At 56.5% G+C, this 57,671-nt stretch carries 44 protein-coding genes (2 of these 44 only partly in view); 26 read left to right on the top strand and 18 right to left on the bottom strand.

The features are described from left to right. Positions 1-281, top strand: partial view of an ABC transporter permease gene (locus tag RUDLU_RS0110400; protein WP_027302942.1) — the 3' portion only. 961 nt of this gene lie to the left of the window's left edge; only the last 281 of its 1,242 coding nucleotides appear in the window; its start codon lies beyond the left edge, outside the window; its stop codon occupies positions 279-281. Positions 282-360: 79 nt separating this feature from the next. On the opposite strand, the gene RUDLU_RS0110395 is transcribed toward RUDLU_RS0110400, so the two are convergent. From RUDLU_RS0110395 to RUDLU_RS0110375, 4 genes are all read right to left on the bottom strand, one after another. After that, complete coding sequence (locus RUDLU_RS0110395) at positions 361-675, bottom strand: hypothetical protein (protein WP_019988315.1); 315 nt, start codon at positions 673-675, stop codon at positions 361-363. Positions 676-836: 161 nt separating this feature from the next. Then, entirely contained in the window at positions 837-1,577 is a 741-nt protein-coding gene (locus RUDLU_RS0110385; RefSeq protein WP_027302941.1) for a LytR/AlgR family response regulator transcription factor, read from the bottom strand. 114 nt (positions 1,578-1,691) lie between these two features. Continuing rightward, positions 1,692-4,565, bottom strand: coding sequence for a sensor histidine kinase (locus tag RUDLU_RS28735; protein WP_019988312.1), 2,874 nt, complete (start codon positions 4,563-4,565; stop codon positions 1,692-1,694). A 14-nt stretch (positions 4,566-4,579) separates the two neighbouring features. Further along, positions 4,580-6,784: a peptidase domain-containing ABC transporter gene (locus RUDLU_RS0110375; RefSeq protein ID WP_019988311.1), complete on the bottom strand. Its 2,205-nt coding sequence runs from the start codon at positions 6,782-6,784 to the stop codon at positions 4,580-4,582. 191 nt (positions 6,785-6,975) lie between these two features. On the opposite strand from RUDLU_RS0110375, the gene RUDLU_RS0110370 reads away from it, so the two are divergent. Genes RUDLU_RS0110370 through RUDLU_RS27270 form a run of 3 tightly spaced genes read left to right on the top strand, consistent with a single transcriptional unit; the run spans position 6,976 to position 9,223 of the window. Continuing rightward, a complete protein-coding gene (locus RUDLU_RS0110370) occupies positions 6,976-7,170 on the top strand; it encodes a microviridin/marinostatin family tricyclic proteinase inhibitor (RefSeq protein ID WP_157580155.1) in 195 nt (64 codons plus the stop codon). Between the two features lie 52 nt (positions 7,171-7,222). Further along, positions 7,223-8,179, top strand: coding sequence for an MvdC/MvdD family ATP grasp protein (locus tag RUDLU_RS0110365; RefSeq protein ID WP_019988309.1), 957 nt, complete (start codon positions 7,223-7,225; stop codon positions 8,177-8,179). A gap of 3 nt (positions 8,180-8,182) precedes the next feature. Beyond that, positions 8,183-9,223: an ATP-grasp domain-containing protein gene (locus RUDLU_RS27270; RefSeq protein WP_019988308.1), complete on the top strand. Its 1,041-nt coding sequence runs from the start codon at positions 8,183-8,185 to the stop codon at positions 9,221-9,223. On the opposite strand, the gene RUDLU_RS27265 is transcribed toward RUDLU_RS27270, so the two are convergent. Continuing rightward, positions 9,198-10,163, bottom strand: a complete 966-nt coding sequence (locus RUDLU_RS27265) for a 2-hydroxyacid dehydrogenase (RefSeq protein ID WP_019988307.1) — start codon at positions 10,161-10,163, stop codon at positions 9,198-9,200. The two genes, RUDLU_RS27270 and RUDLU_RS27265, sit on opposite strands and share 26 nt — an antisense overlap. A 194-nt stretch (positions 10,164-10,357) precedes the next feature. On the opposite strand from RUDLU_RS27265, the gene pdxA reads away from it, so the two are divergent. The 4 genes from pdxA to RUDLU_RS0110335 all read left to right on the top strand — a co-directional run bounded on the left by pdxA (position 10,358) and on the right by RUDLU_RS0110335 (position 14,933). Next, complete coding sequence (gene pdxA / locus RUDLU_RS0110350) at positions 10,358-12,325, top strand: 4-hydroxythreonine-4-phosphate dehydrogenase PdxA (protein WP_019988306.1); 1,968 nt, start codon at positions 10,358-10,360, stop codon at positions 12,323-12,325. A 120-nt stretch (positions 12,326-12,445) separates the two neighbouring features. Continuing rightward, the gene (locus tag RUDLU_RS0110345) at positions 12,446-13,333 is read left to right on the top strand and encodes a YicC/YloC family endoribonuclease (RefSeq protein ID WP_019988305.1); all 888 of its coding nucleotides are present in this window, start codon (positions 12,446-12,448) and stop codon (positions 13,331-13,333) included. Between the two features lie 88 nt (positions 13,334-13,421). Beyond that, positions 13,422-14,354 (top strand): homoserine kinase, encoded by a 933-nt coding sequence (locus RUDLU_RS0110340; RefSeq protein WP_019988304.1) that lies wholly within the window; start codon positions 13,422-13,424, stop codon positions 14,352-14,354. An 84-nt stretch (positions 14,355-14,438) separates the two neighbouring features. Next, a complete protein-coding gene (locus RUDLU_RS0110335; RefSeq protein WP_019988303.1) occupies positions 14,439-14,933 on the top strand; it encodes a hypothetical protein in 495 nt (164 codons plus the stop codon). A 9-nt stretch (positions 14,934-14,942) separates the two neighbouring features. On the opposite strand, the gene RUDLU_RS0110330 is transcribed toward RUDLU_RS0110335, so the two are convergent. The 4 genes from RUDLU_RS0110330 to RUDLU_RS0110315 form a co-directional block, all read right to left on the bottom strand. Next, entirely contained in the window at positions 14,943-16,550 is a 1,608-nt protein-coding gene (locus tag RUDLU_RS0110330) for a sensor histidine kinase (protein ID WP_019988302.1), read from the bottom strand. Continuing rightward, complete coding sequence (locus tag RUDLU_RS27260; RefSeq protein ID WP_044129407.1) at positions 16,531-17,370, bottom strand: alpha/beta fold hydrolase; 840 nt, start codon at positions 17,368-17,370, stop codon at positions 16,531-16,533. The genes RUDLU_RS0110330 and RUDLU_RS27260 overlap by 20 nt, the downstream gene beginning before the upstream one ends. Positions 17,371-17,567: 197 nt before the next feature. Continuing rightward, the gene (locus tag RUDLU_RS0110320) at positions 17,568-18,503 is read right to left on the bottom strand and encodes a serine hydrolase (protein WP_157580153.1); all 936 of its coding nucleotides are present in this window, start codon (positions 18,501-18,503) and stop codon (positions 17,568-17,570) included. Further along, positions 18,452-19,084, bottom strand: coding sequence for a ribonuclease H1 domain-containing protein (locus RUDLU_RS0110315; RefSeq protein WP_019988299.1), 633 nt, complete (start codon positions 19,082-19,084; stop codon positions 18,452-18,454). The genes RUDLU_RS0110320 and RUDLU_RS0110315 overlap by 52 nt, the downstream gene beginning before the upstream one ends. A 240-nt stretch (positions 19,085-19,324) precedes the next feature. On the opposite strand from RUDLU_RS0110315, the gene RUDLU_RS28730 reads away from it, so the two are divergent. The 3 genes from RUDLU_RS28730 to RUDLU_RS0110300 all read left to right on the top strand — a co-directional run bounded on the left by RUDLU_RS28730 (position 19,325) and on the right by RUDLU_RS0110300 (position 23,579). Beyond that, complete coding sequence (locus tag RUDLU_RS28730) at positions 19,325-22,375, top strand: PAS domain-containing sensor histidine kinase (RefSeq protein ID WP_019988298.1); 3,051 nt, start codon at positions 19,325-19,327, stop codon at positions 22,373-22,375. A gap of 217 nt (positions 22,376-22,592) precedes the next feature. After that, a complete protein-coding gene (locus tag RUDLU_RS0110305; protein WP_019988297.1) occupies positions 22,593-23,168 on the top strand; it encodes a DUF4136 domain-containing protein in 576 nt (191 codons plus the stop codon). 201 nt (positions 23,169-23,369) lie between these two features. After that, positions 23,370-23,579 carry a hypothetical protein gene (locus RUDLU_RS0110300; RefSeq protein ID WP_157580151.1) on the top strand — a complete coding sequence of 70 codons (210 nt, stop codon included), beginning with the start codon at positions 23,370-23,372 and terminating at the stop codon, positions 23,577-23,579. A 146-nt stretch (positions 23,580-23,725) separates the two neighbouring features. Here the strand turns inward: RUDLU_RS0110300 and RUDLU_RS0110295 are convergent, their stop codons facing one another. Continuing rightward, positions 23,726-25,057, bottom strand: a complete 1,332-nt coding sequence (locus RUDLU_RS0110295; RefSeq protein ID WP_019988295.1) for a M23 family metallopeptidase — start codon at positions 25,055-25,057, stop codon at positions 23,726-23,728. A 164-nt stretch (positions 25,058-25,221) separates the two neighbouring features. On the opposite strand from RUDLU_RS0110295, the gene RUDLU_RS0110290 reads away from it, so the two are divergent. Then, positions 25,222-25,737: a DUF2231 domain-containing protein gene (locus tag RUDLU_RS0110290; protein WP_019988294.1), complete on the top strand. Its 516-nt coding sequence runs from the start codon at positions 25,222-25,224 to the stop codon at positions 25,735-25,737. A 95-nt stretch (positions 25,738-25,832) separates the two neighbouring features. Here the strand turns inward: RUDLU_RS0110290 and lysS are convergent, their stop codons facing one another. Then, the gene (lysS, locus tag RUDLU_RS0110285) at positions 25,833-27,617 is read right to left on the bottom strand and encodes a lysine--tRNA ligase (protein ID WP_019988293.1); all 1,785 of its coding nucleotides are present in this window, start codon (positions 27,615-27,617) and stop codon (positions 25,833-25,835) included. A 101-nt stretch (positions 27,618-27,718) separates the two neighbouring features. Continuing rightward, a complete protein-coding gene (locus tag RUDLU_RS0110280; RefSeq protein WP_245581652.1) occupies positions 27,719-28,840 on the bottom strand; it encodes a PDDEXK nuclease domain-containing protein in 1,122 nt (373 codons plus the stop codon). A 159-nt stretch (positions 28,841-28,999) separates the two neighbouring features. On the opposite strand from RUDLU_RS0110280, the gene RUDLU_RS0110275 reads away from it, so the two are divergent. The 8 genes from RUDLU_RS0110275 to RUDLU_RS0110240 all read left to right on the top strand — a co-directional run bounded on the left by RUDLU_RS0110275 (position 29,000) and on the right by RUDLU_RS0110240 (position 44,759). Continuing rightward, positions 29,000-29,875, top strand: a complete 876-nt coding sequence (locus RUDLU_RS0110275; RefSeq protein ID WP_019988291.1) for an SPFH domain-containing protein — start codon at positions 29,000-29,002, stop codon at positions 29,873-29,875. A gap of 91 nt (positions 29,876-29,966) precedes the next feature. Further along, entirely contained in the window at positions 29,967-30,167 is a 201-nt protein-coding gene (locus RUDLU_RS0110270; RefSeq protein WP_019988290.1) for a type II toxin-antitoxin system antitoxin, read from the top strand. A gap of 66 nt (positions 30,168-30,233) precedes the next feature. Next, the gene (locus RUDLU_RS0110265) at positions 30,234-32,462 is read left to right on the top strand and encodes a M28 family peptidase (RefSeq protein ID WP_083940555.1); all 2,229 of its coding nucleotides are present in this window, start codon (positions 30,234-30,236) and stop codon (positions 32,460-32,462) included. A gap of 308 nt (positions 32,463-32,770) precedes the next feature. After that, positions 32,771-35,938, top strand: coding sequence for a SusC/RagA family TonB-linked outer membrane protein (locus RUDLU_RS0110260; protein ID WP_425414116.1), 3,168 nt, complete (start codon positions 32,771-32,773; stop codon positions 35,936-35,938). A gap of 27 nt (positions 35,939-35,965) precedes the next feature. After that, positions 35,966-37,528 (top strand): RagB/SusD family nutrient uptake outer membrane protein, encoded by a 1,563-nt coding sequence (locus RUDLU_RS0110255; RefSeq protein ID WP_027302936.1) that lies wholly within the window; start codon positions 35,966-35,968, stop codon positions 37,526-37,528. Positions 37,529-37,715: 187 nt separating this feature from the next. After that, positions 37,716-40,112 carry an outer membrane beta-barrel family protein gene (locus RUDLU_RS0110250; protein ID WP_019988286.1) on the top strand — a complete coding sequence of 799 codons (2,397 nt, stop codon included), beginning with the start codon at positions 37,716-37,718 and terminating at the stop codon, positions 40,110-40,112. A 30-nt stretch (positions 40,113-40,142) separates the two neighbouring features. After that, on the top strand, positions 40,143-40,625 hold the full coding sequence (locus RUDLU_RS0110245; protein ID WP_027302935.1) for a Uma2 family endonuclease: 483 nt from the start codon (positions 40,143-40,145) through the stop codon (positions 40,623-40,625). Between the two features lie 396 nt (positions 40,626-41,021). Continuing rightward, positions 41,022-44,759: a putative Ig domain-containing protein gene (locus tag RUDLU_RS0110240; RefSeq protein ID WP_083940554.1), complete on the top strand. Its 3,738-nt coding sequence runs from the start codon at positions 41,022-41,024 to the stop codon at positions 44,757-44,759. A gap of 110 nt (positions 44,760-44,869) precedes the next feature. Here RUDLU_RS0110240 and RUDLU_RS0110235 read toward each other — a convergent pair whose 3' ends face one another. Then, a complete protein-coding gene (locus tag RUDLU_RS0110235; RefSeq protein WP_019988283.1) occupies positions 44,870-45,277 on the bottom strand; it encodes a DoxX family protein in 408 nt (135 codons plus the stop codon). A gap of 200 nt (positions 45,278-45,477) precedes the next feature. Here RUDLU_RS0110235 and RUDLU_RS0110230 point away from each other — a divergent pair, with 200 nt between their 5' ends. The 3 genes from RUDLU_RS0110230 to RUDLU_RS0110220 are packed head-to-tail and all read left to right on the top strand — an operon-like array spanning position 45,478 to position 47,033. Then, positions 45,478-45,993: an RNA polymerase sigma factor gene (locus tag RUDLU_RS0110230; protein WP_019988282.1), complete on the top strand. Its 516-nt coding sequence runs from the start codon at positions 45,478-45,480 to the stop codon at positions 45,991-45,993. After that, the gene (locus RUDLU_RS0110225) at positions 45,990-46,628 is read left to right on the top strand and encodes a hypothetical protein (protein ID WP_019988281.1); all 639 of its coding nucleotides are present in this window, start codon (positions 45,990-45,992) and stop codon (positions 46,626-46,628) included. Before RUDLU_RS0110230 ends, RUDLU_RS0110225 begins: the two co-directional genes overlap by 4 nt. Positions 46,629-46,682: 54 nt before the next feature. Continuing rightward, positions 46,683-47,033, top strand: a complete 351-nt coding sequence (locus tag RUDLU_RS0110220) for a DoxX family protein (RefSeq protein WP_019988280.1) — start codon at positions 46,683-46,685, stop codon at positions 47,031-47,033. Position 47,034: 1 nt separating this feature from the next. Here RUDLU_RS0110220 and RUDLU_RS0110215 read toward each other — a convergent pair whose 3' ends face one another. From RUDLU_RS0110215 to RUDLU_RS0110205, 3 genes are all read right to left on the bottom strand, one after another. Further along, the gene (locus tag RUDLU_RS0110215; RefSeq protein WP_019988279.1) at positions 47,035-47,832 is read right to left on the bottom strand and encodes a type III pantothenate kinase; all 798 of its coding nucleotides are present in this window, start codon (positions 47,830-47,832) and stop codon (positions 47,035-47,037) included. 133 nt (positions 47,833-47,965) lie between these two features. Beyond that, complete coding sequence (locus RUDLU_RS0110210) at positions 47,966-48,916, bottom strand: alpha/beta hydrolase (protein ID WP_044130200.1); 951 nt, start codon at positions 48,914-48,916, stop codon at positions 47,966-47,968. Positions 48,917-49,072: 156 nt separating this feature from the next. Then, positions 49,073-50,095, bottom strand: a complete 1,023-nt coding sequence (locus RUDLU_RS0110205) for a hypothetical protein (protein WP_019988277.1) — start codon at positions 50,093-50,095, stop codon at positions 49,073-49,075. Between the two features lie 155 nt (positions 50,096-50,250). Here RUDLU_RS0110205 and RUDLU_RS0110200 point away from each other — a divergent pair, with 155 nt between their 5' ends. Next, complete coding sequence (locus RUDLU_RS0110200; protein ID WP_169578037.1) at positions 50,251-51,795, top strand: FG-GAP repeat domain-containing protein; 1,545 nt, start codon at positions 50,251-50,253, stop codon at positions 51,793-51,795. Here the strand turns inward: RUDLU_RS0110200 and RUDLU_RS0110195 are convergent. Further along, a complete protein-coding gene (locus RUDLU_RS0110195; protein WP_019988275.1) occupies positions 51,789-52,439 on the bottom strand; it encodes an oxidoreductase in 651 nt (216 codons plus the stop codon). The two genes, RUDLU_RS0110200 and RUDLU_RS0110195, sit on opposite strands and share 7 nt — an antisense overlap. An 82-nt stretch (positions 52,440-52,521) precedes the next feature. Here RUDLU_RS0110195 and RUDLU_RS0110190 point away from each other — a divergent pair, with 82 nt between their 5' ends. After that, complete coding sequence (locus RUDLU_RS0110190; RefSeq protein ID WP_019988274.1) at positions 52,522-55,020, top strand: TonB-dependent receptor plug domain-containing protein; 2,499 nt, start codon at positions 52,522-52,524, stop codon at positions 55,018-55,020. Positions 55,021-55,118: 98 nt separating this feature from the next. Continuing rightward, a complete protein-coding gene (locus tag RUDLU_RS0110185) occupies positions 55,119-55,658 on the top strand; it encodes a hypothetical protein (RefSeq protein ID WP_019988273.1) in 540 nt (179 codons plus the stop codon). 91 nt (positions 55,659-55,749) lie between these two features. Here RUDLU_RS0110185 and RUDLU_RS0110180 read toward each other — a convergent pair whose 3' ends face one another. After that, positions 55,750-57,671, bottom strand: the 3' portion of a protein-coding gene (locus RUDLU_RS0110180; protein WP_019988272.1) for a carbohydrate binding family 9 domain-containing protein. Its footprint extends 352 nt past the window's final position; only the last 1,922 of its 2,274 coding nucleotides appear in the window; its start codon lies off the right edge, out of view — the gene reads right to left on this strand; the stop codon is at positions 55,750-55,752.

Genomic DNA, 57,671 nt, shown 5'->3' with positions numbered 1-57,671 from the left:
ACATCATTGGTATTCAGAAATCGCTGGGGGCCAAGAATTACTTTATCCTGTTCCAGTTTCTGTTCGAGTCGGTTATGCTCTCGCTGGTCGGCGGTCTGGTTGGGGTATTTCTGGTGTACCTGCTCTCGTTTATACCGTTGGGTAACCTCGATGTGGTGCTCACAGCGGGCAATATTGCCCTTGGGTTGGGTACATCGAGCCTGATTGGCGTGTTGGCGGGGATTTTGCCAGCCATCTCGGCCGCCCGGCTCGATCCGGTAATTGCCATCCGGTCGAAGTAATTAAAAAAGCCGTTGGGGGCCTGCCAAATACACGCGTGTATTTGGCAGGCCCCCAACGGCTTATGGTATAGGTGGATTCTTACTTCGAATCGTCCAGCTTGCGTTCGGCTTTTTTCAGGCCCCGCTCAGTTTTGTTCAGCGCCTTGTTGGTGCCCCGCTTCACATCTTGCTTCGTGTTGGTAGCGGCCCGGTCGATAGCGTCGCCGGTTTTGCGGGCTTCGCGTTTCAGTTCGCGGCTTGCCTGGCGGGTCTCGCGGCTTACTTTGCGGCCGGCGGCTTTGGCCGTTTCACCAGCCTGATTGGCCGTTTCTTTGGCTTCCTGCTTTACTTCCTGAGCTGAGGCAAACGTAACGGTCAGGGCCGCCAGTGCCAGTGTCATCATTATCTTTTTCATGGTCGTTGAGTTGTTAACGTAAACAACGTATAAACCGGGTCAGGGGCTTTTTGTTTGCTCAACAGAGACCGGGCGGGGCATGGCCAGCTGAATACGCACAAACCGGTAACCCAGCCAGAACAGCAGGCAGCCCGCCAGAATCAGTCGAATGGTTTTCATGGTCAACAACAGGCTTTCAGCACCGCATCGACTTTGTCGGGCGAAACGCTGATTTGGGTTTGATTGTGGAGGGTAATGTAGCCGCCGTCCTGACGGCTGTACGAGGCTACATACTGGGTATTGACCACATACGATTTGTGGCAACGGACAAATCCATCGAGGCCTTCGAGTAGGGTTTCGAGGTATTTGAGACTCCGGCTGATGAGTAGCTTATCGCCCGAGCGCAGAAAAATATCGGTATAGGCTCCGTCGCCTTTGGCATACAGAATTTCGGCGCTGTCGACAAACCGGAAACCGCTCGTCTGGGGCAGGGCAATCCGTTTCGATTTGTGGTTGATGAGGTTGTGCCTGAGGGTAAACAGGTTCTGCGCTTCCCGCACCTTTTTGAGCCGAAACCGCTCGATGGCCTCCCGCAGCAGGTCGATGTTGAGCGGTTTGAGCAGGTAATCGATAGCCGAAAACCGAAACGCCTGAATGGCATACTGGCTATACGCCGTGGTGAAAATGACATAAAAGTCAATTTCATCTTCGTTGAAAAAATCCATCAGCTCAAGGCCGCTGTAGTGCGGCATCTCGATGTCGAGAAAGACCAGATCCGGTTTGAGTTTTTTGATCGCTTTCACCCCGCTGGGCAGGTCGTCGCAATCGGCCAGAACGGTCAGGCCGGGGGCGCAGTCGGCCAGCATCGCCTTGAGCAACTGGCGGGCTTTCTGTTCATCGTCGATAATGAGGGCGGTTGGCATAACTGAGTCAAAATCAAATGTATACTGTATAATGCAAAATGAATGCTGAAGGGGTTGATAATCAATGAGGTCATTGTTCATTATGCCTTATTCATCATTCATTCACGCAGGTGGTTACGTTAATACCGGAATGTGCAGAATAACGGTGGTTCCGGCTGGTTTATGGAAAGCGTCGTATTTGTCGATGATACGAATACCAATGTGCGAATGATCGCCGTCGTTGAGCAGTTCCAGCCGTTTTTGGTTGGCCTGAGTGGCAAAGGATTCGTGTCGGCGGGCGCGTTGCTGGTTAATCTCCGCCGATTTCTGGCGGCCCACCCCGTCGTCGTCGATGGTCACTTCCAGCCACGGGCCCGTTTGCCGGAAATCGACCAACAGATGGCGGTCATGCTTTTTGTGCATCAGCCCGTGTTTGATCGCGTTTTCGATGTACGGCTGAATCAGCATCGACGGAATACGGATATGGTCGATGTCCAGATCGTTGGCTACTACCAGCTGGCAGTGCAACGAGTCTTCAAACCGCATCTGCTCCAGTTCCAGATACAGCCGAATCGCCTTCAGCTCGTCGGCCAGAGCCACGGTTTCGTCGTTGCTCATGTCCAGAATCATGCGCGTCAGCTCGCTGAACTTCACCAGATAGCTGGATGCCTGTTGTTTCTCGTTGAGATAGATGTACAACTGGATGGTATTGAGGGCGTTAAAAATGAAGTGGGGGTTCATCTGCGACTTGATGGCCGTCAGCCGGGATTTCTGTAACTCCTGTTGCAGGGCGGCTTTTTCGGCCTGCAAGGCCGACTCGCGCTGCTGCCGCGACAGACGTCGCTGATTGCTACCGTATACCAACCCCGCAATGGCCAGCATGAGGGCACCCAGAAACGGATAGCTGAGCCAGAAAGGGCTCTGCACCACAAACTTCACCGTCAGGGTTTGCTGACTACTGAGGCCGTCTTCGTTTTCGACCCGAATCTGGACCACGTAGTCGTCGGGTGCGAGCGAGGGCAGGCTAAGCATCCGCACGCCGGGGTCGAGGGTAACCCAGGCTTGCCCGTTGATGCGGTAGTTGACCCGTACGTCGCCCTGACTCCGAAACGACAGCACCGAGAAATGAATCTCGACGTTGTTCTGGTCGTAGGCAAAGCGGGGTTTTTTATCGAGCGAAAAGGCCTGTTTGTTGCACAAAAGCCGGGTGACCACGAGCCGGGGCCGGTGGGTATTGGTGGCGGGCAGATTGCGCGGAAAACGCACCAAACCCGATAGCGTGGCCACGTACACCATGTCGTCGACAACCGCCAGATCTTTCAGGTCAGTATCGGGCAGGCCATCGGTGCGGTCGTAGGTGCGGATTGTGCGCGTACGCAGGTCGAAGCTCTGGGCGGCCTTCTCGGTGAGCCACCAGATCTGGTTTTTATACGCCTGAATGCGGTACACGGCATTGTCGGCCAAACCGTCTTTTTCGGTCAGGTGCAACGTTTGCCGGGCCCCCTCGAACGCATAAATACCATTGTTGGTACTGGCTGCAAACACGAGTGGTGCTGGGCCATCGGTCAGGGTCAGGTCGGAGAGGGATAATGACTCATGGTCGGCCTTGATTTCGGATCCCGGCCGACCGCTCGGATATTGCCAGAATCCCTTCGATGTGGCTGCGTACAGGGTTTTGGTAGTTGGGTGAACCACCACCGCCCGGTTACGGGCGGTGCTCAGATTGATTTCGTGCGCGGCTTCGGGTTTGCGTCGCGACACGACACCCAGAAACCCCGTAGCGGCAATAGCCAGCCGGTTCTGATCGAACGAGGCAATGTCTTTGACCGAGAGCAACTGCGAAAAATCGGTGCGGCCGTTGTACCACCGGCGAAACAGGTCGGAGCTGAAAAACAACTGGCGGGCGGTGGTGTCGTAATGGAGTGAGATCACTTCGGTATTGCTGGTGCCTTTGTAGAGCGGGGTGGTCGACCCCTGCGTGAGGTCCAGCCGGGCCAGTTCGCCGGTGGCGGTCCCGAAATACAACTGCCGTTTGTGGGGGAGTGCCTGCAAGCGCGTAAACGGCCGCCCCGGTGCAATGACGTTTACCTGCATCGACGGAATAAGCAACAGGCCGCTGTTGATGGTGGCAAGCCAGAAATTCCCCTCACCATCCAGCATCAGGCCCGTACAGTTTTTGTCGGGCAACTGAACCGACAGCCGCTGGGGGAGGGGGTTGTTCATATCGAGCAGGTAAAAACCCGCCGAACAGAACAAGCCCAGGTATCGGTCGTTGATGACCCGAACGTTCTGGATGAGCCCTTTATGCCCCAGCTCAATCACCTGTCGACCGCCATCGGGGCGTTGTACTACCAATCGCGTCGCATCGGCTTTCGGAATCAGAAAGGTGTGTTTTCGTACCTTCACCACATAAAACGTAGCCAGGCCGGGTTCATTGGGGATGTAGGTAGGTGGCCCGTTCAGCGGCACACGCAATGCCCGCTGCTGGCCACCCGAAAAGAGGTAAATGGCCTGTTCGTCGGAAAACGCGTAGGGCGAGTAATGCACGTAACTCAGCGGTAGGGAGTTGGTCAGGCGCAGCGTACGCGTATCCAGCACCCGCAACGAGTGAGGACCAAAGTTGACGAGCGAAAAGCCGTTGAGCATAACCGCCGGGTAGTACGAACCGAGGGGTTCCACAACGGAACAGTACCGGAGGCTATCGGCTTCGACGAAAAAAAACTGTCCCGAAAAGTTCTGACACCAGATGCGCCCGGCCCCGTCGAGCATGAGGTTGCTCAGGCCCTTGTCGTTCTGGCTATGGTTGCGGTAGGGCTGATACAGTACCCCATCGTATCGGTACAGGCCTTTGTCGGTCGCCAGCCAGATAAATCCCTGCTGGTCCTGCATGAGGTCGTAAATGGTATTAGAGGGTAAGCCACTCGCTTTGTCGAGCCGTTGGTAACTAACCTGCTGTGCCACCAGCCCGTGGCTACCTAGTAAAAGCAGGAAAATAAACAGCGCGCGCATGAAGAGAAAACGGATTAAACGACAAGATTAGGGACCGGCGTGTTCAACTCCAACTGGTTGTGTACGAGCTGCCAGTACAGTTTCCGGTTGGCCAGAAGGCTCTCGTGGGTGCCCTGTTCGGCAATCTGCCCTGCCTGAAGCACCACAATCTGATCGGCCTGCCGGACCGTGCTAAGCCGGTGGGCTACCACCACCACCGTGCGGCCCTGCCCAAACTGGTTCAGGTTGTCGATGATCTGCCGCTCGGTGGCGGTGTCGAGCGCGTTGGTGGCTTCATCGAAAAACAGGTAATCGGGGTTTTTGTAGACCGCCCGCGCAATGAGGAGCCGCTGCCGCTGTCCTTGACTCAGGCCGAGCCCCTCGTTGCCAACTCGTGTCTGGATACGCAGGGGCAACTCGGCCACAAACGACGCTAAAGCCGCTGTTTGCAGGGCCTGCCACACCCGTGCGGGTTCCGGAGCCGGGTCGCCCAGAGCCACATTGGCGGCTATGGTGTCGGAGAAAATATAGCCGGTTTGCCACACCACTCCGCAACGTTGCCGCCAGTCGGTGGGGTTGGCATCGGCCAGCAAGTGGCTTTTCCCAAGCCAGATCCGGCCGTGGGTTGGGTCGTGGGTGCCCAGTAGCAGTTGCAGCAGGGTGGTTTTGCCGCTGCCACTGGCGCCGACAATGGCCGTCGTTTTACCCACCGGAATAGTGAGGGAGATATTGCGCAAAACGGCCTCTTCGGTGCCTGGGTACGCAAACCATACGCGCTCCAGCCGCAGGGTCGCGGGCGGGCCGGGGGAGGTGCTTCCGTGGCCCGCCCGCTCGTCGGGTTCCTCGTGAAGTTCGCCGATGCGGGCGAGTGCAAGTTGGGTGTCCTGAGCTTGTTGCACCAAGAAAACAGCCTGGCTCAGCGGAGTAGCCAATTGCCCCACTACCACCTGCACTGCCAGCAACACCCCCAGCGAGGTGCCGCCCGCAATGACACTACTGGCTACCACGTAACTGATGAGCAGGTTTGTGAGTAAAAACAGCACACTTGCCCCGCCCGATTGCCCAACGGCCAGTTTCTGGGCCCGCAACCGGAGTTGGTAGCGTTGCCGCTGCACGCCGAGCCATGCGGTACGGATCTGTTCTTCGGCGTTGGCCAGCTTCACGTCGGGTATGCCTTCGAGCAGTTCGAGCGTACGCGACTGGCTTTGGGCCGCCGTGCTGAATAGCTCCTGATCGAGCGTGACCCGGTGGCGCATAAACCCAAACGTCCAGATCAGGTGCAGGGCTGTGCCGCCCACAAACAACCCAAAAGCTGCCGGGCTGTAGTGAAAAAGCAAGCCCCCGTTAATCAGCACCGCTACCGCGAGGGTGACAAGTTGAACACCAAACTGACTCAAAAACTGGTCAACGCGCTCGTGGTCGGCAATGCGCTGGGTAATGTCGCCGAAGCGTTTCTGGTCGAAAAAGGCCAGTGGCAGTCGGAGCAGCTTTCGCAGGAAATCGTTCAGAATGGCAAAGCTCAGCCGGTTGCTGAGTTGGGTCAGTAGCCAGCTTTGTGTCCAGCTACCCACCAACAAACCGGCCGTCAGGCCCAGTTGACTCACCAAAAACCAGCGCAGCATATCGGCCCGGCGGGGTTGCACGGCTTCGTCGACAATCCGCTGCGAGAGGCCCGGCAACACCGCCTGAATAGCTGCCAGTATGCTCAGTACTACTAGCAGAGATAGGAGTAGTTTGGGGTGTTGTCGCAGATACCGCCGGGCTTGCCAAAGCTGGGTGAGCGGGTGGGCGGGTTTAGGTGGTTTGAGGGCATAAAATGCGTGGGTTGGCGACAGAAACAGGGCGGTGCCGGTAGGGTCGGGTTGCTCGTCGGTAGCCCATTGCGCACAGAAGTCGGCTGTCGGGATTTGCACGCGCCCCAGGGCGGGGTCGGCTACGTGTACGTGGGTGGGCGTGAGGGCGTACACAACCACAAAATGTTGCCGTTGGGGCAAATAGACAATGGCAGGCAACGGAGCCTCCCGAAACGCCGACCACCGCAGCTGCATGGTACGGGTTTCAAAACCCAGCTTCTGAGCCGCTACCGTCAGGCTCCGTAACGAAACCCCTCCCCGGTACTGACCGGCCAATTGCCGAAGCCACGGGCGCGGCAGCGTTTGCCCGTAGTGGCGGGCCACCATCAGCAGGCAGGTAGGGCCGCAGTCGGCCTCGTCGTACTGGCGGGTAACGACAAAACGCATGGTTGTCAGGGAAGTTGGTTTTTACGGCTGCAAGTTCGGCGTTCCGTTCGATATGAACCTGGGCGTTCACAAAACCAAACCCGCCTTTGGTAAAATGGCCCACCCTGCCCCCTGCCCGGTCTGCTATGTTTGCCCCCGTTCGGCGGAGTAAACAGCCGGGCTACTTACAAACAATCAAATTTCTGATTACCATGGAACAAACCACAAAAAAACCCTTTTTCGCCCGCTTCCTCGAAGGGCAGGACATTTCTGGTGAGCAAACCGTTGGCGCCGACCGTGGCCCCGGCAAACCCGCCCCACAACCGCTACCGACCATCAAGTATCCGTCGGATCAGGACGAACCTTCCTACTCGAATTTCACTGATTCCGACACAATTTCTCTGTAGCCGGATAGCTGGGTGTGCTCGTACGGGGCATACCCAGCCTATGTCTTTACCAATGGTTCTTTGCCTAACCCATAGCCGCGACGAGTACACCATCGACCTGGTGCAGCAGGCGCTGACGGCACGGGGTGTCCGGTCGGTCCGGTTTGATTCCGATCAGGTGGCGCACAGCCAAATCAGCGTAGATCTGCAAACCGGGGCGGCCTTCTGCGAGGGACCGGGATTCGCCTTCGACACCTGTGAGATAACGGCCGTCTGGTACCGAAAACGCTGGGCCATTACGCCCCCGGTCGGGTTGCCCGACGTCTATCGGCGAGCCACCTTGCAGGCGTTTAGCCGGGTGCAGATGGCCCTGCTTCGTACGCTGCCCGGCCGGCTGTGGATGAATGATTTTGCGGCCGATAGTGCCGTGCAGAACGATAAGATGGGCCAGCTCGTGGTAGCCCGCGAGGTAGGTCTGGCAGTGCCCGAAACCCTTTTCAGCAACGACCCCACCCGTATTCGGGCGTTTTTCGAGCGGTGCCGGGGCGAAGTGGTTGCCAAATTATACGATGCCCTGACCTATGGTATGACCAGCAGTGGTCCTGCGTTTCCAACCACCGCTCTCTCCGCCGACGACCTGACCGACGATTCGGCTCTGGCGGCCTGCCCCATGATATTTCAGGAACGTATCCGGGCCCAAACCGAACTGCGGGTGGCGTATGTCGATGGGCAATGCTTTACCGGAAGCATCGATACCCGTGGCTCACTCAATAGCCCAACCGACTGGCGCTATGCCGCCGATGTGCCAACGGGCTGGGAACCCTACAGCCTGCCCGATACCGTTCGGCAACAACTGACAGCCCTCATGCGTCGGCTGGGGCTGCTCTTTGGTGCTATCGACCTGATGGTACGGCCCGACGGCACACCTGTTTTTCTGGAAGTGAACCCACAAGGCGAGTGGGGTATGTTACAGCGCGATCTCCACCTTCCGATTGCGCAAGCCATTGTCCACCGCCTGACTTACCAATAACACATGAAAACCGTACTTATCATTACCCGTTCGTTCGATCTGCAGGCCACGACGCCTATGGTTGTAAAAGCGATCGAAGACCTCGGCGGGCGGGCTATCGTGTTTCCCGTTGACCGGTACCCGTTCGAGTATCAGCTGACCTACCTCGACACCGATGCGGGTATCGAAATCTGGCTCGACACACCCGACGGCCGTGAGGCTATCCATACCTGCGATTCGCTGTGGTTCCGGCGGTTCGAGATGAATAAAAAAGCGTTTGCTGAGCAGTACGGTACCAAACTCCTGCCTGCATTTGAGGCTCAGGTTGAGGCAACACTCAAGGGGTTGATCGAAGGGTTTGATGGGTTTGTGCTCGGCCGCCCGAGTGTACACCGCCGACTGGCCAGCCGGGAAGAACAGATGCGGGTGGCCCGCCGGGCGGGTTTACTCGTTCCAAACTCCTGCGTCACCAATTCACCGGCCGAGGCCCGCCGGTTTGTGCAGGCCCAAAAACCGGCGAGTGTAATTGTGAAGTCGCAGGCGAGTTATGCCATTCAGAACGATGGGCAGACGATGGTGATGTTTACCAATCGCCTGACTGCCGACGATATGGACGCACTCGACGACCTACAGGCTACCCCCCTGATGTTTCAGCAGGCAATCGAGAAAGAAATCGAACTGCGCATTACCATTGCCGGACACCAAATCTGGGCGTTTTCAATTGATTCGCAGACTTCGGAACTCTCCGAAAACGACTGGCGTCGAAACGGATTCGCTACCGTGGGCGACTGGAAACCCTACGAGCTACCCGCGAGCGTGGTGCAAAGCCTACACACGTTCATGGACCTCTACGGTCTGAATTATGGCGCTATCGACATGATTGTGACACCCGAAGGCGACCATTATTTCATTGAGATCAACTCGGCGGGCGAGTTTATGTGGCTCGATTGCCTACAGGATTTTCAGATTTCGGAACACCTGGCGGGGATGCTGCTCGGCTTGCAACCCCGGCGCGAACACGGCCTCGATCGTCAGTTGGTTAGGCCCGAGACAATGGTGTATTAACCCCCGCCTGCACAAACTGATCCACCAGCACGCGGTTGATACGTACGTAGCTTTCGTGCGTCCAGCCGGCTATGTGGGGCGTCAGTATCACCCGGTCCGACCCACGCAGGTAATCAAACGTTGCCTGCTGGTCGGGGGTAAGTTTCGCTAATTTCTCGTTTTCAAGCACGTCGAGGGCGGCCCCGCGCACTTTGCCCGACTCCAGCCCGCGTACCACGGCCGCCAGCTCGACAATTTCGCCCCGCGCCACGTTCATCAGGTAAAACGGTTTGGCCATTCGCTCAATCCATGCGTCGTTAATCAGCATCCGGGTTTCGCCCGTGAGCGGAATATGGAGACTGAGTACGTCGGCCTCGTTCTGAATCGCTTCTATTGCGGTTTCGGTGGCGTAGGCGTCGGAATAATCGGTGCGGTACTTGTCGTAACACAACACCCGGCATCCGAAACCGCTCAGTCGGCGGGCGGTAGCCTGTCCGTTATTGCCGTAGCCAATCAGCCCCACCGTCAGCGAGCCCAGCTCATAACCCCGGTTTCCTTCGCGGTCCCAGATTCCCCGCCGGACCTCCGCATCGGCCCGTACCACATTGGTCAACAACGCCAGTAACATGCCCACAGCCTGTTCGCCTACGGCGTCGCGGTTGCCGGTTCCGGCATGAAACACGGCAATGCCCCGCTGCGCTACAGCGTCCAGATCGAGCAGGTCGAGGCCTGCCCCGGCCCGGCCAATAAACCGAAGATTAGGCGCCTGTTGGAGCAGAGCCTCATCGACGGTGGTCTTGCTGCGGATAATAAGCCCATCGAAAGGAGCCAGTTGGTCGAGGAGTTGGGCGCGGCTAATGGTGGGTTGGTAATCAAATTGGAAACCGGCTTCGGTGAGCATCGGGAACAGCGACGGGTGCATTTCGTCGGCAATCAGAATCGTAGGCTGGGTCTCAGACATCCGTAGATTATCGTAACTTGCAGGAAAATTAATGGACACTGCCTAATGAACAATGAATAAAGCGCAACGTTCGCCCGGAATGGCCTCGTTGCAAAAAATTCAGGGTTCATTGAGCCTGGAGCGTATAAGAAGCACGGCCCATGCCCCTCTGTGCACTGGAAACCGGCCCCGCCCGCTCTTAACTGATTCCAACTATGGAAGAGCGTCAGCCTGAAAAGCGCAACGATAGAAATAACGACCGCCGGAACCGAAACCGCCACCGCAACCGGGGCAATCGGTCGGGTGGACCGCGAGAAGACCGGACCCCATCGACTAAGCCCGAAGAAATTATGGCGTACGTGGACGATGAGCCCGGGGATAACACCACCGGGCCCGTAAACCGCACGCCAGCCGGAGAAACCGAAACCGGCCCTGCCCCTCGTTCTGAAAATCCACGCCCCGAGCGCCCCAACAACCGCTCCGAAGGGAACCGCAATCAGCGGCAGAACGACCGCCAGGATGCGGGCCGCTCTGAGGGGAACCGCCCGGAAGGTGGGCGTCAGGAAGGTAACCGTCAGGATACAGGTCGCCCTGACGCGGGTCGCCCTGACGCGGGCCGCCAAAACGGCGGAGGTCGCGACCATGAGAACCGTTCTGAGGGTGGCCGCCAGGAGGGTCGTCAGCAGCAACAGCCCAATGGCCGTGATCGGGACCGAAACCGGGATCGAAACCGCGATCGTGACCGGGAGCAACGCGAGCCGGAACGTGAGCGTCCCGCGCGGGAAGAGCCCCTTATTCAGGAATGGACGCGCGAAGATGAGCTTCGTCCCAGTGACCTGCGTCCGGGCGAATCGCGCATGGGCGAGCGTAAAATTAGCGACCTGGCGGGTCGTGGGGCCGATGTGGCACCTGAAGACCGGCTGGTGGTGGGTATCTCCCTCGGCGATTACAACGGCATTGGGCCGGAGGTGATTCTGAAGGCGTTGAAATACAACCAGATGCAACGCTTGTGCACCGTGGTCATTTACGGCTCTATGCGGGTGCTGAACCGGTACCGCAACCTGCTTAACCTGAAAGACTGGAACCTCAATGGGATTCAGCACGTCGGGCAGGCAAGCCATAAAATGACCAATGTCATTACGTGCTGGAACGACAGCGGACGGCCAAACCCGGCCCCGGCTCCGCAGCCCGGCTCGGCAACCGAAACGCCAGCCGGTGAGCCGCAGCCCGTTTCGGTTGCGGGCGAGCAGCCTGCTCTAGAGGCCTCCGCAGATGGAGCGACGGCCGACGTGGTAGCGGCCGACGTGGCAACGGCCGACGTGGTAACGGCCGCGCAGACCGAAACCGTACCTGCCCCCACGCCGGTGCCCTCCGCTGGAGCCGCTCCGGGGCCAGCCGTGTACGAAATTCAGCCCGGTAAGGTGACGCCCGAAGCCGGACAGGCGGCTTTTGCCTGTTTGCAGCGTGCCGTCGACGACTTGAAGGCGGGTAAGCTCGATGCCCTCGTAACCGGGCCGATCAACAAGCACAACATGCAGTCGGATGCATTCAAATTTCCCGGCCATACCGAGTATCTGGCCGAAGCCTTTGGTGTACCCGACGATCTGATGTTTATGGTGGGCGAATCGCTGCGGGTTGGTGTGGTTACGGGCCACGTGCCGCTCGGACGGGTACGCCAAAACGTGACCCGCAACGCGATCAGTCAAAAACTGACCATGATGATGCAGTCGTTGCGGCAGGACTTCGGTATTGCCAAGCCACGTATTGCGGTGCTGGGTCTCAACCCACACGCGGGCGAAAATGGTCTGCTGGGTAATGAAGAAACCGAGACCATCAGCCCGGTGATTGAAGATTGGCGGAAAAAAGGAGAACTGGTGTATGGCCCGTTCCCGGCCGATGGCTTTTTCGGCACTCGCAGTTACCGCAAATACGACGCCGTACTGGCTATGTACCACGATCAGGGTCTGATTCCCTTCAAGGCGATTGCGTTTGAAGAGGGGGTTAATTTCACGGCGGGGCTGCCCATTGTGCGTACCTCGCCCGATCACGGTACGGCCTACGACATTGCCGGAAAGAATGTAGCCGACGAAACATCCATGATTCAGGCTATTTACTTAGCCTGCGATGTAGCCCGCCGACGCAAAGAATACAAAGAAACCGAAGCTAACGCGTTAAAAAAATAAGGTTTACAGTTGGCAGTTTTCTGTTTTCAGCGATTACCGCTGCGTGGTTGAGCCACCTAAAGTGGTGAACTAGTAAGGCAAAACTCTAAACTGTAAACTTTAAACTGCAAACTCTTTTTTATGCTCAAATCCATGACTGGCTTCGGCAATGCTACCGTCGAAAGCAATAATCTGACTGTAACCGCCGAAGTAAAAACCCTCAATTCCAAGTTTTTGGACATATTCTGTCGGTTGCCCCGCCAGTTTTCGGACAAAGAAATTGAGATCCGAAACCAGCTGACGCAACAATTGGAGCGGGGTAAAGTGGAACTCTCGATCAACTACACCCGGACCGGCGAAGTGCGCTCGGGCATGGTGATCAACCGGACCCTGGTCGGGGCATACGTGCAGGACATCAAGGAGACGGCCAACGGTATGCTCATGAGTGTACCCGATGCCGACGTGCTGAAGCTGGCCCTGTCGCAACCCAATGCCTACACGGCCGAACTGCCCGACCCCGAAGCCGGCGCCAGCGATTGGTTGCTGGTGCAGCAGGCCATCAGTCAGGCTATCCAAAAATGCGACGCGTTTCGGCGGCAGGAAGGGGCCTCGCTCGAAGGCAAATTCAACGAATACATCGGCTCTATTACGGCCCGGCTGGCGGAAGTCGAAGAGCAGGATGGCCGTCGGATTCCGGCCGTCCGCGAACGGATGCGGGCCTCGGTTGTCGAGCTGCTGGGCAACGAAGAGTTCGACCGGAACCGCTTTGAGCAGGAACTGGTCTATTACGTCGAGAAATTCGACATTTCGGAAGAGAAAGTCCGTCTGAAAAACCACTTGCAGTACTTCATGGAAGTGCTGAATACCGAAGAGGCTAACGGCAAAAAATTAAACTTCATCGCACAGGAAATTGGTCGGGAAATCAACACCATTGGCTCCAAAGCCAATGATTCGGCCATTCAGCGGCTGGTCGTTCAGATGAAAGACGAGCTGGAAAAGATCAAAGAACAAACGATGAATATAATTTAGGAGGCAGGAGAGAGGAGTGAGAAACGAGAAGTGATAGAAGCCTTCTCCCTTTCCTACTTTCTCCCTTCCCTCCTTTTTTGCTTGTAACGTGGAAAAGATCAGCGTTTTTGCCCCCGCAACGGTGGCCAATGTGGCCTGCGGATTCGATATTTTTGGGTTTGCCGTCGATAGCCCCGGCGATGTGGTCGAACTGACCCGGCGCGATACGCCCGGTGTCAGCATCACCGATATTATTGGCGATGGTGGCCGGCTGCCCCGCGAAGCCGCCCGCAACACCGCCGGTATCTCGATTCAGCGTTTCCTGCAGCACATTGACCGTACCGACATTGGGGTGGATGTATTGCTGACCAAGCAAATGCCGTTGGGCAGTGGACTGGGCTCCAGCGCGGCTTCGGCGGTGGCGGGGGTGTTTGCCATCAATGAGTTGCTGGGTCGGCCATTGCAGACCATCGACCTGCTGCCGTTTGCTATGGAAGGCGAGCGCATTGCCTGCGGATCGGCCCATGCCGACAACGTGGGGCCTTCGTTGCTGGGTGGGTTTGTGGTGGTGCGGAGCTACAACCCGCTCGACGTGATAAAGCTCGATACTCCGGCGGGTATGTTTGCTACGCTTGTACACCCCGATATTGAGGTCAATACCAAAGATGCCCGGTTTATCCTGAAAAATGAGGTCTCGCTCAAAAACGCGATCACGCAGATGGGCAACGTAGCCGGGCTGGTGGCCGGCTTGCTCAAACCCGATTATGACCTCATTAGCCGGTCGATGGTCGATGTGATTATTGAGCCCGTCCGGTCGATTCTGATTCCGCAGTTTGGCGAAGTCAAACAGGCCGCTCTCGACAGTGGGGCGCTGGGATGCAGTATTTCGGGCTCAGGGCCGTCGATGTTTGCCCTATGCCGGGATCTGACCACGGCCGAGCGCGTAGGGCAGGCCATGCAGCAGGCGTTTCTGGCAGTAGGCATCACGAGCGAGGCTTACGTATCGGAAATCAACCGGCAGGGGCCGCGCGTAATCGGGTAGTCCGGTTGCCTGGAGAAACTACCTCTCTCATACGACGGCTGCCCGTTTGGGCGTTTGGAATAAACAAAGTCTTGTATCCCGCTTATGATTCGCTACTCCCGCATTCTTTGGGTTTTTCTTTTGTCAATGGGTATCATCAGCCTCGATAGCTGCCAGAAAGCCAAAACCGAGCCTGAGCCTACCACGGCCACCATTCAGGGCAACTGGAAAATAGCTGGGTTGGGGGTTAGTCCGGCATTTCAGGGGGTAACCGACCTGGCGGCTGCGCTGAAGTTTCTGGGCGAAACCTGCCTGTCCGACGTGGTGGTATCGTTCAAAACGGATGGCACGATCGCATACGACCGACCGGCCTCCTGCCAGTCGGCTCCTAACTCGCAACAGGTATTACAATTGCTGTTTGCCGGTGCCAAATACACCGAGACCGGTACGACCGTTACTCTTATCGATGCCACTAATACGCAGACGGTAGCCACTAAAATCGCTCAGGGAAATTCGATTCAGTTGAAAGCCCAGCGCGATATTAACCCCGGTGGTGCTCCCGAAAAAACGACCTATACCATCACGCTTGCGCGTCAGTAACTCACTCGCCTACGTCTGCCTCTCGGCCGACTCAGGCGCGGGCGAGAGGTTGAACAGGTGGGCCGGGAAGACGATCTGGAAAGTTGTGCCCTGCCCCAATTCGCTTTCGACAGCAATCTGAGCCCCGATTTTCTCCGTGAGAGCTTTGACAATCGATAACCCTAAACCCGATGAGTTTTCGTTGTTGGTGGGTTGCGCCGTTAACCGCTGGAATCGTTTGAAGAGCTTGGGCCGATCTTCGGGTGAAATACCCGGTCCCTGATCCTGAACGCTCACAATCAGGCTTTCATGGTGGACGTACGCGTCGATCTGCACTTTTTTGCCAAAGTCCGAAAACTTCAACGCATTGCTGATAAGGTTGTCGAGCACGCGCACCAGCGATTCGGGGTCGGTGCGCAGAATTGGCGACGAAGCGGTTGTGTTTAGTGCCAGTTCGATGTTCTTCTGCATAGCCGCACCCCGAAATCCGTCGACCACAATAGCCAGCAGATCATTTAGTTCCACCTCCATGAGCTGCACGTCCTCATCGCGGCTGATGAGCCGGTTGTAGTACACAATGCTCTCGATCAGGTTCATGCCCTTCGTCACGGTTTTCTGGCCGTACTGCACGTTTTCGAGTTGCTGCTCGTTGAGCTCGCCCGACATGGTGATGAAATTGAGCACAAAACTGAGCGTGGCCAAAGGCGATTTCAGGTCGTGCGCAATCACGCTAATTAGGCTCTCGATTTCACGATTGGCGGCCTGCAACTGGTCATTTTTTGACAGAAGCTCGTTTTGCTGATCGGCCAGTTGCTGGTTGGAGCGGTACAACTCCGACACGTCGTTGAACAACCAGATACGACCGTTAAAGTAGGGCGAACGAATCGGGCGCGACAATACGCTCAACGCCCGGTCGGGAAACGCCCAGAGCCAATTTGAGATTTCGGCATTAGGGTTTTGGATGAGCTCGCCCGCCCGGCGGTTTACCTCCTGCTGGTTGATCGCTTCGCTGCGGAGCCGCATCATACCCTGCGAGACCTCGGCCGCCGAGGGGTACAGGTTGTCGGGCTCGAGCTGAAGCAGATCGAGTGCCGCCTGATTTACCCAACTGGTATTGTCGTTTTCGTTGATACGGACGATGGCCTGCGGAACGGTAGCAAACAGAAACCGGTACTGCTGTTCGAGGGCAATTCGTTGCAACGACAGGTAGTTGACCAGTACCTTGTCGGCAAATAGCTGAAGCGAGGCTTCGAGTGGTATGCCATCGAGTGAGCGGGGCGTACACCAGCCAATGACAATCCAGCCTTTGAGGCTATAATTGTCGAGCCGCAGGCCCGCAATCTGCCCGAATTTACCCAGTAATGGGCGCAACGGACGCCGGGCCGTGAAGTGGTCCTGAAAAAAGAACGGTTTTTCCTGCGTCAGGCTGCCCAGTTGCTCAGGATCGAACAGAATGGCCCCCGATGCTGTCGGGTATTCCAGCAGCGGAGCCGCCATTGACTCGTCGCGTTCCTGCACAATACAGCAACCGTCGGCCTGAAGGTAATCGACAATCACCTCAGCCAATGCTGGCAATAACCGTGGCCCAATTTCGTGGGAGGCTACTTCCTGAAAGCGGTTAAACAGGCTCCAATCCATCAACCGGAACGTGTTGGAGGAAGGGACGAATAGCGTTCACAACCAGCTCGGGATGGCTTAAGTGTGGCAAATGTCCTTCTGTGGGTAAAATAATAAGCTGTGCGTTGGGCAACTGTTGGGTAAAATACTCACCCACGAAGCCGGGGACGGCCGAGTCGTGCTCAGGCTGAATAACCAGCACCGGGTGCGGTACATTGGCCAAAACGGCCCGGTGATCCGACTCGAATATGGTTCGGGCAATAGAAAGGCCCACATCGGGGCGCATGGCTGCGAGGGTTTGCGCAAACTGGTCAGCTACACAGGGGTTGTCGAGGTTACGGGCAATAAATGGAGCAAAGCCGCTGGCCCAACCGTAGTAGTTGCCCTTCATCTGAGCAAATAAATCATTGAGGTCTTGCTCCGAGAACCCACCCGTGTAGCCTTCATCGTTCAGGTACCGGGGCGACGACCCTATCAGCACCAACCGGCCAAACCGTTCGGGTTCCTGACTGGCGGCCAGCATACCTGTGGTGCCACCTACCGAATGCCCAATCAGATCAACCTGGGTTAGGTTGAGGGCTTCGAGGATATCGAGCAGGTCGTCGGCAAACGCATAGAGTGTTTTATAGCGCTCAGGCTTAAACTGAGCCACTGTGGTCTTGTTGGCACCTACGTAATCGAACAGAACAATACGATGGGTATTGGCAAAGGCTGGCCAAACACCATTCCAGGCAGACTGATCGGTACCAAAGCCATGCGCAAAAACCAAAGTACGATCAGACGCTATGTTCCCTTTGATCTGGACATTATTTCTAACCAGAACGTTGGTGTCTAGTGCCATATGCCTATAACTATGAATAGAGGAATATATCAGATAAAGCCTATGGATGTAGGCCCTAAACAGATTTGCGTTATAAATGTAATAGAATTAAATTCAGATTAGAAATTCATTTGTGCAAACAAATGCGCAAAGTAGCAATATTCTCAAAATAATGTCATCTATAGTTAAAAATGACTAGTATTTGTGGGTACTTATAACTAATTATGATGAATCGATGAATAGGCTAATCGAGCGATCTGGGCAATAACAGTCTCGGCAGCGATATCGGAGCCTGCCCCTTCGACAATAACCGACAGGACAAACGGCCGCGGGGCGTAAACGATACCCATATCGGCCCTGACGTAGGATAACGTGCCTGTTTTGTGGGCCACCACCAGCGGCCGGCCATCCGGTTGACGAGGTAGCCGACTGGGTATAGTAAGTGAATCTTCGTTAGCTTTCAGAAAATCGAGCATTTGCTCACACAAAGCGGGAGTTGCCACCTGACGCCGGTAAATCAGGGTCAGTAAGCGGTTCATTTCGCGGGCTGTAACGATGTTTTCACGGCCTTGCCGGGCTGCGAGGGTGTCCATCATAACCCGGTTAAGTCCGGTTTGGGTCAGGCCAAGGGTACGCATTCGGGCGTTGATAGCTTCGGGGCTTAGGTCGCCAATCAGAATATTGGTGGCGGTATTGTCGCTGCTGGTAATCATGAGCCGCACCAGATCGCGGTAGCTGATCCGGCTCCGATTGGGGTAGTCTTTCAGCACCCCCGAACCGCCAACTTTTTCCGAATCGAGCAGGATGTGTATCTCGTCCAGGTTGATACGGCCTTCGATCTCGGCAACCATCGCTTCAACCATAATCGGCACCTTAATCAGACTGGCCGAGGGTACTCGTTCGTCGGCCCGGTGGTACAGGCGCACGCTACTATCGGCGAGGGTTTCGAGCGCCACGCTCACCCGCACCGACGCGGGTAGGCTCTGAATGTACTGGGTGAGCGAATCGGGCATGGGTGAGGTAGGCGATGCGGGTGTTGCTAACCGGTGGCCGGCCGCCAGCAATGGGGTCAGTACACCCAGTAAATACCCTGTCCACCGGCTTATTTGCGACCAAAATCGGCGGGGTTTTCGCCCCAGTACTGCGTTTCCCATTTCAGAATTGGATTGGCAAAGACGTGTGTTTGTAACCAGGTTTCGGCCCGGCGGATCAGCTCAAACAGGATGGCATTATGCGGAGTAGGATCGAGCTTGGTATTTGCTTTTTTCTTCTGAACCCAGCTGATTGCGGTGCGCGAGTCGGAGTAAACCGGAATATTGCTGCCTTTCTGATGAAGCAGGGCCAACGCATGCACTATGGCCAGAAACTCACCGATGTTGTTGGTGCCGTCGGGGTAGGGCCCCATCAGAAACAGCCGTTGGCGGGTAGCCAGATAAATGCCCTGATACTCCATGTCGCCGGTGGCAGTATTCCAGGCCGCGTCGACCACGAGGCTATCGGTATTGGGTTCGCCCACAAACAGGCGATTCGGGCTTTTTTTGGCCGCGCCGGGGCTTGCGCCGATGTGTTCGTGAGGTTTATCGCGAAAGGCTTTGAGGGCTTCGGCTTTGCTATCAAACGATTTATACAGCGCTTTGTCGAAGCCGTGAGTTTGCGCTTTGCACTCGTCCCACGAATCGAAAACGCCGGTTTGTCGTCCGCGCCAGACAACATAAAATTTTGGTTTTTTGGCCATTAGCAAAGGGGATGGCGCCAATCGGTAGCCGTCGCGCGTGGTCGTCGGTACCGGATTCCTGGCGTCTTTCGGGACAAAAGTAGTGATTCGGGCGGGCAATCGCACCTGCTGGCGCGTTGCGCCGGTTCCCTCTTGCCTCCGCCCTAAGTTAATTGAAGTAACCTAAAACCAGATGTTTACCGTCGGCTTGCCTGTTTTGTCGTAATTTAGGGTTCCTTTACCACCAGTTCTACTCAACCGATGACGCCTAACCTACCCGCCCGTTTGCTGCTTACCCAATTTTTTGATGCCATTTCCGACGCTGCCGTGTATCTGGAAGCGGTTCGCGATAGCCAACACCAACTGGTGGATTTTCGGCTGACGGCGGGCAACGAAAAAGGAGGCAAACTCATTGCCGAAGGTTTATTTCAGGCCGGCTGGGGGGCGCAGCTGCTGGGCGATGAACCCGGTCGGCAGGCGATGTTTCAGCCCCAGTTTCGGCAGCACGCGTCGTTGCTGCAAACGGGCGAAGTTGAGGAGTTCGATTTGTTGCATCCGGGCCTTCATCAGATTGTACGGGTTACCCGAAGCCGACTGGGCGATGGGGTGTTGGTGCTCATTAAGGAGGTAGCCCAAACCGGACCTGATGAGTCGCTCAGTCTGACGGAGTTGCTCAGTGGTATTCTGGAGGCCTCGCTCAACGGCATTATCACCTACGAGGCCATTACAGATGAGCAGGGTACTATTACCGACTTCCGGTTTGTGCGGCTCAACAATGCTGCCCGCCAAATGCTCAGTTTGTCGGAAAACGTGGTGGGGAAGCCCATGATCGAGCAGATTCCGGGGGTGAAAGAGTCGGGGTTGTTCGACAAGTTTGTGCGCGTTGTGGAAACGGGGCACCCCAACCGATTCGAGACGCCTTTTCCGGCTGGTGACCGGCTGTTGTGGTACGATATGGTGGTGGTGAAGCTGGGTAACGGCTTCGTGATTACGTTCAATGATATAACCGAGGGCAAAGAAAGTGCCCTGCTCAATGAACAGCAGCGGCTCCAGCTCGACAGCATCATGAACGCGTCGCTCAGTGGGGTGGCCGCATTTGAAGCTATCCGGGAGGAGGGCGAAATTGTGGATTATACGCTCGTTCGCTACAACTCCGAAGCGGCCCGCGTATTCGGTTTCGTGGGCGACATGCGTGGGCAGCGGTTGCTCCCGCACGTGCCGGGGCTGGTTGAAGCAGGGTTGTTTTCGGTATACCGCCGGGTCACCCAAACGGGTACGCCTGAGCGGCTACAGATCGAATTACCGGCGCAGGGAGGCTGGTTCGATGTGGGGGTGGCTAAGTTCGATGATGGATTTGTCACTACGTTCAACGATATAAGCCAGATTCAGGAGGCCAACGCCGAGGTGGCGCGTCAGAAAAGCCTGCTCCAGAGCGTGCTTGATAACTCGCTCAACAACGTGTTTGTATACGAAGCCATACGCGACGATGCGGGTGGAATTATTGATCTGCGGCTAAAGCTGGCCAATGCGGCCGCTCAGCGCGATGTGCTGAACGCGTACGACACCGACCCCGTGGGAAAAACACTACTGGAGTTTTTGCCTACCTCACGAACCACCGGGCAGTTCAATGTGTATGCTCAGGTCATTGAAACGGGGAAGCCCGTCCGAACGGAACACTATTACCCGGATGTAAAAGTCTGGTACGAGACGGCGGTGGCCAAGTTGGGGGATGGGTGTGTCGTAACAGGGATCAATATTACCCAGCGCAAGCAGGCGGCTCTGGAAAAAGACCGGCAACGCACCCTGCTCGATGGCGTTTTGAACGCATCGCAGGACGCTATTCTGGTATTTGAAGCCATTCGGGAGCCCGACGGCACCATTCGCGACCTCCGTTACACCCATGTTAATTCAACGGCGCACGAAATGTTTGGCAGTCCGGCTTACGATATCAACCGGACTACGTATCTGCAACGGTACCCCAGCGCGCAACCGAATCTGTTCATGACCTATTGCCGGGTTATCGAAACAGGCGAACCGTTTCATCAGGAAATTCGCCAGCAGACTAATCAGGTTGAGAAGTGGTTCGATGTCACGGCCGTTAAATTGAGCGATGGAGTCGTGGTGTCGGTGCGGGACATCAGCAGCCGCAAACAGGCCGAATTGCGCATCGAAGAAGCCGCAGCGGAGCTGCAAACGGTGATCGATACGTCGCAAACGGGTATTTTCCTGTTTAGTCCCGCACGCAACGATGCGGGTGAGCTGGTCGATTTCCGGTTCAGGGTCGCCAATCGGCGTCTGGCGTCGTACATCGGGCAGGAGCCAGACATTCTTATTGGAGGTCTCGGAAGTGAGTGGTTTCCCGGTTATCAGAAAAATGGTTTGTTTGATGCGTATCGGCGCGTCTACGAAACCGGCCTTCAGGAACGATTCGATTTCCACTACGAGACCGATGGTATTGATGCCTGGTTCGACATTATGGCCACCAAAGCAGGTGACGATGTGCTTGTCACTTTTGCCGATTACACTCCGCTCAAGCAGTTACAACAGCAACTCGAAACCCTGGTGGGCGACTTGCAGCGCTCGAATCAGAATCTGGAACAGTTTGCCTATGTGGCCAGCCATGATTTGCAGGAGCCGCTGCGGAAAATTGTTGGTTTCGGGGATATTGTCCAGGCTCAGTATGCCGATCAACTGGGTGAAAACGGAGCTGATCTGATTCGGCGGATGCAGTCGGCGGCCGCCCGAATGCAGGTGCTCATCAAAGATGTGTTGACTTATTCGCGGCTGGCTACCAAACGCGAAACCACCGAACCCGTCGACCTGAATCTGCTGGTTGAGGGCGTGTTGAGCGACCTCGAACGAGCACTCGACGAGAAAAAAGCCACGGTGTACGTGGATCCGCTCCCAACTCTTCACGGCGATGCCTCGCAGTTGCGGCAGCTCTTTCAGAATCTGATTGCCAATGCGCTCAAGTTCACCAAAGCCGATGGTACCCCGGTGGTGCGGATTACCGCCCGGCAGGTTGTCGGTCGCGATACCGACGGCCTGGCCCCTGTTGTCGATGCCAGCCGTTTGTACCACCTTATCGAGGTAAGCGACAACGGAATTGGTTTCGATCCGCAGCATGCCGACCGAATATTTCAGGTATTTCAGCGGTTGCATAGCCGAACGAGCTACGAGGGTACCGGTATTGGGCTGGCCATTGTGCAGAAGGTAGTCGAGAACCATCACGGCTACGTCAGAGCAAAGGGGGTTACAGACGGGGGAGCCACGTTTCAGGTCTTGTTTCCGGTGCCGGTTGTGGGCCGATAGTGTTTTAACATTCCTTAACAGGGGTGTAAATTTGTGTTTTGTCTATTGATGGGTAAGGTTCTGGCTGTTAGTAGTTTATTGGTCAGGTGGGCTTGCGGATTCAGGCTTAAAAACCGAACTTCTGCAACACCGGTTTCGTTATTAAGGTAACCTATACAACAAGAGCCTTTTTCTTCGTTTTGTAGTTGGTTAATGACCCAGCAAAGTTGTTTATAACATGAAAATCAAAGCCATAATTGCCAGTCTGTTCGTAGCCGGAACGATGGTTGCCTGTGCGCCCGCCGTTACCGTTCGTTACGATTATGACCCTAAAGTGAACGTTCGCCAGTTTGCTACCTACCGCATTGAGGCCGACCGGCAGCGTAATGCCGACCCTATTGTGGGCAGCAACCTGAACCAGCGTCGGATTGCCGACGCCCTCGATCAGTCGCTGAAGGGCCGCGGGTACAAACCCGTTGAAAGTGGAGAGGCCGATCTGGTCGTACGGTTCTTTACCGACTCGCGCGACCGGCAGCAGATTCAGTCTAACAACACCATGAGTCCGTGGGGTTTTGGCTGGGGTGGTTGGGGCTACCCTAACCAGGTGTATTCGCGCCAATATGAAGAAAACCGGGTTGTGGTCAATGTGTACGACGCCCGTACCAACGACATTATCTGGCAGGGCTGGGCAACCGGTCAGCTGAACAACCGCCGGAAAGAGCGTGAGCGCGATGCCGCTTTCCGCGAAACGGTGACCAGTATCATGAAAAACTTCCCGGAGAGCGCCGGACAGGACTACGGCGCCCAACGGTAAGTGGAAATACTTGAACAAGTGGTCAGAAAAATCTGAACAATTATTCAAGTATTAATAGCACTGCTTAGTTTGGAACACCAATTGTAAGAATCCCTGGTTGATCCGAACCAGGGATTTTTTGTGCCTTGTGGTTTCATTATCTTGCATACTTATTAAGCCCAAATGGCATCAGGTAATCGTGGAATTGTATGGTCGTTACTAATGGCAATCGTCGTCCTTTTGCTGGGATTGATGGGGCTGTTGTACGTGTCCTATAACCGCGATCAGCAGTATCAGGGCGAAATTCAGGACCTTAGGCAGAAGTTAGCCGATAAGGATAATCAGTTGCAGATCCTGCGGAGTCAGATCCGGCAAATGCCCAGCCCACCCGATACCAGCTGGGAAACCCGCCCCGACACCGCCTTGCGGTAGCTGGTATTCTTTTTGTCAGGGCGAGAAATGTACGCGAATAAGAGGGGAGCCGTTTCGCAAAAATCAGGCCATTTCATAACACTTTATTTCCTGGAAAATACATTGAAGTAGCCAAAACGCCACTTTATGTAGTTTAGTTGCCCCGTTCAGAACCGTTCGACCCAGCCTGTAAGACCCCCGGCAAGCCTGACAAGCTGATGGGTGTCGGTTAGGCCGAGTACGTCGACAACGGTGTTGGTGGCTAATTCCACGATAACCCCTCCCTGCGGATGCGCCCGGTCGAGGAGGGGGGCCGGGCGGGGTAAGGTGAGCCGACGCAACGGTTTAGCCGCCCGTTCAACCGTGCTATTTGCTACGTACCCCACCCGGCTGTCGGGCAGTTCGACCCGGAGCCATTCGGTGGTGCCGCCGAGCAGGGTCAGCAGGGCCGAGCGGGTGAGTTCTTCTACTACCGGTGCATCGGGTTTGGGGGCCGTACGTATAAGCGCCCGCGTAGTGCCTACCCGTACGGAGTCGCCCAGACGGTCGGGGTTGAGTAAGGCCTGCCGGGCCGGACCGCTGCCCCGCCTGATATACGGGAGCGGGTCAACGGCGCCTTCGCCAAACGTATAAATACCGAAGTGCAGGTGCGGAGCTGTGGTGCGGGCGTTGCCGGTATTGCCCACAAACCCGACGGTATCACCGACCGACACACGCTGCCCATCGGTTACGTTCCAACGGTCGAGGTGGGCGTAGTAAAGGTTCTGATTGCGGGCGTTGTCGGAGAGGAAAACGATGTTGCCCCCCAGCTGATTGACGCCTACCCGCGTAATAAGCCCATCAGACCCGGCCAAAACGGGTGTACCTCTGGGGGCGAAAATATCTACCCCTTCGTGCCGACGCCGACCGCCGTCGCGCGGCACGCCAAAATAACTGCTGATCTGTCGGCTGTCGAGTCCCTGCACGGGGAAGCTGAGTACGGGCTCGCGCGTGACCGAAATGGTGTACCGCCCTGACCGGAGCAGTTCGGGCTGAATCCGAATCAGGTGCGGTCGAGACCGGCGGGGCTCCCACGTAAGCACGTTGGTGTCGGCTCTGGCCGATACCGCCCGGTCGGGTCGTTTCTGCTCGTCGAGGCTAAATACGTCGATAAACACCTGCGTATCGGGCTGCCCCTGCACCTCGACCCGAATAATAAGCCGATCTCCGCGTTGGGCGTTGATCTGATAACCCACGGCAAACGGGCGGTTGGCCGAGAAATAGCCGCTTTCGCGGTACGGCACCGATATTCGGAGCGAATCGCGAAGGGCACGTTCGCCCGCGGCTACCCAGTCGCGGCCGAGGGCGGTTCGGTTGAGCCGGGCTTCGGTGAGGGAGCGGGCGTACTGGTCGTGTGGCGAGGTTGATTTGAAAATACCACCGGCGGGCCCCGATGAGGTACAGGCCTCGGTCAGTGCCAGAAGGCTCAGAAGTGGCAGAATTTGAAGAAAGCGTTTCATACGTTGTGGCACAGTTCGGGTAGCTGCAAACTACCCGGTGGGTAGCGGTATCCTCAAAACACCGGGACGGGTAAATGGTTGGCCACTCCGTTACTGGCGGGCGGGTTAATCGAACAAACGGCCTTTGGGTCTGTTATCGAGCTACATAAACGCACTCAACAACTATGGAAAGCAAGGCAAAGGTATTGGGGCACCCAATTCACCCTATTCTGATCGTGTTTCCGCTGGGGCTGCTCTCGGCCTCGGTGATTTTTGATATTGTGTATCTGCTCACCAACACGGCCTCGTTTACGCTGGTGTCGTTCTGGACGCTCGTAGGCGGCTTACTTGGGGGTTTGGTAGCGGCTGTGCCGGGCTGGATCGACTGGTCGGCTATTCCGGCGGGTACCCGCGCCAAGCGGGTAGGACTGGCCCATGGGCTGGGCAATGTGGTGGTACTACTGCTATTTGCGGGCAGTTGGCTGTTCCGGCGCGATGAGCCCGGTTATCTGCCTTCGACGGTTGCCCTGGGCCTGTCGTTTGTGGCGTTTGCTATTGCAGGTGTGACGGGCTGGCTCGGGGGCGAGCTAGTCGACCGGCTGGGGGTTGGTGTGGACGATGGCGCTAATCTGAACGCGCCGAACTCGCTTTCTGACCGCCGGGCGTCGGGCGCACACCCGGTGGTGAATGCGGTACGATAAGTAAAGAGTGAAAGAGCGAATGAGTGAAAGAGTGATGGGTTAAGCGGTAGTTGGAATACCGAACCTCGCTCTTTCACTCATTCGCTCTTTCACCTTTATTCAACCCACGCCTTCACCTCCTCAACTTTGGGCATCGGAACGTCGGTCATTTTGAGTTTTTTGCGGACACCACCCAGGTCGTTGAACAATTTGTTAGGGTTGGCCGCTTTCAGCTGAGCTACCGTCATGAAGCCCAGTTGCTGAATGGCGGGTACCCATTCGGCCGGTACGCCAGCTGCCACAAAATCGGCTTCCGTTGAGACTTCGGCTTTCTTTTCGGGGCGCATCTGCGGGAAGAACAGAACCTCCTGAATGCTCGGCTGATTGGTCATGATCATCGTGAGCCGGTCGATACCCAGCCCAACGCCCGCCGTGGGCGGCATGCCGTACTCCAGGGCGCGGAGGAAGTCTTCGTCCATGGCCATCGCTTCGTCGTCGCCCCGCTTGGCGAGTTCGAGTTGCTCCTCAAAACGGGCGCGCTGATCGAGCGGATCGTTGAGTTCGGAATAAGCGTTGGCAATTTCTTTTCCGTTACAAATAGCCTCGAAACGCTCCACCAGACCCGGTTTGCTCCGGTGTTTCTTGGTCAGGGGCGACATCTCGACGGGGTAGTCGGTGATGAAGGTCGGCTGGATCAGGTTGGGCTCGCAGGCTTCCCCGAAAATCTCGTCGATCAACTTCGACTTACCCATCGATGAGTCCGTTTTGATTCCCCGGCTTTCGGCTACCTGCCGCAGGGCATCTTCGTCCATTGCCGACACATCTACACCCGTGAACTCCTGAATGGCTTCGAACATCGTCAGGCGTTTCCAGGGACGCTTGAAATCAATCACGTTCGGGCCAACGGGTACTTTGGTAGTGCCGGTCACGTCGATGGCCACTTTTTCCACCATCTCCTCGATGGTGTCCATCATCCAGTTGTAGTCTTTGTAGGCCACGTAAAACTCCACCTGCGTGAACTCGGGGTTGTGCGTCCGGTCCATGCCCTCGTTGCGGAAGTCTTTGGCAAACTCAAACACGCCGTCGTAGCCACCTACAATCAACCGCTTCAGGTACAGCTCGTTGGCAATGCGCAAGTAGAGCGTCATATCGAGCGTGTTGTGGTGGGTCATGAACGGGCGGGCGGCTGCCCCTCCGTGAATGGGCTGCAAAATGGGCGTTTCCACTTCCAGATACCCTTTGTCGGTCAGGTATTGGCGGATGGAGTTAACCAGTTTGCTGCGCTTGATGAACGTGTCGCGAACTTGTGGATTCACAATCAGATCCACGTACCGCTGCCGGTAGCGCAGCTCGGGGTCGGTGAAGGCGTCGTAGGTTTCTTTTTCGCCGGTTTTTTCGTTCACCACCTCTTTCACCACGGGCAGAGGCCGCAGCGATTTGGTGAGCAGCTTAAACTGCTTTACATACACCGACAACTCGCCCGTTTGGGTCGTAAACACATGGCCTTCGATACCGATGATGTCGCCAATGTCGAGGAGTTTTTTAAAGACCGTATTGTACAGCGTTTTGTCGTCGCCGGGGCAGAGGTCGTCGCGCCGGAAGTACAGCTGAAGCCGCCCGGCCGAGTCCTGCATTTCGGCAAACGACGCGTTGCCCATAATCCGGAAACCCATCAGGCGCCCGGCCAACCGGACCTGTCCGTAGGTGGCATCGTTAGCGAAATCGAGGTGCGATTCGTAGCCGCCCTGTGTTTCGGCCCCGGTGCGGTCGGCAAAGGCATCGCGGAGTTGCTGCGTTGTGTGTGTAACGTCGAAGAGTTCGGCGGGGTAGGGGTCAATGCCCATTCGCATCAGTTCTTCGCGCTTATTTCGGCGGAGGATTTCTTGTTCGCTTAAAATCATGAACCATGATTTACAGGATTTTCCTGATGTCCCTGTAAATGAAGTTGCAAAATTAATGGATTATGGGAAAGGACGCGTGAAATCGAAAACGGGTTGCCGTGTTACTCTCCTTTTTTTCGTGCGGCAACACCGGTCGATTGAAGCTCACGCTCCAGCTCTTCAATAGTCGGCAACGTGCCTTTCAGTTCTTTTGGGATGCTTTCGGTCAGTTGATATGCCGAAATTCCAATCGGTTTATTGATGTCTTTCAACGCGTACTCGGCAATTACCCGATCTTTGTCCTGACAAATCAACAGGCCGATGCTTGGCTGGTCGGCTTCCGTTTTGAGTTGGGCATCTACCACCGACAGATAGAAGTTCAATTTTCCGGCATATTCTGGCTGGAACTTACCGCGTTTCAATTCGATGACAACGTAGCAGCGCAATTTCAGATGGTAAAAGAGAAGGTCGAGGTAAAAATCCTGATCGCTTACTTCCAGATGGTATTGCTTACCGACATACGCAAATCCGGCTCCAAGTTCCAGTAAAAACCGGGTGATGTGGCCCGTAAGGGCATCTTCCAAATCGCGTTCCTGGTAATCTTCCCGCAAGGTCAGAAAGTCGAATATATACGGGTCTTTAATCAGCTGCTGGGCCAAATCCGACTGCGGGGCTGGTAAACGATGCTCGAAATTGGTAATCGCCTTGCCCTGCCGCTCGTGCAGACCCGACTTGATCTGTAAGCTTAGTACATCACGTGACCAGCCGTGTTCGGAGGCTTTTGCCATGTAGAACAGGCGTGTTTCTGGCTGTTTTATCTTCTCCAGCAAGATTAGGTGATGCGACCACGGCAATTGGGCAACGGCCCGTTGCCCAATTGTAAAATCAGGATAAGCAGCCGCAAACTGACGCATATATTTAATGTTGCGGTGAGACAATCCCTGCATTTCTGGAAATTCGCGTTGCAAGTCAGTAGCGATTTGAGCAGTAACTCTTTCGCCCCATTTCGCCTTGTCCAGACGAGTTAGAATTGCGTTGCCAATATGCCAGTAAAGCCGCAATAGTTCGGCGTTGGCGGCAACTGTGGCGCGTAAGCGGGCCTGCCGGATTTCGGTCTTCAGTTCATCCAGAAGCTGAACATAATTGTCGGGTAAGGTCTGTGCCATAACGTGACAAGTTAGGAAGTCGGAGGTGGAAGTTAATGGATTATGGGAAAGGACCTGTGAAATAGAAAAGGTTAGCACGTCGAAAGTCCAATCCTGCTTATTGATGTCTTTCAGTCAGAGGCTGCCGGGGTGCATTCAACCGCTTGCCCTTTGCCCCGTCCGCCCATCCGAAACCCGGCGGGCGGTTTTCGTTTGTGTTATACTATTGTGCTATCAATTTGCTATCAATTCTAAACCATGAACGAAAAAAGTTTATCCTCCATTTCGGGCTATGTCCTCCTGGCCGTTGGCCTGCTACTGCTTGTACTACCTGTCTTTATTTTCATGATGGGCGCTCAATCGGGTAGTCCGGTGCTGTTTATTACCCTGGCGGTTCTGGTATTTCTGACGGGTATTATTCTACTGACGGGGCTATCCGTTATCAATCCCAACGAAGCCGTGGTCACTACTTTCTTTGGTGATTATACCGGCACCATGCGACAGAATGGACTGCGGTGGGTGAACCCCTTTTACTCGAAAAAGAAGATCAGCCTCCGCGCCCGTAACCTGAATGGTCAGACCCTGAAGGTGAACGACAAAATGGGTAATCCCATCGACATTGCCGCCGTGGTGGTGTGGCAAGTGACCGATACCGCCAAAGCCCTGTTTGAAGTAGACGATTACACCCTGTTTGTGCAGATTCAGTCGGAAGCGGCCGTGCGGCACTTAGCCAACTCGCACGCCTACGACAATACCGAAGACGAAAGTGCCGAAATCACCCTGCGCGACAATTCGGGCCGCATCAACGACGTACTGGAAGCCGAGCTGAACGAGCGGCTGTCGCGGGCGGGCGTTACGATCATCGAAGCCCGGATCAGCCACCTGGCCTACGCTCCCGAAATTGCGGGTGCGATGTTGCAGCGGCAGCAGGCGTCGGCCGTGGTAGCCGCCCGGAAACAGATTGTGGACGGGGCCGTGGGTATGGTCGAAATGGCGCTTGAGCGTCTGGCCCAGAAAAACGTGGTGCAACTGGACGAGGAGCGGAAAGCCGCCATGGTGAGCAACCTGCTCGTGGTACTTTGTGGAGAGAAAAACGTGAGCCCGGTCGTCAACGCGGGAACGCTTTATCAGTAAGCAGTGAACAACGAACAGTGAACAGTGAACAACGAACAGTTTTGGTTAACCCTGCCTGTTCGTTGTTCACTGTTCACTGTTCACTGAAATTATGGCTACCGAAAAAAAAGCATTTGTTCTTCGGATCAATCCCGACACGCTGAAGGAACTCGAACGCTGGGCGCAGGAAGAGTTTCGGAGTGTGAACGGGCAAATTGAGTTTATATTGAGTGAGGCTCTGCGGAAGCGGAAAAGTAAACCCAACACGGGTGTCCAGCCGACGAGTGGCCGCGACGAGGAGTCGGACCAATAGTGTGCCGGTTTGTGAACGTGCGGGGGTTTGCCTACTTTGAACGCGTTTTCCTACAACCGAAACGCGATGATCACTCCATTACAAACGGCACTCCGCCAACCGACCCATTTGGGAAAGCGGGTATGGCCCGCCCTGCTTCTGTCGGGTCTGACGCTCACCACCCTGGCGCAAAACACCCCGGCTGCGTTGACCGGCTTCTCGCCCGACCGGCAGGCGGTACAGCTCAAAGTCGAAGCCGACTTTAAGGCGCAGCAAGACCCAGCCCGTTTCAGACAGCACCTCGAACGCCTGTGCAGTGTACCGCACGTAGCGGGCTCGCCCGAAAACGAGAAAGTGCGCGACTACATCGCCGAGACCATGCGGAAGGCCGGCTGGAAAGTCGATATCTACCCGCACGATGTTTACCTGCCCAAGGGACCCGGTACCATTGAGGTTGAGGTGGTAACACCCACGCGGGTACCCATCAACACCAAAGAGTTTGTATTCCGGGAAGACAAGTACTCCGGTGATCCCCGCATTATGCCCGGCTGGAATGCCTACTCGGGCAATGGCGACGTAACAGCCCCCGTGGTGTATGCCAACTACGGCCGTAAAGAGGACTTTGAAGCCCTCAAAGCCATGGGTATTTCGGTGGCGGGTAAAATTGTGCTGGCGCGGTACGGCGGCAACTTTCGCGGGTACAAAGCGCAACATGCCGAGGCTGCCGGGGCTATCGGGCTTTTGATTTTCACCGACCCGGCCGATGCGGGCTACGTGCGCGGCCTCACCTTTCCTGAGGGACCTTTTTACAGCGAAAGCGTGATTCAGCGCGGGTCGCTACTGACGGTTCCGTACACGGGCGACCCCCTCACGCCCGGCGAACCCGCCCTGCCGATGGATGGCCCTGCCAGGGTCAAACGTCTTGATTTGAAAGACGTAGCTCTGCACAAAATCCCGGTAACGCCCCTGCCGTATGGATCGGCCGTTGAGATTCTGAAACGCATGACTGGCACGCGGGCCGTACCGGCGGGCTGGCAGGGGGGCTTACCGTTTACGTACCGGCTCGAAGGAGGCCCCGACCTGACGGTGCGCCTGAACGTACAGCAGCAGAAAGGGATTCAGCGGGTGTATCAGGTGGTGGGTACGCTGGTGGGTAGCGAGTTTCCCGACGAGTGGGTCATTGCGGGCTGTCATTACGATGCCTGGGCCTTCGGGGCGACCGACCCCAACTCGGGCACATCTATGTTGTTGAGCATGGCCGAAACACTCGGAAAGCAGGCCAAAGCCGGGCAACGCCCCCGCCGGACAATCAAAATTGCCCATTGGGATGCCGAAGAGTTTGGCGTGATTGGGTCGGCGGAGTGGAGCGAGCAGTTTCGCGATGAGCTGGTGCAAAAAGCCGTAGCCTACATGAACTTCGACGCGGCTGTGTCGGGCCGGAAATTTGGGGGTAGCGCGTCGCCCTCGTTGAAAGGGTTATTGATCGAGGCTACCAAATCAGTGCAGTACCCCGATTCCAACAAAACCGTGTACCAGCATTGGCTCGATCAGAAAGCCCCGGTCGGCCCTGCCCGCGTGACGGGCTCCTCGGCTCCGGCGGTGGTGAGTGGCGAGCCTATTATTGGAAACCTCGGCGGAGGTTCTGACCACATTGGTCCGTACATGCACGTAGGTATGCCCGCCCTGAGCGCCGGTATGGAAGGCCCTACGCTCTACCACTCGCAATACGACGACCTGTATTTCTATAACAAATTCACCGACTCTACCTATAAAATGGGCCCCATGATGGAGCAGGTAGTGGGTACCCTGACCACCCGGCTGGCCAACGCCGATTTGTTGCCTTTCGATGTGGTGCGGTATGCCACCGATCTGGAAACCCACCTGCGGGCTGCCGAGAAAGCCATCCGGGCCTATGCCCCCACCTACAGCATTGAGCCGCTACTGGCTGATGTGGCTATCTTGAAGAAAAACGCCGAAGCCGCCGAGAGCGCCCGTCGGCTGTACCTTCAGAGTAATAAGACCGACAAACTGGCCCTGCTGAACCAAACCCTGCGGCAGCTCGAACAATCGTTTATTGATCCTAAAGGGATGGCTTTTGGCAACTGGTACCGGTCGCTGTACGCATCGTCGGACCCCTACAGTGGGTATGCGTCCTGGATGCTGCCGGGGTTCCTGTACGAAGCATCGCTCAAATCGACCAAAAACCTGCCCGATCTGGAAACCCGCTACCGGAAAGCAATCACGGTGCTGAGTGAAAAACTGGCCTCGTTGACCGAAGCCATGAACCGGCCTGCATCGGTCGGTGGAGGGCGTTAGGGGCGCTTATGCGGGCTACCAATTGGTTCGGGTAAAAACCCCATCTGGTAAACCCTACCCCCGTAACTCCTTAATTATGTAGCCATTCGTGCAGGAAAGAGATATGTTAAAATTTTTTAAAAATTATTTCTTTGTATTTAGCAGTAGTTGGCCCGTTGGTATACTCTTTTTGATGACGGTATTTGTCCACTTTTAACTTTAATTTTTCCTAACGACTCTTAGCGGAGTCAGAAAAATGTATGAGTAAATCTATACCAACCTTAATTGGGCCACGCAGATGGATGGGGGTTGCCGCACTACAGGTGTTCATGGCAATCTCATGCACCAGTCTGACGTATGGCGCGGTCGCTAAGGATCGCCTAGCGATTGAAGAGCACATAGCAACGGATACAAAAGCCGTTGAGCGGGTCATTACCGGCCGGGTGGTAGATGATGCCAACTCTGCCCTGCCCGGCGTAAGTGTAGTGATGAAAGGCACTACACGCGGGACTGTGACGGATGCCGATGGCCGGTTCCGGCTTGAGGTACCCGATGCGGGTGCAACGCTGGTATTTTCGTTTGTGGGTTATACAGCCCAGGAGGTAGCGGTCACCAACCAGACTACCATCAACCTGACGCTGCAAGCCGACAACAAGCAACTGAACGAAGTCGTGGTAATCGGTTACGGTACTGTCCGTAAGTCCGATTTGACGGGTTCGGTAGCGGGTGTGAAAGCTGACCAGATTATGGAGCGTCCGGCGCCGTCGCTCAACCAGGCGCTGTCGGGCCGTATGCCGGGTGTACAGGTAAACACGAACTCGGGTCGTCCGGGTGGTCGTACTACCGTGCGTATTCGTGGTTTCAGCTCAATCAACTCATCAAACAACCCGCTGTACGTAGTCGACGGGGTACTGTTGCCACAAGGTAACCAGAACCAGTTTAGCTCGGCTATCGACTACATCAACCCGAACGACATCGTGTCGATCGAGGTACTGAAAGATGCATCGTCGACGGCTATTTACGGAGCACGGGGTGCCAACGGGGTTATCCTCGTAACCACCAAGAAAGGAAAAGCAGGCGAAGGTACCGTAACGTACAACGCCGACTTCAGCGTGAACACCATCGGACCCAACCGTCCGCAGGTGCTCAACGCCCGTGAGTATCTGGCAACGGAAGAACTGGCGTACAAAAACATCGCCAAGTATGACCCGAAAGGCTGGGCGGCTGGTCAGTACACGTACCTCGACCCCATTGCCCGTCGGAAAGCATACAGCGCCAACTTCCCCGGTGTGTTCGACGAAAATCTGAACCCACTGTACGATACCGACTGGTTTAAGGAGTCGACTCAAAACAAACTGTCGCAAAACCATCAGTTGGGCTTTAGCGGTGGTAGCGAGCGCACGCAGTACTCGCTCTCGCTGGGTTACCGCGATGATCAGGGTCTCATCAAAACATCGTACATGAAGCGCTACTCAGGCCGCTTTACGATAGACGATCAGGTGAAAAAATGGCTCAAGATTGGTGGTACGTTGAGCTACAACAACCAGGCGGAGAACCTGGTCGATATCAATGACGCCGTAGCGCGGCAGATTGTGGAGGATTTCCCGTTCCTGCCTGTACGGTATGCCAACGGTCAGTTTGCCAACAACCGGGATTACCCCAGCGCCGAAGGTACCATGAGCTCGGTACACCGTCTGATGGGTCGTAAGTACATCCTGAACACCCAAACGGTACTTGGTAGCCTCTACGCTAACCTGAACCTGGCGAAAGGTCTGGAGTTCAAAACGATCCTGGGTACGAACATCGTAACGCAGGAGAACAACGAATCGCAGACTCGTACGCTCAACATCGGTGGTAACGGTAACGCCCGGACCTACAACCAGAAAGAAACGTTCTGGTCGCTGGAAAACCTGTTGACGTACAACCGTCAAATCGGCACCGATCACTCAATCCAGGGTCTGTTGGGGGTTTCATGGCAGGAGAATAACTTCTTCTCGATGAACGCTCAGGTGAACAACTTTGCAACGGACTACTTCGGATTTAACAACCTGGGTGCCGGTGCTACCAACCCACAGGTTGGTTCAAATGCATCGCGGTTTGCCTTTAACTCCTACTTTGGTCGGGTTAACTACGGTTACAAAGAGAAGTATCTGTTGACCGTAACAGGCCGGGCCGACGGTTCGTCGCGATTCGGTGATAACCACAAGTTTGCCTTCTTCCCATCGGCGGCTGTGGCATGGCGGGTATCGGAAGAGGACTTCCTCAAAGGCAACCCGATTGTATCGAACCTCAAGCTGCGCGCCAGCTATGGTCAGACGGGTAACTCCGAAATTCCGACCTATCAGTCGCTCGCAACACTCAGCTCTACTTACGCGGCCGTTTACAACGATACGCGGGTGAGCGGAACGGGTATCAACCGTCTGGCCAACCCCGACCTTCGTTGGGAAAAAACGGCTCAGTCGGACGTAGGTCTGGAAGTGAGCCTGTTCAACGGTCGTGTTAACCTGGAGGCTGACTACTACTATCGTTTGACGACCGACATGCTCCTCGATGCCCCCGTACCGCAGTCGAGTGGTTACGCTACGATCCGCCGGAACGTAGGTTCGATGGAGAACAAAGGATTTGAATTTGGTTTGAATACGGTGAACGTAAGCCGGGGTGGTTTCTCGTGGAATACCTCGTTTAACCTGTCGCTCAACCGCAACAAGGTACTGACGCTGGCTACGCCTGCCGACATCTTCAACGTAGGTGGCCCGAACTTCACCAACCCAACCAACATTATCCGGGTAGGTGCGCCAGTTGGTTCATTCTGGGGTCTGACTCGCCTGGGTGTATGGAGCGAAGCGGAGCGTGAAGAAGCTGCTAAGTTTACGAGCTACCGGAACAACCTGACCATTCTGCCGGGTGACATCAAGTACCTCGACGTGAACGGCGACAAGGTAATCAACGACGCTGACCGGAGCATTATCGGTAATGGTAGCCCGAAAGGCTGGGGCGCTCTGACGAACCAGTTCAAGTTTGGCAACTTCGACGCTACGCTCGAATTGCAGTTCATGTACGGCAACGACGTAATGATGATGAACCTGCACGCCAGCGAAGACCGTCAGGCACTGGCTAACAGCTACAAGTCGGTACTGAACGCCTGGACACCACAGAACCAGAACACGCCGATTGCCGAGGTTCGGGAAACGCGTGCCGGCTACGTAACCAACGTAGACAGCCACTGGATCAAAGACGGATCGTTCCTGCGGGGCCGTAACCTGTTGTTCGGTTACACGCTGCCTTCACAAGTGGCAAGCCGCATGAAAGTAAGCCGCCTGCGCTTCTACACCACGGTTCAGAACTTCTTCCTGCTGGTTGATGATCCAATCGTGGGTGATCCTGAAGTGACGCCGACTAACCAGGGTGGTGGTAACAGTGCCTTCTCACAAGGTATGATCTGGCACAACTATCCGAAGCCAACAACTTACATGCTGGGTCTGCAGCTTACTTTGTAAACCCTATTCCAAACTTTTGAAGCTACCATGCGATATTCCATTGCAAAATCCATAACCAAAGCATTGCTCTGCGGAACCGTTCTGCTTGGCCCTGTTGGTTGTTCTGATTTCCTCGACGAACAACCGCCATCGAACCTCCAGCCTGACAATTTCTTTACTATTCCTGATCATGCTGAAGCGGGTCTGGCGGCCGTTTACGCCGATACGCGCTTCTTCGGAGGTGGTGCGGGTATTTTCTCGTCGAACTGGCAGTTGTTGGAGGCCATGACAGGTACCTCAACCACCGAAACGGCGCAGAACTCAGACCTGAACAACCTCTACAGCCTCTCGCACGATGGCAATACAGCACACATCGTAAACTACTGGAACGGTCTGTATCGGGTAATTGCCAATGCCAACCTCGTGCTCGACCGGGTACCGGCTATCACGCCGATGCCGGACGCCCAAAAGGCCAAAATTCTGGGTGAGGCTCGCTTCCTCCGGGCATGGGCGTACTTTACGGCTGTACGGTTATGGGGCGATATTCCGCTCATTACGAAGCCCCAAACGGCTACGTCAGAGGACTTCCTGCCTGCTCGTGCTCCGCAGGAAAGCGTGTACAACCTGATTGTGGAAGACCTGAAAGCGGCTGAAGCGGCTGGTCTGCCCTGGATGGATGCAAGCGGCCGGGTAAACCTGGCAGCAGTGAAAACCCAACTGGCTAAAGTGTACCTGACAATGGCGGGCTTCCCGCTGGCGAAAGGCGCTACGCACTACAAGCTGGCTGCCGACAAGGCCCTGGAGGTAATCACGTACGCCAATGCGAACCCCGGTACAATCAACTTGTTCCCGACGTTTGAAGATGTACACCGCGAAAGCCTGAAAAACCGGACGGAGCACCTGTTCCAGCTTCAGTACAACGCCGTGGTAGCAGGTAACCCGATGGATAACTTCTACGGAAACTTCAAGCCGATTAACTTCAACGGCCCAACGGGTACAGGTAGCTCCATTCCAACGCTGTCGTTCTACAACTCGTACGAAGCGGGCGACCTCCGTACGAAGGATCAGGAAGGGTACTTCTACACGACGTACTTCACCAACGGAACCGGTGCCCGGTTTGAGTTGGGCCGTCCGTATGTGTTCAAGCACTTCAACCGGACGTCAAACGGTACGCAGGGTGTAGCCGGTACGCGGAACAACAACCTGAACGTACCGCAGATTCGGTTTGCCGAAACACTGCTGATTTTTGCCGAAGCGCAAAACGAAGTAGGTGGCCCAACGGCCGCTACGGTTGAGGCTCTGAAGCGTATCCGCGACCGCGCTAAGCTGACGACTCCGGCACTGGGTACGTTCACGCAGAACAGCTTCCGCGAGGCCGTATGGCGCGAGCGCTGGTATGAGTTCTGCTACGAGCAGATCACCTGGTTTGATATGGTTCGTTTGCGGAAAGTGTTCAACGAGACGACCAAAGGCTTTGACAACTTTGTGGGTCACGTGAACCTGAGCACCAACAAGGCTCTGGAGCAGAAGCACCTGTTGCTGCCCCTGCCCCGGCCGGAGATGCTCAACAACCCGAACCTGAAAACGCAGAATCCGGGTTATCCGAACTAAGCGTATCAGCTAATAAAAAACGCGCGTCGGGGCGGCAGACCATATGGTTTGCCGCCCCGACGCGCGTTTGGGGTTTACAGTTCAATGACTCCCGGAATGCATAGTAGGATTTCCTAAACCTACCTCATCCTGCCTTTAAAATCCCCCTTTTTACAGTAAAGCAAACCGGGCGGTCTCTTCTACAGGTATGAAGAATTTATACCTATTGTTGTTGGTTGGTTGCTTAGGTTCATCTGTTTTTGCCCAAACGCCCGTGTCGGTTCGCGGAACCCTCGTTGATGAGCAGAACGCGCCCGTGCCGTTTACCACGGTGGCTCTGCACCGAAGTGCCGATTCTGCGCTGGTGGCTGGCGCTACCGCCAACGAAGCCGGTACGTTTACGATTCCGGTTGCAGCCGGTCAGTATTACCTCAAAATCTCATCGGTAGCGTACCTGAGCAAAGTAATCTCGCCCGTGCGGGTGGCCAATGCCGACGTGCAAATAGGGACTGTTGTGCTAAAAACGTCGGCGCAGCGGTTAGCTGAGGTGGTGGTGCAGGGCGAAAAGAGCCAAATGGAACTGGCCTTAGATAAAAAGATTTTCAACGTTGGGAAAGACCTTGCTAACGCGGGTGGTACGGCCATCGACGTGATGCGCAATATTCCGTCGGTAGCGGTCGATGTAGAGGGCAACATTAGCCTGCGCGGTAGTGGCAGCGTCCGGATTCTGATCGACGGAAAGCCGTCGGGGCTGGTGAGTTTCAAAGGGGGCGCGGGCCTGCAACAGTTACAGGGAAGTCAGATTGAGCGCGTCGAGGTGATCACCAACCCATCGGCCCGGTACGAAGCCGAAGGTATGGGTGGGGTAATCAATATTGTGCTTAAAAAAGAACGGCAGGAGGGTTTCAACAGCTCGGTCGACCTGATTACGGGGTATCCGGCCAATTTGGGGGTAGCTACCAACCTCAACTACCGCAAGAAAAACCTCAATTTCTTTGTCAATTACACGATTGCGTACCGTCGGCGTCCGGGTCGCAACTCGCTCTATCAGGAAGTCTACCGCAACGACTCGACCCTGATTAGCCAGCAGAACGGCGATTTTCGGCAACGGGTCATGAATAACAACATTCAGGCGGGTATCGATTACTTTTTCAATGAGCGCAACATTCTGACCGGTTCGTACACCTACCGGGGTAGCAAAGGCAAGCGTTATGCCGACATTTACTACCGCGATTTTGTGAACTCAATGGCCAACCCCCTCGGCGTGACCTACCGCACGCAGGACGAAACCGAAACGGAGCCAAACTCCGAGTATGCCATCACCTACAAGCGCTCATTTCTGCGCAAAGGCCACGAACTGTCGGCCGATATTCGGTTGCTCGACAACTGGGAAAGCTCCGATCAGCTGTTTACCCAGCAGTTGTACAAGCCTGATGGCCGTACGCCCGCCATTCCGCTAAACCGCCAACGCTCCGTCAACGATGAAGGCGAAAAGCAGTTGCTGCTGCAAATTGATTACGTACACCCGTTTGCCAAGCAGGGTAAGTTTGAGGCCGGGGTGCGGAGCAGCGACCGCGACATGACCAACGACTATTCGGTGACGCAACAGAACAACGCGGGTGTGTACGTGCCGCTGCCGGGCCTGACCAACAACTTTGTGTACGAAGAAAAAATCAACGCGTTGTACGGGATTGTGGGCAACAAAAACGGTCGGCTCTCGTATCAGGCCGGTGTGCGCGCCGAATGGACTGACGTGAAAACAACCCTCAAACAAACCAACGAGGTGAACCCGCGGGCCTATGCCAACCTGTTTCCGAGTGTGCACATGACCTACGATTTACCCCGGCAGCACGCCCTGCAAATCAGCTACAGCCGCCGGGTGCGTCGGCCAACTTACAACGACCTGAGCCCGTTCATGACCTTCAGCGATGCCCGTAACTTCTTCAGCGGCAACCCCGACCTGAACCCTGAGTTTACGGATGCTTACGAGCTGGGGCATATCAAATACTTCGAGAAAGGCTCCATTAGCTCGTCGGCCTATTACCGCTACACGACCGGCAAAATTCTACGGATTCGGCGGGTCGATGCGCAGGGTATGGCTACTACCCGGCCCGAAAACCTCGCAACCGAGAATGCCTACGGTATTGAGTTTGCCGGGTCGTATGCGTTGGCAAAGTGGTGGAAACTCGATGGTAACTTCAACTTCTTCCGGGCCATGACCGACGGCGCCAACCTCGATTCGGATTTTCAGAGCGATACCTACGCCTGGTTTACCCGGCTTAGCTCGCGGTTTACAGTGGTGAAAGGCACCGACCTGCAACTGCGGGGCAATTACGATGCCCCACAGCAACTGCCGCAGGGCCGTCAGAAAGCGCTGGCTGCGCTCGATTTGGCCGTTAGCCGCGAGATTTTTAACAAGAACGGCACCATGACGCTCAACGTGATCGACGTGTTCAACTCGCGTAAGTTTCGTTCGATTACGGAGGGGGCCAACTTCTATACGTCGAGCATTGGGCAGGGGCGGCTCCGGCAAATCAACCTGACGATCAGCTACCGATTCCGGCAGGCCACCAAGAAAAAAGGCGGGTTTGAACTGGAGCAGTAGTTTGTTACAATTGAGAAAATCTCTGCACGTATGAAAGCTAGACTCGAACAGCTATCGGAATACGAACTCGAACGAGGAAAGCCCGTGCCTACACTCAATCATGCTTATGTGCAGAAAAATTTGCTGGTTAGTTTAGATTATCGTTACCGAAAAACGCACACAGTTTTATCGGAACTTAATCTAACCATGCCCGAGCGCCCGGATACAGTGCCCGATATTGCCATTTATCCGAAGCTACGCATTGATTTTCTGCACGATGTGACGTCGATGACCGAAATGCCCCTGACGGTTGTTGAGATTGTGTCTCCCTCTCAATCGGATACGGAGATTTTGGCTAAGTTTGAGCGCTACTTCAAGGCAGGCGTAAAAAGTTGCTGGCTAGTGATTCCCAGCTTCCAGGCGATTTCGGTGTACTCGGAGTTTGGTAAATACCGCTTTTTTTCGGGTAACGGCACCGTTATTGATGCCACCTCAGGAGTCGAAGTGAAGCTGGAAGAGATTTTTGAGGAGTAGACCGTTAAAAGACATATAAACAAGACCTTAGCCGCCACCGACGCACCCGTCGGTGGCGGCCTTTTTTAGGACGTTTGGGGTCCGCTGAAACACTTTAATACCCTTTCGATAACATTCATACTTGAAATATTCTTATCCGTAATGACCTTGCCTTCGAAAAGGCTATTTGATTGCTGGGATAAATAGTAATCTGACGGGTGCCGCACTTCGGTCACGCCCACTGTGGGGGTGTATGCTTCATTTACAGCGATTTGAGTTGGGCCCTGAACGACGTGCTCGTTCATTGGGGGCGATCGTCTGTCTCTACGTAACGCAGCTTTAGGCTACGTTCTCGGCTTGCCGATTGGTTTCTCACTTAATCCACAAACGGTATTCCAACTTTTTTACTCAACAAGTATGCTCAGATTATTCCGATTACCAACCGCGCGGCTGTGGCTGTGTGCATGGGCGTTGTATGTGGTGGCCCAGTTAGGACACACAGTTGCCGCTCAAACGGGGCTCACCCTAACACAACCCACGTACAATTGCGCCACAGGGGCTATCACCTTCAACACAACAGGGGGCAACGGTACACCCATTACCTACTCGGCAGCTGGCATCACCCGGAGTGACGCAGGCAGCAACAACGGCACCGTGGAAGCAGGGCTCCGGACCGATCCTAAACCGATTGTAATCACAGCTACGCAGAGCGGAATGTCGACCAGCTACGCCTTCGATCTGGCGTCGTTCTGCGCTACACCGTCCAATCGTCCGCCCGTGTTCAATGGCAGTCTGCCGGTGGGGTCGGGTACGGTCGGGCGCACGCTTTACTACTACATCCCGACGGGCGCATTTGTTGATCCAGAGGGAGAAACCCTGACCTACTCGGGGACCGGCATGCCCGAGGGTGTGGTTGTAGAACCGACCACCGGCACGGTTTACGGCACAGCTACGTCGCCCGGTTTCAGCCTCATTACCATCATTGCCACCGATCCACGGGGGCAGTCGGCACGGGCGCAGTTTGTGCTGGGGGTCAATCCGGCGGGCAGTACGTTTGCCCTGGCTCAGCCTACCTACAATTGCTCTACCGGGGCTATTACGTTTAATACCACCGGAAGCAATGGTGGGCCCATTACGTACATCGCACCGGGTATTACGCGTAATGACCTAGGCTCAGCAACGGGCACGGTAGAACCCGGTTTACGGGCCGACCCGAAGCCGATTATCATTACGGCTACGCAGGGCGGGGCTATTGCTACGTACGTCTTCGATATTGCTTCGTTCTGTGCTGGTGGTGGTCCGGTTACGCCCCCTCCGGCATTTAGTGGTACATTGGGCTCTACTACGGGTACAGTTGGGCAGTCGTTCAGCTACACCATTCCAAACGGGTCGTTTTCGGCCACGGCGGGTCAGTCGCTGACGTATGCCGCCAGTGGGCTACCCGGTGGCCTGACCATCAACCGAAACACGGGGGCTATTACCGGTACCCCCACCACGGCCGGTAGCAACACGGTGATTATTACGGCCACCAGCTCGGCCACCAGTACTACCGTCAGCTCGGGCACCAGTACCACGGGCACCAGCGGCACCGGCACGTCGGGTACGGCCACGGTGGGGCAGTCAGCTACGGCCAGCCTGGGTATTGTGATCAGTAGCTCGGTGACGAGTGGCACCAGCACCACGGGCACCAGCGGCACCGGTACGTCGGGCGGAACAGCCTTTGCTGGTACGCTGGGGTCGGCCACGGGTACGGTTGGGCAGTCGTTCAGCTACACTATTCCGAACGGATCGTTCTCCGCTACAGCGGGTCAGTCGCTGACGTATGCCGCCAGCGGGCTACCACCCGGATTGGCCATTAACCGGAATACAGGAGCTATTACCGGTACGCCTACTGCTGCGGGCAGCAATACCGTAGTTATTACGGCTACGAGTTCGGCCACGAGTACTACAGTCAGTTCGGGCACCAGTACCACCGGTACCAGCGGGACGGGTACGAGCGGCACGGCTACTACGGGGCAATCGTTTAGCGGTACGCTGGGGATTCTGATCAATGCTTCCGTAACGAGCGGCACCGGTACAAGCGGAACAGGAACCACGGGTACGGTCTTTGTCGGAACACTGGGGTCGGCCACGGGTACGGTTGGGCAATCGTTCAGTTATACCATTCCGAACGGGTCATTCTCAGCTACGGCGGGTCAGTCGCTGACGTATTCGGCCAGTGGGCTACCACCCGGCCTGACGATCAATACCGGTACGGGAGCTATTACCGGTACCCCGACCACGGCGGGTAGTAATACGGTGATCATTACGGCCATCACGTCCGGTACGAGTACTACGGTCAGTTCGGGCACCAGTACCACCGGTACGAGCGGGACGGGTACAAGCGGCACGGCTACTACAGGGCAATCGTTTAGCGGTACATTGGGGATTTTGATCAACAGCTCGGTTACGAGCGGAACGGGAACCGCGCCGGTATTCAGCGGTACGTTGGCCTCGGCTACGGCAACGGTCGGGCAGGCGTTTACCTATACCTTACCTACGGGAGCCTTTACCTCGCCTACGGGTCAATCGCTGACCTACAACGCGTCGGGGATTCCGTTGGGGCTGAGTGTCAATGCAGCTACCGGGACCCTATCCGGGACGCCAACACAGGCGGGCAATAGTGCGGTGGTCATTTTCGCGACGAACCCGAGCGGGCAGTCGGCGAGTGCGCTATTGGGCATAACCGTCAACCCCGGTACGAGTACCACCGGCACGAGCGGAACAGCATTTGTCGGTACGTTGGGCTCGGCGACAGGTACGGTTGGGCAATCGTTCAGCTACACCATCCCGAACGGGTCGTTCTCGGCTACCACAGGTCAGTCGCTCACCTACGCGGCCACGGGCCTGCCTGCGGGCCTGACCATCAGCCCGAGCACCGGGGCCATTACCGGTACGCCCACTACGGCTGGTAGTAATACCGTCGTGATTACGGCAACTAGTTCGGCCAGCAGTACGAGTGGAACCAGCGGGACCGGTACCAGTGGTACGGCTACCGTGGGCGGATCGGCAAGTGGTACACTTGGTATTGTGATTAACAGTTCGGTAACGAGCGGTACCAGCACGACCGGCACCAGCGGCACCGGTACGAGTGGCACGGGCATTGTCTTCAACGGACCGCTGACCTCAGTCACGGGTACGGTCGGGCAGGCATTCAGCTATACACTGCCTACGGGTGCGTTTACGGGCGGTCAGTCGGTGAGTTATGCGGCCACGGGTCTCCCGGCGGGGCTAACCATCAATGGAGCCACGGGGGCCATATCCGGAACGCCCACAGCGGCAGGCAGCAATACGGTAGTTATCAGGGCAAGTTCGGGTAGTAGTACCAGCGGTACAAGTGGCACCGGTACCAGTGGCACGGCCACCGTTGGGCAGTCGGCGAGTGGCACGCTGGGTATCACCATCAGTAGTTCGGTGACGAGTGGCACCAGCACGACCGGCACCAGCGGCACAGGTACCACCGGAACCGCCCCTGTATTTAGCGGATCGCTGGTATCGGCTACGGGGGTTGTTGGGCGTGCGTTCAGCTATACGTTGCCTACAGGTACGTTCACGGCGGGCGGCAGTCAGACCCTGACATACGCGGCTACGGGGCTCCCGGCTGGGTTGAGTATCAACGGGGCCACCGGCACCATATCGGGTACGCCAACGGCGGCCGGTAGCAACACGGTGGTCATTGTGGCCTCTACCGGTAGTAGTAGCAGCGGCACCAGCGGCACAGGCACCAGTGGCACGGCTACGTCGGGCACGGCTACAGGTGGTACGAGTACCGTCGGGCAGTCGGCGAGCGGTACGGTGACGATTACCATCAGTGCTTCGTCGGCTTCGGGTCGTCTGGCAACGGTCGATCTGAACCCCATCGGCATCACGGCGGTGGGTGGCAACCCAATCAGCAATGGCGTGGTCGAAGTAGCGGTGACGGGCATTGCGGGCGAACCGGTTCAGGTGTTGCTCACCGACTCGAAGGGCCAGATTATCGGTCAGCAGCGACGCGAACGAGGGCAGGCCGAAGAACGATTCCGGTTCGATGTGAGTCGGCAGCCGGGCGGAACGCTCCTCTTGCGGGCCGCAACCGAAACCCGGTCGCATACGATTCGTCTGCTCAAGATTGATTAACGGAGGCTTGTGGGCCGTACCCAACGGATACGGCCGACAACATCTGCTCACAACCAAAAGCGGCCCCTCCTGCGCAGGAGGGGCCGCTTTTGCGTACGGGTTGGGCCACGTTACCCCAGTACCGGGTTCATGGCGCGGGTTTGTTTGGTGGCGTGGGCGTTGAGTCGTTTGTGATGATACACATACGACAGCATTCCGACGAGCGGGAGCACAAACATGGGCAGCCACAGACTGAGGGGCTTGCCCACGGCTGCAATTGAGTAAATCGCACCCAGAATGTCGAACATAAGGCCGGCGTAGGCCCATTCTTTCAGGCGCGGGTAGCCCGGAACCAATAGCGCAATGATTCCGAGCAACTTGGCCCAGCCCAGAAACGGCACCAGATAAGCCGGGTAGCCCAGTTCGCCAAACCCTTTGATAGAAACAGCATCGGCCATAATATTCGGAATGGCAGAGCCCCCCATCACGAAGCAGAAAAGCCCCGTGAATACCCAGTACGCAATGGTTGTCTTTTTCATAAGTACGTGTTGTTTGGTCTATTTTTTTCCTAAAAGTACGGCCTTTGGTCGACCCGTACGGGGGGCGAACAGGGCATTGTGGCGGGGTAATTGTGCCATTTTGAAGCCGCCCGTTCTGTACCGAAAAAAGAATAGGTCGGGCGTGTAGTTTTTCGGTCCCGCCAGCGACTAATGAAGTAAACCGAACCCAGTCAAAACCCATGACGGCCGCGCAGGAAACCGAATTTTTAGGGCATTACAACCGCAGTCGACCGTTTTTGTACCGGCTCTGCCGGGTGCATTGCCCCGACCCCGACGACCGACAGGATCTGTTTGGCGAAATCACGTACCAGCTCTGGAAAGCCTATCCGGGGTTCAGGGGCGAAGCCAGCCTGTCGACCTGGATGTACCGAATTGCCCTCAACACGGCCCTTACCTACGTGCGTAAACGTGGGCGCGCCCTCCGGCCCGAACCCTTGTCAGAACAGGTATTGGGACTCGCGGCCCCGCCCGACAGTTCGGCCGATGAGGAGTTGGTGGGGCTACTGTATCGCGCCATCGACGGGTTGTCGCCGGTCGACAAGGCGATTACGCTGCTGTACCTGGAAGAACAGTCGTACGAACAGATTGCCGACATTACCGGCCTGACCGTCTCGAATGTCAGCGTGCGGCTGGTGCGGGTTCGGAAGCGATTGGAAAAACAACTAAACGAGCCCGGGGCTCACCTGCAACAATGACCGATTCTCTCGAAAATTTTCGCAACGCATGGCGGCAGACCGGCGCGGCCTCCGTACCCCCCGCCGATTCGGCCGAGGTGCAACGTCTGATTCAGGGCCGGATTCGGGCCGAGCAGCGGTCGGTGGGGAAGTACATCTGGGCGTCGGGGGTGTGGCAGTTGATGATCTACATCACGCTTATTCACCTGACGGTGCGTTTCTGGCACGATCCCGTTTTGCCCCGCCTGTGCCTGTCAGGTGTGTTGCTCTACCTGCCGTTCAGCTACCTATTTTTTACCAAATTCAAGCAGTACACCCTGTCCCGCTCGTATCCGCCCGACCCCTCAGGGCAGCCGTTGGCCGCCTACGTTCGGCGTCAGTACCGGATTATCCATTCGTTTTTCCGGTTCAAGCAGTGGTTCGAAGCCGTAGCCGTGCCGCTTACGAGTGGGTTGCTGGTTTTGTTGGCGGTTCGGTTTGGCTGGCTCCCCGACCCGCGCCAGAATCCCTTGCCGGGCCTGATGTTGTTTGCGGTTGCGCTGACCGCTTTCTCGGTGGCTATTCTGTACGAAAACAAGTACCGATTTCGGCAACCCCTCAATCAGCTCACCCGGATTCTGACTGACCTCGAATCGGGTGGTGTTCCAGGGGCCTAGTTCATGGTTTCTTGTTATTGGTGGATCGTACTCGTGTAACCCCAAAACCCCAAGATGAATCCATTCCTTTTTATCATACAGGGATTACTGGCCCTCTTGTTTGCGGGAACCGGTGCTCTGAAAATATTTGGCTCCGACGCGGCCGTGCGGAAGTTGGCTCCGTCTGCGTTTTCGATCCGGTTTCTGCGCATATTAGGCGCACTCGAACTGGCCGGGGCCTTTGTGTTAGCCGCAACAGGCTTACTAAATATAGCCCCCGTTCTGACGGTATGCGCCGACATAGGCATGGCGGTGGTGCTGATAGCGGCAGTAGGCGTGCATTACAGCCGCCGGGAGTGGGCCCCGATACCGTTTCTGGTGCTGATGCTCGCCGGGGCCATTGCCGTAGTGCTGGGGCGATGGTAACTCAGCGACTGCTTGGTACGAGCGTGCCGGTGTAGGCCCGCACGGTATCGCCCACGAGCTTGACGCCCGTAAGGGTGAGGCCCGGTACCAGATCGTCGAAGTCGGCCTGGAGGGTCGAAATAGCGCGAACAAGCCCACCCGTCCCGATGGCGAGGCAGTCGCCGTTTAGCTCCGTTCGGATGCGGTTGATCATCGAGCGTACGAGCCCTTCGTACCCCAGCACCACCCCGGCCTGAATAGCGTGCGTGGTGTTTTGGCCGAGGGCCGACGTTGGCAGTTCGAGCGGTACTTCGGGCAACTGAGCCGTGTTGGAAAACAAGGCCCGAATGGCCGTTTTAAGGCCCGGTGCAATAGCTACACCCAGCATTTGGCCCGTGGCCGAGACGGTGGTAAACGTCAGGGCCGTACCAAAATCGACCACTACGCAGTTGCGCTGGTAGCGGGTATAGGCGGCTAAGGCGTTGGCTACCAGGTCGGCCCCGATTTCGTGCGGCCGCAAAATCTGGAGGGGCAGAGCTGGGTAAATGGTGGGGCCTACCACCACGGGTTCCATGCCAAACAGTTCGGTGAGCATCTCGCGCAGGGTGGGCGTAAGCATCGGCACCACGCTGCACAGCACCGTTTGCCGCACCGCGCTCAGGGGAATGCCCGCTTCCAGCAGCCACAGGCGCAGCTTTGCTTCGAAATGCGCCGACGAGGCTTCGGGTTGAGCGGGTGTCCGCCAGATATGCAGGAGCGTATCGTGTTCAAACAGTCCGAAAACGGCGTCGGTATTACCCGTGTCGATCGCAAGAGTCATTGCTGTAGAAACTGGTTGTTCATAACGGCTGGCCCACCAGCCGGGTGGGGGTTGGCCGGGTACAGATGCAACCGCCCGGCCCCAAACCCGCTGCAATTTGGAGAATTGTTCGCTGTTTCGGTGCCATCGGGCCTTAATTCACAAACCCGGCGGCTATAAATTTCAGGGCGTCGGGCAAACTCGCCCGCCAGTATTCCCAGGTATGCGCCCCGTTGCGAACCCGGTATTCGTGCGGGATCTGCCGATTGGTCAGCTCGATATGCAGCATGGCGTTACCGGCCGACAGGGCGTCATCGTCGCCACAATCAATGAACCAGCGAACCCGTTTCAGGTCGCCCTCCGGTGCCGACCGGGCCAATGTAATGGGGCTGTTGCGTTTCCAGGTGGTTGTCAGGCGGTCTTGCCCCGTAGCTGGCCCGCTGAACACCGGCGCAAACACGGTCGAGTAGCGTTCGTCGGGGATGGCGGTAAACATCTCGTCGGTGCGGGCCGACGCGCTCAGGGCCGCGCTCGCGCCAAACAGGTCGGGGTGGTGCATGGCGAGCACCAGTGCCCCGAGCCCCCCCATCGACAGGCCCGCAATGCCCCGAAAATCGCGTTTGGGGCGGGTTCGGAACGTGGAGTCGATATGGGCAATAAATTCCTGCACAAACATATCCTCGTAGCGTACCTTGTTCTGGTAATCGTTGATGTACCAGCTACTGCCGCCGTTGGGCATCACAATAATCATGGGCGGCAGCTCGCCCGACCGAATCCCAGCGTCGGCCACCTGATCGACACCACCAAACTGAATCCAGCCCGTTTCGTCGTCGCCATACCCATGCAGCAGATACACCACCGGGTAGCGCCGGTTAGAGGTGTAATAATCGGGGGGCAGGTACACTGAGTAGCGCACGGCCTGATTGAGCAGCGTGCTGTTGAAGTTTATGCTCTCGATAAGGCGCGTTTGCGGAGCCGTAACCACCGGAATCGGGCCGTTATTGGCGGCTGATGGCTGGGTGGTTCGGCGCCGGTTCTGGGCGTCGGCGGTAGTCAGAAAGGCCATAAACAGGCCCCAGAGCAGGAAAACGCGATAGGTTGGCATAGCCGCAGGGAATAGTTTATTGGTTTGGGCGTAGTATCGGTCGGTAAGGCAGTACAGAACAACCTCGAACCTCCCAGGAAAAATCCGGCCGGGGTAGAGGGTGTTCATTCATAAACGATCTGTGTGGGCTTCGTTGTCTGGGAAGGTCAATAATAGTTAGTGCAGTCCCCCCACTTCGAGGCTTGTCCAGACCAAATCACCCATGGTTTGCGCCCGCAAAAACTCGCGCGAGCGGTGATGCCGGGCCAATGACTCCCGCAGCTGGCCTACGTTTTCGGGCGTTGAGATGGGGTCGGGGCGCATGGCGGTCATCAGGTCGTTGAAACGGGTTTTCTCGACCCGTAGCCGCCCCGCAATCAGCGACCGCTCTTCAATCTGATACTGCCGTACACTCTCAGGGGTCATGTACTTCATGCCGAGCTCGATAATGGGGCGATTCTGAATGTAATACTGGGGCAGATACACCGATTTGCGCCCTTCGTACGATTGCTGATCGAAGTCGATAGCCCGAATCCGGTAATACACCTCGTCGAAGTCGGGGGTCACATCGACCACAAAATTGCTCGAATGCATATCGCCCAGCAGCCGCACAAAGCAACGTTCGTTAAACTTCACAAACTCTTTGCAGAGTCGGATGGGGTTAGTGGCGGGGTCGTATAGGTCGCGGTCGAAAAAACCGTCGCCCGGAATCCCGGCAATGTGTTCTTCAATGAGTGTTTGGCTGCTGGTGAGGTAGCTGATGCGGTTGGGCGACAGAATGTGCTCCAGTTCGAGCCCGTACACCCGCGAGGCATCGGCCCGTTTGATGTAGAAATAGTCGAAGTTGTCGTTTACCTGGTTACGCACCCGAATCCGAAACGGCTTGGTATTGCCGTAGGTGCAGAGGTCGACCCGGTCGATGGTGAGGTGGCCCGTCACCGACATGTCGCCGTCGGCTTTCAGCTCGGCGTAAATGGTTTTAAGGGCCAGCAGAATCTCATCGACGTCGGAGGCTGGATAAAACACCGTTTCCCAGAGGGTATCGTGGCCGCTGCGGTCGTAGAGCGAGATGGAGTTATCGTACCGCAGCAGATCGGAATACTGAATTGGCAGGGCCAGTTCGCGGCTGTACTGAACGAGGTAATCACGTAGGGCGTCGCCTATACGATATACCGGTTTTTTCTTGCTGATGAGTGGCATGAAGGGGGTAGAGTTTGGGGTTTAGGGTTTTTCGTTTTTGGTTTGTGGTGCAAAAAAGTTTCGCCTAACAGACCCACCCAATTGGGGCGTAGTTTGCCGTTTTTGGCCTGCTGAAGATGACAGACGAAACCACCAAAAATTGTCTATTTTTTTACATGAAGGTAAGTTTCAATATCCAACTAATTGGTTTCTGGCTCGTTGGGGCGGCCATGCTCGTGTGGGCGCCCGCTGGTTGCACCCGTACCCAACCCACCGGCGAAGAACTGGCCGTAGCCTATTGCGGCAGTTGCCACCTCTACACCGACCCGAGTGTTCTGGACAAAGATACGTGGCAAAACGGCGTACTGCCCCAGATGGCCCTCCGAATGGGTTACCTCTCCGATACGGCATCGGTAGGCCGTTACGGCGCGCAGGTCGAAGAGCTGAACGAGGGCATCCGGTTGGGCTATTACCCCGCCCAGCCAACCATCTCGCGCGAAAACTGGCTCAAAATTGTCGATTTCTACCTGACCAAAGCCCCGGCCAAACTCACGCTGCCCAACCCGGCGGCTCCGGCCGGGCTGAGCCTGTTTACGCCCAAAGTGCCTAAACAGCCCCTACCGCCTTTTACCACGTTTGTTCGCATCGATTCGATGAGCCGCTCGCTGCGGGTGGGTAACCGCCGGGGCGACCTTATTACGCTCGATGCCGGGCTTGCCCGCACCGACTCCATGCACCTGCCCAGCCCGCCCTCCGATGCCGTGCGTGTGCCCGGCCGGTCCGACTATGCGTACCTGCTCATGGGCATCATGGACCCCAACGACCGGGCCGTGGGTAAACTCTGGCTGGGAGGTAAAGCCGTGGTCGATACACTCCGCCGACCCGTGCAGCTGACCACTGCCGACCTTGACCGCAACGGTAAACCCGACTGGATTGTGTCGGAGTTTGGGCATAACGTGGGCCGGTTGAGTGCCTACCTCAACGAAGGAAATACGTACCGCGAGGTGGTGCTCGATGCGGTACCCGGCGCCCGCCGGACACTCGTGCGCGACATTGATAACGACGGGTGGCCCGATGTGGTGGCCTTGCTCGCGCAGGGCGACGAACAGATCGCTGTGTTTTATAATGACCGCAACGGCCGGTTTCGCAAAGAGACCGTGTTGCGAATGCCGCCGGTGTACGGCTCGTCGTACGTCGAACTGGTGGATATGAACCGCGACGGCCACCTCGATCTGGTGTGTACCAACGGCGACAATGCCGACTACTCAAAAGTACACAAGCCCTTTCACGGTATTCGGGTGTACCTGAACGACGGGAAGTTTGGTTTCAGGAAAGAAGCCATGTTCTATCCCATGCCGGGTGCCCAGCAGGTGGTGGCCCGCGATTTTGACCGCGATGGCGACGTGGACCTGGCGGCTATTTCGTTTTTTCCGGTGCTCGACGATACCGGCAAGAAACCCGCTCAGGTATTTGTGTACCTCGAAAATACGGGTAATCTGACGTTTAAGCCCCGTACCTGGCCCGGTGCCGATACGGGCCGGTGGCTGGTGATGGATGCCGGCGATATGGACGGCGATGGCGACGACGACATTGTGCTGGGATCGTTTTACAAGTCGGTGTCGCCCACGCCCGTGTACTGGGCCGATAGCTGGGCCAAAGCACAAACGGGTGTGGTGGTCTTGGAAAATACGTTGCGGAAAGCCGCCCACCCAGTTCAGTAAGCCTGCATGGCGGCCGAGTCGAACACATGCAGTCCGGTGAGGCCATTTTGGGCGGTGCTACACATGGCCCGGGCTACTTTTTCACCAGCAATAGCTTTATACTTCGAGGGGATCAGCGGGTTCAACGTCCTCATGACCCCCTCGCCAATTTTTTCGCCCAGCCGGGCTTCCGTACGGTCGCCGAGCAGGAGTGAGGGCCGGTAAATAAGCAGCGTCGGGTAGCCCAGCTTAGCCAGGTCGCGCTCAACCTCACCTTTGACCCGGTTGTAAAAAAACAGCGAGCTCACATCGGCCCCCATCGCCGTCACAATAGAAAACTGCCGGGCGCCCTGCTCGCGCCCAAGCCGGGCAATGGTCATGGGGTAGTCATAGTCGACTCGCCGGAATGCCTCTTTCGAACCTGCCTGTTTCATGGTGGTGCCGAGGCAGCAAAAAATATCGTCGGCCTGCGTGAGCAAACCGTTCGGGTGGTCGAAGTCAAATTGTATTTCCTGAAGACGGGGGTGCTGGAAACTGAACGGCTTACGAACCAGTATTTTAACGCGCTCGTAATAGCCCGACTGGCAGAGCTGTTGCGTGAGATGAGTACCGATCAGCCCCGTAGCCCCAATGACTAACGCTGTTTTAGATGAAGAGGAAGTCATATCGGGTTACTGTTTTTTGGCTAAATTATAGGCGATAATTTTTATACAAACCCATTCCCCCTAAAACCTACTCTATATCCACATGTTTAGGACTTTACCTGTTCGGGTCATTTTTCTTTGTATTTGTGTAAGTGTAACTGCATTTCGTTGGGTCGACGAAGCGTTTGTGAACACCCTGATTGAAAAGCTGAAGGCGTACAACGGGCAGTACCCGCGCGAAAAAGTGTATCTGCAAACCGACCGCGACGTGTATGTGCCCGGCGAGACAATCTGGCTCAAGGGGTATCTGTTCGATGGAATCCTGCACAACGTAGACTCGGTGAGCCGGGTGCTGTACGTCGACCTGATCGATGCCCGGAAAAGCGAGGTAGTGCAACAGATCAAACTGAAAGCCAGTGGGGGGCAGGCACCCGGCCAACTGGCCCTGCCCGATTCGCTCCCGACCGGCACCTACCTCCTGCACGCCTACACGAGCTGGATGCGCAACTTTCCGGCTGAGTACTATTTCTCCAAAACGCTGACCCTCATCCGGTCCGACAACAAGCCAACGACGGCAAACGCGGCCGGGCCCAATCTCAAGCCGGATGTGCAGTTTTTGCCCGAAGGTGGTAATCTGGTGTTGGGGCTGTCGGGGCGGGTGGGCTTCAAAGCGGTCAGCACAACGGGTAAGGGGCTCGATGTGGAGGGCTTCGTGCTCAATACCGCCAAAGATACCGTGATGGGGTTTTCGAGCCTGCACCGGGGTATGGGCAATTTTGCGCTACAGCCTGAGCCTAACCAGACCTACACGGCGTTTGTGCGGGCCGTCGGCGATCCGGCCAAAACGTACTACCCGTATCTGCTGCCCGTGGTGCAGCCCCTTGGATTTGTGATGACTGTCGACAACCTCAGCAACCCCAACGTAGTAAAGGTGTTTGTGCAGCATAACAAAACCGTACCGCCTGATGCGGCTGCCGGGCGCATTACGCTCGTAGCCCAGACCCGGGGTGTGGTGGTCCATGCGGCCGAGGGGCCGTTGAGCCGAAAATCGCTCCTGATTCAGATTCCGCGCGATAAACTGCCCGACGGGATTACGCAACTGACCTTATTCGATGAAAAAAATACGCCCGTGTGCGAACGGCTTATTTTCATTGATCGGCGCGACCGGCTGCGGGTGGCCCTTACACCCACCAAAGCGACCGTGCGGCCCCGCGAGGCTGTTGAGGTCGACGTGACCGTGACCGACCCCGACGGTAAGCCCGCCCAGGCAACCCTGTCGTTGGCCGCTACCGACCTCAATATGGCTCCCTCGATGGTGAGTAACCCGGCCTCGATTGTGTCGCACCTGCTGCTCACCTCCGATCTGGTCGGAACGGTGGAAGAACCGGGCCTGTACACCGACGAAGCCAACCCAGACCGGGCTATGCAGGCCGATCAGCTGATGATGACGCAGGGCTGGCGTCGGTTCACCTGGACCGACGTGCTGGCGGGTACGATTCCCCCCATTCGGTACCCGCTCGAAGAAGGAATTACGCTGACGGGGCAGATCAGCCGTGCCAATAGCAAACCCGCCGAAAAGGCAAACCTGATGTTTATGCTCGCCAAAAAAGACAGTACCCGCGAGGTGCTGATGGGACAGGCCGACGAGAAAGGCCGTTTCGTGACGGGCGGCCTCGACCTGTACGATTCTACCGGTGTGTTTATTCAGGCCTTGGGCGAACGAGGCAACAATCGGGGGTATCTGATAACGCTCGATCAGGTGCTCAAACCAACGGTACGGATCACTAAGGTGCCTTATAACCCGTTTTTGCTTGGCCCCGACGCCATTGAGGAGTTTCTGAAACGTACCAACGAGTATTTGGAGATTGAGCGGCAGATTTGGCGCAACAAGGAGGTGCTGCTGGAAGCCGTAACCGTGAAGGCCAAACGCGAGAAACCCGATTCGCGCCGGATGCTGTATTCGACCCCCGACCGCACGGTGAAATTCGACGATATGAACCGGAGCGGGGCTCTGACGTTTCTGGACGTGGTGCGGAGCCGAGTGCCCGGCGTGCAGGTGACGGGTTCGGGGTTCGATGCCCGCGTGCAGATTCGGGGGGCGGCTAACTTTAGTGGCCCCATTGAACCCGCGTTTTTCTTAGACGGTATGCCGATCAGCAAAGATGCGGTGATTAATATTCCGGTTTCCGACATCGAAGCCGTTGATGTATTAACGGGCGGAGGGGCCACCATTATGGCGGGCTCCAACGGGGCTGGTGGGGTTATCAATGTATTGACCCGGCGTGGCTCGCCCGATTATGATTACAGCAAAACGCCAACTCCCGGCACGCTCGCTACCCGCCTGATGGGCTACACCCCCGTGCGGGAGTTCTACGCCCCCAGGTACGACAACGCGGCCCGGCCGCGGGCGGCCGATGGCGGGTCCCGTCCTGATTTCCGGGCGACGCTGCACTGGGCCCCAATGGTGAAGACCGGCCCCGATGGGAAAGCGCGCGTGACCTTCTATGCCTCCGACGCCAAAACGAAACTCCGGCTCGTAGCTGAAGGCGCTACGTTGAGCGGCAAAGTCGGGACGAGTAAGGTAGAGGTAAGGGTTGAGTAAGCAGGCGTATTGGGGGAGGATCTTTTTCTGCCCCGTTAAACCTTTTTCGGCAAGCCTTATCCAACCGGCAGATTTGACCAGTAAACAACAAATCCGCCATGAACTACACACGCTTATTTTCGGTACTTGCCTTCGGTCTGATCACACTCACGACCGTTTCGGCCCAAACCCCCACCGACGCCCCCGCGCAGTCGTATCACCGCAATCCTAATTCGTACGGGCAACCCCCGTATGGCCGACCCGATTACCGGGATAGGGACTGGGATCGCGACCGCGACTATGGCTATGACCGGGGCTACTACGGCGACGATTGGCGTCGGCGAAACTGGGATGGTTACGGACCCGATGCGTTTCAGTTCGATCACGAGTTTTGGCGCGGGCGCTGGCGCGATGAGCTGGACCTGAACCGGGCCCAACGGCGCGAAATGGAGCGGATCGACGCCTATTACGACCGCTTCCGGGTGAACCCGCGCGACCCCCGTTTCCGGCAGATGCAACGGCAGAAATTCGGCGATATGCTGAGTGTGATGACGCCCCGTCAGCGGGCTATCGTACTCAATCGGGTGCAGCCCTACCGGGATCAGTACGGCAACCGGGGCAACGGGCCGTATCGTCGGCCGGGGTATCCGGGCTATTGAAAATAACCGCTACGGCGGCTTGCGTGCCCAATCTCACCAATCATGACAAGGGCCACTGCATGGAGCAGTGGCCCTTTTGTGTGTTTGTGGCTCAAAACTGCTTCAGATAGCTCAGTTTAGCAATCACATGCTGTTCGTTCTGCCGCGTGATACCGTCCTGAACCCGCCGATTGAATACCACGTACAGAAACGACAACGGGCGGTACTCCCACGATAACCGAATATTGTACGTGTCGCGGGCACCCAGCCGCTGCCGGTTGGTGATGTTTTGCTGGTAAAAACCAATCAGTTGCAGGCGTGGGTTCAGGGCAAGCCGCCCTTCTATCGAGTATAGATCGACCACCGTATTGGACAGGTTTTCGCCGACTTCATGAAACCGGTTGCCCACCCAGCGACCTGCCAACGACAGGTTGGGGAGCGGAGCGTACCGCACTGCCAGATCGAATGTGCCCAGCCGACCGTTGTAGTAGCGGCCCAGCTCATAGTTGGTCGATACCGACAGTTTGCGCGAGGCATCGCTGCCAAGGTACATCTGGTAGCGGGTGTAATTGTACACACCCGGCCCAATCCGCACGCCAAGAGGGACAAATTCTTCCGTCAGGTGTTGCTGGGTAGGCGTCACGACCACCCCGAAAAAGCCCCCGCGCTGAAAGTTAAACCAGACCGGATTGATCACAAACTGGCGTTCGGTGAGCCGCCCGGTTGAGGCCTGATGGTAAAATTCGGCCCAGATCCCCGGTTCAAACGCCCGAATGAGCCGCCGGGCGGGCAGGTACTTGCCCCGGTAGTACCAGAATACCCCCGGCGTGGTAGCGATTACGTCGCTGCGTGATACAAACCCCACGCCCGGATTGAAGTTTTTGGTGACCACCGACTGAGTCCACCAGAATTTTACCTGGTTGGTGGTGTAATAGTACTGCGCGTAGGCGGCCACGCCCCGGTCGCGTCCGTCGGTGGAGGCCGACTGCATCACCATCGTACTGAGCGAGTGTGACTCGTTGATCCGGAAAAACCCGTCGATTGCCCCCACCAGATTCGTCACGCCGGGGCGGGTGGAGTCGGGGCTAAGGGTTAGCTCACTTTGTTGCTTCACGGTCATCAGTCCGCCCAACCGGCTTTGCTTACCAATATTCTGCGAATACCGGCCCACGGCAAAGGTCGTGGTGGGGCTTTGGTCGGTGCCCCGTTGCCGCATGAGCAGCCCTCCGTAGTTGCGTTTGAGCGAGCGGTACACGAGCCGGGCTCCGGCATCAATCGGAATCGGGTTGCCCGCATCGTCGAGGCCAATCCGGCGGCTGAAAAAGGGCTGAATTCGCATAGCCCCGCCCGACAGGTCGTCGCCTGGGCCTACACCCGTGCCGAACAAGCTGGCGTTTTCGAGGAAAAACTGCCGCCGTTCCGGAAAAAACACCGAAAACCGGGTCACGTTGTTTACCTGCCGGTCGGCGTCGGCCTGGGCAAAGTCGGTGTTTACGGTCAGGTCGAGTACGGTGTTGGGGTTGATAGCCCACTTGATTTCGCCCCCCAGCTTCACGGTTTCGTCGTGTAGCGTACGGCTTTGGCCCGAGCCCGGTTCGGTACTGCGGTACCGGTCGAAGGAGGTGAGCAGGTACGGCTGCACCCGAATGTTGGTGGCGGGTGGGGGCGGGGTAAGTCCCGTAACCTGCCCGGCGTAGTCCATACGCAGGGCCGAGAAAGCCCGCGGGTACCGCGACCAGCCCGACTGCTCGTTGGTCATGCGTCGGTTACGGAAAAAATTGATGCCCCAGGTCTGGGTTGAGTCAGCGGTTTTGGGGTAGCGGAGGGTTTGCCACGGAATGGCAAATTCGGCTGTCCAGCCCGAGTCGGTGCGCATGGTTCGTACGCGCCACAGCCCATCCCAGTCGGTATCGTACAGCAAATCGTCGAACGAAAGCAGGTCATGTTGGGTGCCGTAGGGGTTGGTGGCGAGCATCATGGCATTGCGCCGGTCGTTGAACCCGTCGATGGCAATAGCGAAAAAGTCGTGCGCCC

The organism is Rudanella lutea DSM 19387 (assembly GCF_000383955.1).
Classification (GTDB): domain Bacteria; phylum Bacteroidota; class Bacteroidia; order Cytophagales; family Spirosomataceae; genus Rudanella; species Rudanella lutea.
The sequence above is the reverse complement of the archived record's forward strand: the minus strand, read 5'-3'. Positions and strand labels throughout refer to the sequence as shown.

Coding starts and splice junctions, on each gene's coding strand:
- RUDLU_RS0110395 (WP_019988315.1), bottom strand. CDS start 675: ATGAAAAAGATAATGATGACACTGGCACTGGCGGCCCTGACCGTTACG.
- RUDLU_RS0110385 (WP_027302941.1), bottom strand. CDS start 1,577: ATGCCAACCGCCCTCATTATCGACGATGAACAGAAAGCCCGCCAGTTG.
- RUDLU_RS28735 (WP_019988312.1), bottom strand. CDS start 4,565: ATGCGCGCGCTGTTTATTTTCCTGCTTTTACTAGGTAGCCACGGGCTG.
- RUDLU_RS0110375 (WP_019988311.1), bottom strand. CDS start 6,784: ATGCGTTTTGTCGTTACCCGCCAGTACGACGAGGCCGACTGCGGCCCT.
- RUDLU_RS0110370 (WP_157580155.1), top strand. CDS start 6,976: ATGGAACAAACCACAAAAAAACCCTTTTTCGCCCGCTTCCTCGAAGGG.
- RUDLU_RS0110365 (WP_019988309.1), top strand. CDS start 7,223: ATGGTTCTTTGCCTAACCCATAGCCGCGACGAGTACACCATCGACCTG.
- RUDLU_RS27270 (WP_019988308.1), top strand. CDS start 8,183: ATGAAAACCGTACTTATCATTACCCGTTCGTTCGATCTGCAGGCCACG.
- RUDLU_RS27265 (WP_019988307.1), bottom strand. CDS start 10,163: ATGTCTGAGACCCAGCCTACGATTCTGATTGCCGACGAAATGCACCCG.
- pdxA (WP_019988306.1), top strand. CDS start 10,358: ATGGAAGAGCGTCAGCCTGAAAAGCGCAACGATAGAAATAACGACCGC.
- RUDLU_RS0110345 (WP_019988305.1), top strand. CDS start 12,446: ATGCTCAAATCCATGACTGGCTTCGGCAATGCTACCGTCGAAAGCAAT.
- RUDLU_RS0110335 (WP_019988303.1), top strand. CDS start 14,439: ATGATTCGCTACTCCCGCATTCTTTGGGTTTTTCTTTTGTCAATGGGT.
- RUDLU_RS0110330 (WP_019988302.1), bottom strand. CDS start 16,550: ATGGATTGGAGCCTGTTTAACCGCTTTCAGGAAGTAGCCTCCCACGAA.
- RUDLU_RS27260 (WP_044129407.1), bottom strand. CDS start 17,370: ATGGCACTAGACACCAACGTTCTGGTTAGAAATAATGTCCAGATCAAA.
- RUDLU_RS0110320 (WP_157580153.1), bottom strand. CDS start 18,503: ATGGGAAACGCAGTACTGGGGCGAAAACCCCGCCGATTTTGGTCGCAA.
- RUDLU_RS0110315 (WP_019988299.1), bottom strand. CDS start 19,084: ATGGCCAAAAAACCAAAATTTTATGTTGTCTGGCGCGGACGACAAACC.
- RUDLU_RS28730 (WP_019988298.1), top strand. CDS start 19,325: ATGACGCCTAACCTACCCGCCCGTTTGCTGCTTACCCAATTTTTTGAT.
- RUDLU_RS0110305 (WP_019988297.1), top strand. CDS start 22,593: ATGAAAATCAAAGCCATAATTGCCAGTCTGTTCGTAGCCGGAACGATG.
- RUDLU_RS0110300 (WP_157580151.1), top strand. CDS start 23,370: ATGGCAATCGTCGTCCTTTTGCTGGGATTGATGGGGCTGTTGTACGTG.
- RUDLU_RS0110295 (WP_019988295.1), bottom strand. CDS start 25,057: ATGAAACGCTTTCTTCAAATTCTGCCACTTCTGAGCCTTCTGGCACTG.
- RUDLU_RS0110290 (WP_019988294.1), top strand. CDS start 25,222: ATGGAAAGCAAGGCAAAGGTATTGGGGCACCCAATTCACCCTATTCTG.
- lysS (WP_019988293.1), bottom strand. CDS start 27,617: ATGATTTTAAGCGAACAAGAAATCCTCCGCCGAAATAAGCGCGAAGAA.
- RUDLU_RS0110275 (WP_019988291.1), top strand. CDS start 29,000: ATGAACGAAAAAAGTTTATCCTCCATTTCGGGCTATGTCCTCCTGGCC.
- RUDLU_RS0110270 (WP_019988290.1), top strand. CDS start 29,967: ATGGCTACCGAAAAAAAAGCATTTGTTCTTCGGATCAATCCCGACACG.
- RUDLU_RS0110265 (WP_083940555.1), top strand. CDS start 30,234: ATGATCACTCCATTACAAACGGCACTCCGCCAACCGACCCATTTGGGA.
- RUDLU_RS0110260 (WP_425414116.1), top strand. CDS start 32,771: ATGGCAATCTCATGCACCAGTCTGACGTATGGCGCGGTCGCTAAGGAT.
- RUDLU_RS0110255 (WP_027302936.1), top strand. CDS start 35,966: ATGCGATATTCCATTGCAAAATCCATAACCAAAGCATTGCTCTGCGGA.
- RUDLU_RS0110250 (WP_019988286.1), top strand. CDS start 37,716: ATGAAGAATTTATACCTATTGTTGTTGGTTGGTTGCTTAGGTTCATCT.
- RUDLU_RS0110245 (WP_027302935.1), top strand. CDS start 40,143: ATGAAAGCTAGACTCGAACAGCTATCGGAATACGAACTCGAACGAGGA.
- RUDLU_RS0110240 (WP_083940554.1), top strand. CDS start 41,022: ATGCTCAGATTATTCCGATTACCAACCGCGCGGCTGTGGCTGTGTGCA.
- RUDLU_RS0110235 (WP_019988283.1), bottom strand. CDS start 45,277: ATGAAAAAGACAACCATTGCGTACTGGGTATTCACGGGGCTTTTCTGC.
- RUDLU_RS0110230 (WP_019988282.1), top strand. CDS start 45,478: ATGACGGCCGCGCAGGAAACCGAATTTTTAGGGCATTACAACCGCAGT.
- RUDLU_RS0110225 (WP_019988281.1), top strand. CDS start 45,990: ATGACCGATTCTCTCGAAAATTTTCGCAACGCATGGCGGCAGACCGGC.
- RUDLU_RS0110220 (WP_019988280.1), top strand. CDS start 46,683: ATGAATCCATTCCTTTTTATCATACAGGGATTACTGGCCCTCTTGTTT.
- RUDLU_RS0110215 (WP_019988279.1), bottom strand. CDS start 47,832: ATGACTCTTGCGATCGACACGGGTAATACCGACGCCGTTTTCGGACTG.
- RUDLU_RS0110210 (WP_044130200.1), bottom strand. CDS start 48,916: ATGCCAACCTATCGCGTTTTCCTGCTCTGGGGCCTGTTTATGGCCTTT.
- RUDLU_RS0110205 (WP_019988277.1), bottom strand. CDS start 50,095: ATGCCACTCATCAGCAAGAAAAAACCGGTATATCGTATAGGCGACGCC.
- RUDLU_RS0110200 (WP_169578037.1), top strand. CDS start 50,251: ATGAAGGTAAGTTTCAATATCCAACTAATTGGTTTCTGGCTCGTTGGG.
- RUDLU_RS0110195 (WP_019988275.1), bottom strand. CDS start 52,439: ATGACTTCCTCTTCATCTAAAACAGCGTTAGTCATTGGGGCTACGGGG.
- RUDLU_RS0110190 (WP_019988274.1), top strand. CDS start 52,522: ATGTTTAGGACTTTACCTGTTCGGGTCATTTTTCTTTGTATTTGTGTA.
- RUDLU_RS0110185 (WP_019988273.1), top strand. CDS start 55,119: ATGAACTACACACGCTTATTTTCGGTACTTGCCTTCGGTCTGATCACA.